Here is a 57,671-nt window from a genome sequence, read left to right on the forward strand (position 1 = left end):
GGATTGGGGATTGGGGATTAGGGATTGGGGATTGGGAACCCCTCTAGTTAGTCTTCAGTACTTAGTACCTAGTCCTCAGTCCCTAGTCCCCAGTCCCTTGATTACTAATAACGTAAAAAGTGCATGATTCATTCAAGTAACTTAGACAAAAACCAACTAGATGCGCTCATCAGTCATGGAATGTCCGATCCACAAACAAACAATAGCCTTGCCAAATCTTACAAAGAACAGCGACAGAGCTTTTTGATAAAACGGCTGCAATTGCAGGCGCAGATTCTGCTGGTAGCTGGCTTGACTTTAATCGCTTTTTTTCTCTGGGCAAATTCACATCTAGAAGGCAAGATATACGCTTTTAAAATTGGGATTGTAGTAGAATTATTCACTCTTATTTGTTGGGGTTTATGTAAAACTCCTATTGGTCGCCGCCATCCTGACTTAATTTTTTTGAGTTTATGCTGGGCTGTAACTTGTGTTGTCCAAATTGATATAGCTTTGCTGTTTAATAGTCTGGAACCTAGAAACAATATTTGGACTCTGATGTTTCTCACTCAGGCTACAATCATACCAGTCCAATGGTGGATGCATTTAATATCTCAACTCGGAACAATAATTTGCTATTTAACCTTATATCTCTTATATAATCCCACATTGAAGAATCCATCAGCTTTTTATGCTGAACAAGGATTATACTTCTTTTGGACTTGCGTAATTTGTGTATTTTCTGTCTATTTATACGAACGCTTGCGAAAAAAAGAATTTTACGCCCGTAAGGCAATGGAACTGGCACAGCAAAAATCAGAAAGGCTGCTACTAAATATTCTGCCAGAGATGATTGCAGAACAATTAAAACAACAGCCTACAACTATTGCTGACAGTTTTCTAGAAGTTACGGTATTATTTGCCGATATTGTCGGTTTTACAGAGCTTTCAACTCGGACATCTCCTGCGGAATTAGTCGAGTTATTAAATACAATATTCTGTTTGTTCGACCAATTAGCAGAACGTCATGGGGTAGAGAAAATCAAGACCATTGGCGACGCATATATGGCTGTCGCCGGATTGCCAAATCAGTCTAATGACCATGCTCCAACAATAGCTAATATGGCGTTAGATATGCAAATTGCTATAGCTACCTTCAATGCAGAAAACAATCAATTATTTAGCATCCGTATTGGCATTAGTACAGGCCCAGTTGTGGCGGGGGTGATTGGACTCAAAAAGTTTGCCTACGACCTCTGGGGAGATACAGTAAACACTGCTAGTAGAATGGAATCACATGGGATAGCAGGTAGTATTCAAGTTTGTGAAGCAACTTATCAGCTTTTAAAGGACCGATACCTATTGGAGAAACGAGGTTTAATTCAGGTCAAAGGCAAAGGAGAAATGATGACTTATATCTTAAAAGAAATTAAGTTGAAAGCTTAATATAACTATGCTGTTTGGCGGATAGCCAAAAATATCAAGTATGTAATTAGAGCGATAAATCTTAGCTATTTAACCCTTGCTAAAAGAAAGTTTTCTTACTTTAGATAGATTCGCAGCAACAAACTGCTTTGATGTATATTTTTCCGATGCATAATAAATGTTAAGCGATGTCTCCGACGGGCTATTCGGAGTCGCATTCTCTAGCTAATTTTGGGAATAATCCTTTAGCTAGCTGCATAAAAGGAGAAGCCATATTGAAAGGAATACGTTCCCTTCTCGCGCCTTATGCTGTGGCACTATTGGCTGTTGGTAGCGCATTGCTACTAACACTATTGCTACAGCCACTACTGAAACCAACTATTTTCCTGCTATTTTTTGCTGCTGTGGCAGTTAGTGCCTGGTATGGCGGCATAGAAGCAGGGTTGCTGACTACTGCTTTGTCTACTTTCGCCGTCAGCTATTTTTTCTTAGAGCCAGTATTTTCGCTCTCAGTTGCGAGTCTAGACAGCATCAGACGGTTAGGCTTGTTTGTCCTAGTGACAACATTCATTAGCTTACTGAACTCAGAGTTACGCACTGCCAAACAACATCTTCAGATGAGTTTGCAGAAGTTACAAGCGAGTGAGGCAAAGTTTAGAAGGTTGGTAGAGTCCAACATTATTGGGGTAATTGTAGCCAATATGGACGGGGCGATCGCAGAAGCTAATGATGCTTTTTTAGAAATGGTAGGTTATTCGCAGGAGGATTTACTTGCTGGGCGAGTCCGATGGCAGGACATCGTAGCACCAGAATATATTGAAGCTAACAACAGTGCGATCGCAGAACTCAAAACCCAAGGTGTATGTCAACCTTTTGAGAATGAATACATCCGCAAAGATCAAAGCCGCGTTCCTATTCTGTTAGGTTCTGCTTTGTTAGAAAACAATCCTAACGATATTATCTCTTTTGTACTTGATTTAAGCGAACGCAAACGAGCGGAAATAGCACTGCATCAACAAGAAGAGGAACTGCGCCTAATTACAAATGCTCTGCCCGTCCAGATTTCCTATGTTGATATGCAGCAGCGTTATCGCTTCAATAACAAGGGGTATGAAGACTGGTTTGGACTTCCTGCTTCCGAAATTTATGGTAAACACATTAGAGAAATTCTCGGAGAGTCGATTTATCAGTCAATTCTTCCTTATGTAGAAGCGGTACTTTCTGGAGAGGAAGTAACTTATGACACCCAATTACCCCATAAAGATGGCACAAACCATTACGTGAATGTAACTTATGTTCCCCAGTTCAGTCAGCAAGGAAAAGTTGAAGGATTTGTTGCGCTGATTACAGATATTACACTTCATAAATTAGCAGAAGCAGCCCTCAAACAGAGTGAGAAACGGTTAAAAGCACTAACCGAAAAAGTCCGCATGATTCCTTGGGAGGTAAATGCCAATACCGGAAATTTTACTTATGTAGGGCCGCAAACTGTTGAGATTCTTGGCTATCCATTGTCAGACTGGTACATCGATAATTTCTGGGAAAAACACATGTATCCAGAAGATCGGGAGTGGGTTATTAGGTATTGCCAAGAATCTTCTCTAATACTGGATAATTACGAATTTGAATACAGAATGTTGGCTGCTGATGGCAGAATTGTCTGGCTGTATGACATTGTTAATGTCGTGCGGGATGAGAATGGGCCGCAGCTACTACATGGATTTATGCTCGATATTACCGATCGCAAGCAAGCAGAGCAAGAACGCGAACAACTGCTTGAGCGCGAACAAGCAGCACGCGCCGATGCAGAAGCTGCAAACCGGATGAAGGATGAATTTCTCGCCACCCTCTCCCACGAACTCCGCACACCTTTAAACGCCATACTAGGTTGGACGCAGCTACTGAGAAGTCGCAAATTTGATGAGGCTACCACTGGGCGGGCGCTAGAGACAATTGAGCGGAACACTAGATCCTTAACGCAACTAATCGAAGATGTCCTAGATGTGTCGCGGATTATTAGAGGTACACTCCATCTAAAGACGCATCGGGTAAAACTTGTAACACTTGTAGAGGCAGCAATTGATACTGTGCGCCCAGCAGCCGAAGCCAAAGAGATTAGCATTAAGTGTAAATTCGATCCTGAAGTAGGGGTAGTTGTGGGTGATACCAACCGCTTGCAACAGGTTGTGTGGAATTTGCTCTCCAATGCCGTCAAGTTTACATCCAAAGAGGGAAGAGTTGATGTGCAATTGCAGCGAATTGAATCATCTGTGCAAATTCGGGTAAGTGATACGGGAGTGGGAATTGCTGGCGAATTCCTACCCCATGTATTTGAACGCTTCCGTCAAGCTGATAGTTCGATTACGCGATCGCACGGCGGACTAGGATTAGGGTTAGCGATCGTCCGCCACTTGGTAGAATTACACGGTGGCACAGTTTCTGTGGAAAGTCCAGGTGTGGGACAGGGGGCGACATTCATTGTCAATCTGCCCATGAGAGCCATTTATGTAGAGGCTAATACCGGAGAGCAGCTTTCATCTCTGGTTGATGTCCAAGAGGCTAACAATTATCTGCCGAGGCTAGATGACTTGCGAGTGCTGATCGTCGATGATGAGGCAGACGCGCGTCATTTACTCACCACAATTCTAGGACAGTATGGGGCCCAAGTCATAGCAGCTGCATCTGCAAGTGATGCACTGTTTGCTTTGGAACAATATCGCCCCCATATACTGGTGAGCGATATTGGTATGCCACAAGAAGATGGCTACGCACTAATTCGTCAAGTGAGGGCGCTACCAACAGATCGAGGAGGGCGGATTCCAGCAGTGGCGCTGACAGCTTATGCTAGGGCGGAAGATCGGACGCAAGCGTTGTTAGCAGGCTTTCAACTCCACGTTCCCAAGCCAGTGAATCCCGCCGAGTTAGCTGCTGTGGTTGCCAACCTCACTGGACGCACTTGAAGAATTAAATTAAAAATTAACGCGATGTGCGGCTTATTCTTAGAGGATGTCTGAAAAAATTTTTGTATACACGTAACACTTCGAGATCCCCTTAAAGTCCCCGCTTAAAAATGGGGACTTTAAGAGGATGTTTGAAAAGTCCTATTGTAGGTATCAAAACGTTTTAGATCCCCCTAAATCCACGCCACTTGCTTCACTTCGCGAGACCCCAAGACCGCAGTGGCTCCCCGATAAATTGGGGGACTTTGATTCTTCCCCCTTTTTAAGGGGGGTTAGGGGGGATCGCTAAGTGTCTAAAATCACGGCGAAATACTTGTTCATTCATCCTCTAAGGGACTTCCAAATAAAAAAATACTCAACTACTTATTGTGGTGTGGGCATCTTGCCCACACCACAAGAGTTCTAAAAATTTTAGGTATGCAAACTAAATGTGGTTTAGCTTACCTACCTCGCCGCCGTTGGCATACCCAAAATATCCTCAATCCTGGGCATATCTTCCAACGCAATCACCCTTCCTTCATCCTCAAAACCGGCAATTTGATCGAAGTTCAAATACCGATACAAATCATCTGCAAAAGGATGAATTCTACTTGCCACAATATCCAAATATTCCTGCACTGTCGGAAGCCGCCCCAGCAGCGCACAAACTGCGGCTAATTCTGCTGAACCAAGATACACTCGCGCATCTTTACCCATGCGATTATTGAAGTTGCGGGTAGAGGTAGAAAACACTGTTGTGCCATCAGCAACTCGCGCCTGATTACCCATACACAAACTACATCCTGGCATTTCTGTTCTAGCACCCGCAGCCCCAAATATGCTGTATACACCTTCTTCTTTTAATTGGTGTTCATCCATGCGGGTTGGTGGTGCTATCCACAGGCGAGTTTTCACTTCACCTGCACCTTCTAAAACTTTGGCTGTTGCTCGATAATGACCAATATTCGTCATACAAGAACCAACGAATACTTCTTGCACTGGGTCATTAGCAACTTCCGATAATAACTTAACATTATCGGGGTCATTGGGAGCAGCAACAATTGGTTCTTTGATTTCGTTCAAATCAATTTCAATTATTTCGGCATACTCTGCATCAGCATCGCCTTCTAATAACACGGGATTTGCTAACCATTCTTCCATCTTTGCCACACGGCGCAGCATGGTACGCGGATCGTCATAGCCCCGTGCTATCATATTTTTCAGCAGCGCTACGTTAGAACGCAGATATTCCGAAATTGTCTCTACACTGAGCTTAATTGTACATCCGGCACAAGAACGCTCGGCACTAGCATCGGTGAGTTCAAAGGCTTGTTCAACTTTTAAATCTGGCAAACCTTCTATTTCTAGAATTCGCCCGGAGAAAACATTTTTCTTATTCTGCTTTTCTGCTGTCAGCAAACCTTTTTGAATTGCCACATAAGGAATGGCATTCACAACATCCCGCAGGGTGACACCTGGTTGCAATTCACCTTTAAATCTTACCAAAACTGACTCTGGCATATCTAAAGGCATGACACCCAAAGCCGCCGCAAAGGCCACTAATCCCGAACCGGCGGGGAAGGAAATTCCCAAGGGGAAGCGGGTGTGAGAGTCGCCGCCAGTTCCCACGGTGTCGGGTAGCAGCATCCGGTTTAACCAAGAGTGGATGATACCATCACCGGGGCGGAGGGCAACACCGCCACGAGAAGCAAAGAAATCGGGGAGTTCGTGATGGGTTTTGATGTCTACTGGTTTGGGGTAAGCGGCTGTGTGGCAGAAACTTTGGATAACTAAGTCTGCACTGAAACCAAGACAGGCGAGTTCTGTCAATTCGTCGCGGGTCATGGGGCCTGTGGTATCCTGGGAACCAACGGTAGTAATGATGGGTTCGCAGGATGTGCCGGGACGCACACCAGGTAATCCGCAAGCTTTACCGACCATTTTCTGTGCCAGGGTATAGCCTTTACCTGTATCCAAGGCTTGCTGGGGACGGGTGAAAACGGTGCTGGGTTCTAAACCAAGTGCAAGACGAGTTTTGTCGGTGAGGGTACGGCCGATAAGTAAGGGGATGCGTCCACCTGCGCGGACTTCATCGAGAATGGTATCGGGTTTGAGGGCAAAGGTGGAAATGACTTCGCCTGCTTCGTTTGTGATTTCGCCTTTGTAGGGATGGATGGTAATTACCATGCCGGTTTCGAGTTTGGTGACATCGCACTGAATAGGCAAAGCACCGGCATCTTCAGCTGTGTTAAAAAAGATTGGCGCGATCGCACCACCTAAAACATAACCCCCAGCGCGTTTGTTTGGCACAAAAGGGATATCATTTCCTGTATGCCACAATACGGAGTTAATGGCAGATTTCCGCGAGGAACCAGTACCAACCACATCCCCTACGTAAGCTACAGGATGCCCTTTTTTCTTCAGTTCGGCAATGGTTGCCACACTTCCCGGTTGCCGTGACTCTAACATCACTAAAGCGTGTAAGGGAATATCTGGGCGAGTTGTGGCACTTTGGGCGGGGGATAAATCGTCGGTATTGGTTTCGCCAGGAACTTTAAAAACGGTGACAGTAATCGCTTCTGGTATTGTGGGGCGAACGGTAAACCATTCAGCTTCCGCCCAAGAGTCAATTACTAGTTTGGCGAAAGGATTGGTTTTAGATAACTCTAAAACATCGTGGTAAGCGTCATACACCAAAAGAATTTTGCTTAAGGCGTTGGCGGCATAAGCGGCAATCGGTTCCTTTCCCTGTCCGCCCATTACCAGAGGTGTTTCGGATGAGTCGGAGACGGATACAGTGGGCAATTGCAGCAAATCAATTAAAGATTGGACATTGTAACCACCAATCATTGTCCCTAGCAATTGCACCGCTTCTATGGGCGCAATCAACGGACAGGTGACTTCCTTTTTGGCAATGGCGGTGAGAAATCCAGCTTTGACATAAGCTGCTGGATCGACACCAGGAGAAACGCGATCGCTCAATAAATGCAATAATATATCCTCTTGACCCTTGGGCGGATTTTTCAGTAATTCACATAATTCTGAGGTTTGCTTCGCATCTAATGGTAAAGGGGGAATACCGAGTGCTGCCCTTTCAGCAACGTGTTTACGATATGATTCCAGCATTTTTATGTTCTCCATTGGGATTTTCTCCCTTTAATTATGAAATATTTTTAGGCAATACTTGGCTATAAAAGTTTAGCTTACTTTTATAGCTGAAAGCCTTATGAGTAATTGGTTGACTGCAATTTTTTTATACTGAAACTTTAGTGTTTGAAAAGTATTGGGCGAATGGAATTAGCTACTACACTAAACTTAGTCCACCTCCGTGGACTAAGAGAAAATTAAGACTTTTGAACCTGGGAGAAAATGTACTCGTGATAACCAACCATCTTTTTGCATAGTTCCAAATCCATTTGCTTCGCAACGCGATCGCCTAAGCTGAAACCTTTATGGGACATTAGTTTTACTTTTTTCACTTCATCCATAATCTGTGACATGGAAAAAGTCTTTGCTAAAAAGCCAGGGTTTTCGCTGGAGAAAGAAAACCGAGTTCTTAATTTTGGATAAAGTCGAGCTAAGAAGCTAGATTGCGGAAGGGTTCTAATTACAGAATGTTCAGCAAATCTTCCTAACAAACCGAGTATTTGGAAATTAGAGTTTTGCTGTTTGGCAGCAGTGAATAAAACATCTATTTCTTTAATCTCTCCTGTAAATTTTTGTGATGCTTCGATTCAATCTACTCGGATTTTGGGACGGAATCAAAAATCTGTAAATTATCTGTAGGGTCACTTTTAACTTTCTTAGTTCATCGATTGTTCAAAAGGGTTAATGGTCTTAGCTGAATCTGTAATTAGCCGAATTTTAATCTCATGGTAAAATTCCTCTTGAAGTAGCTCTACTTTCGATTGAGCCGAAAGTAGTAGTAGCGCCCAGAAAACGCTAACTAAATGACTGTGTTTAGACTCATGTCCAGACCCATTTTGGTTGATAAGCTTTGTCTGAGTCCATAACTCTACAAGTTGTTCTAAATTCAACCAATTTTGCTCTGAATTTAGCCCCCTTGCTGATAAGTTCAACACCTGTTCGAGTTCTCTAGCTACTTCCGTCAGATTTTCCTGGTGAGCTAACTCCAGCGCCTCCCGCATACTTTGGACGCTAGGCAGACGTTTGGGACGGATAGGTTTGCTGACTTTTTCTACCAGTTTTAGCTGGTTCGCCATAATCTGCAATTGCTTAATTAATTCTTGCAGAGTCACCCGGCGCTTTGGTGGCGGCATTGCCGATGCCCGACGACGCAATTGCCTTTCTAGTGGTAGACGATGACCATGATGTGATATTCCGTCTTCATCTTCCATTAGGGCATCATCTAATACACCATCTTGAGCATCTCCTACTGTTGATAATTGCATCAATGTATTGGCTTTGAACAATACCAGCATTGATGCTGACAAAAATGCCTGTCCAGATTGAGACAAATCTGCTTCATAGCCTCTTCCTATTGACTCCGGTGCCATCAGTTCCAAGTAACGGTCAATCACCTCAATCACTTGGACATCCCAAGGGTCTATTTCTCCTTGTTCAGCTTGGTAAATCAGGTGTGTGATTGTTTCTAATAGCTCGGAAGCTTCCATCAATGGGTTCTAAGTTAATTAATGAGATATCAAAAGACCTTAACTTCAACAGTAAACTCATTGATTATTGGCAAAGCATGTACTTTAGACATTTGCTTGCACTTTTTTAATCAGGAATTGCCTGCTGGCAGTATCCTCTGAAATTTGTAATCAATCACTATTGTGAATTGTGAGATCGGAATGTGCAACTTTTGGGATTGGGAATTGGAAATGGGAAGAGGACAAGAGAATTAGGGACAAGGGGAAATACTTGTTGCAAGTTACCATCTTCCTACTTCCTAATCCCTGCTCACCTGCCATCTCAATTTTGGGGTGGGTCATGAGCAATAGTAACGGTTGATACATGCTCACTCGGCTTAACGCTTTTGATCGCATCGAAAGTGCCTTTAATAGTACCAGCGATGGGAACAGCAACAAGCGTCCCCAACAACCCAGCAATCTCAAATCCCATCAAAATAGCCACAAAAATCCAAATAGGATTCAGCCCAATAAAGTTGCCGAGTAACCTGGGAGCTAATAGGTTATCTTTAAGCTGTTGCATGAGAATTGCCGCAATGGCAACTTGAACTGCTAACCACCAATTTTGCAGTAGTACTAAAATCGTCACCAGACCAATGCCAAGAGATGCCCCAATAAAGGGAATAAGTTCCGATATCCCAATTAGTATGGCAAACAACAGGGCAAAGGGAACTTTCATCACTAAGAAAATTGGTGTCAGGGTTAGCACCATAAACAGTCCTAACAACAACTGGCTGAGAAAGAAGTTCTGGAAATTTAGGCGCAAGGCTGCGGTAAGGGGCTCTCCAATATTAGAGGGTAAAAGATTGACTAGACCATACCAAACGCGATCGCCGTATAAAAGCATATAAAATGCAAGCACAATGACTAACACTAAGTCAAGTAATCCTGACAGCAATGTTCCAGCAAATCCCACTGCACCAGAAGCTAGTTGTTGCACCAGATTCTGAATATTGGCATTGATTTGACTGCTTACAACCCTTAGATCGATTGGCAAACGTCGTTGTTTTGCCAGCATCTCAAACTGCTCTAAGTTTGCCTGACTAGCGCCTAACCAATCAGGGATCTTATTTAACAGTTGGATTGTTTGGTCAACGATCAATGGCACTAGGGTAACACCTAGAATCCCTACTAGGGTAAGCGTTGCAAGTAAGACTACGATCACCGCCTGAGTGCGCGTGATTTGGGCACGTTCAAAGAACTTAACCGGGTAATTGAGTAGAAAAGCCAAAATCGCCGCAATACTCAAGACGGTAAGGGGATGCTGGAAGTAGCGACAAAGCACGGACAGTAGCCAGACATTAAGAGCGATAATTGGACCGCTCAGACCATAAATTAACAGGCGTTTAAGGGAGGCCGAACGGCGCATTTTATGCAACCTATTTTAGATATTGCTGAGAGAATTTGTAAAATTATTGATGGCACTAATTATTTATCATCATAGATTTTTTTTAACAAAGAGATATATATAAAAGCATAAGCGTATCTGATAGTAAGGAAGTAAATAAAAATGGACAAAACCATAGCTGACCTCCGCAAAGACTACACCTTGGAAGGTTTAAGCGAACTCGAAGTAGACCTCAATCCTTTTATCCAATTTCAAAAATGGTTCGATCAGGCTCTAGCTGGGCAACTCCCCGAACCCAATGCCATGACCATTGCTACCGTTACACCAGATGGTAAGCCCTCAGCCAGAATGGTGCTGCTAAAGGATTTTGATGAACGCGGCTTTACTTTTTTCACCAACTATAACAGCCGCAAAGGACAAGAATTGGCAGAAAATCCTCTGGCGGCTTTAGTCTTCTGGTGGGCAGAACTAGAACGTCAAGTTCGGATTTGTGGGTATGTAGAAAAAGTTTCCAAAACTGAGTCCGACCAGTATTTTGATACTCGCCCTGCTAACAGTCGCCTGGGTGCGTGGGTATCTAATCAAAGTGAAGTGATAGAAAGCCGAGAAGTTTTGGAGCGACGTTTGCAGGAGTTCTACAGTAAATATGAAAATAAAGAGATCCCCCGACCGCCTCATTGGGGAGGCTTACGGGTGATCCCCACAGAAATTGAGTTTTGGCAAGGACGCTCTAGCCGCTTACACGATCGCTTACTCTATAGCCGTTTAGATAATGGCACTTGGAAAATTGAGCGGTTATCACCTTGAAGGGAGAAGGAAGCAGAGGGGACAAGGAGAATAACCATCCCCAATTCCCCATTCCCCATTCCCCACATCAGAGCATTTGTTAAATGGCAATACATTACCACTGAGCGATCGCATCTTGAATTGCTGCCCGTGCTTCTGCTAAAGATTGAGTCCGGGCATCACCCTCGTTAAGTCTGTTGGCGTTAATAAATTGAATATCTGTAATCCCAATAAAGCCGAAAATCGTCCGCAGGTAGGGTTCTTGGAAGTCATAAGCAACGGCAGGGGAGGCCGGGCTAAAGTCACCGCCACGGGCTGTAATGATAACTGCCTTTTTACCTTCGACTAACCCTTTAAAACCTTGAGCATCTAGGGCAACAGTCCGGTTAATGCGAACGATTTGGTCGATGTAAGCCTTAAAAGTGGAAGGGATATTGAAGTTGTACATTGGCACTCCAAAGACGTAGCGATCGGCTGCCAAAAACTCATCAACCAGTTCGTCAGAAATTCTGATTGCCTCAGCTAATTCTGGGGTATGGGTTTCTGGTGGCGAAAATGCCGCCGCAATCCAAGCTTCATCAACGTGAGGAACTGGGTGATGCCCTAAATCTCGATAAGCGATCGCATCTTCAGGATGTGTTGCCCTCCAAGCACTGACGAATTCTTTAGATAGTTCTCGTGAGTGCGATCGTTCAGCACGGGGGCTGGAATCAATATGTAGAATATTTACCACCAAATATCTCCTGATTAGCTAGGATTTACTGCTTTTACATTTTTAGGATCTAAATTTCCAAGCATTACATCAGATACTAAAAGTAACTAGTTACTAAAGTAAAGTAGTTACCATAAAGTAACTATTAAAATTTTTTGATTAACATAATTAATGTCTGTCTGTAAAATCAAAAATTCCTCGATCGGAAAATAATTCAGGAATTAGAATCTAGAATTTAGAATTCCATATCTGTACTCATTTCAGGTGAATAAATTGGTTTAATCCTTCTCATTAATTATCTTGTTGCACGCCGTTTACTACTGGCTTCACTTCAGAAAATGGATCGGTGCCACCACCCCAGTTAAAATCACTAATTCGGATGCTGAAGCCACCTAATTGCAACACCGGATTGTAACGAAAGGTGATGCCATAGGTGCGACGGCTATATTCCAAAATGTAGTCAGTGCTTGTCTCTCTACCTGTATCCAAGTTAACAGATGTTTGAAAGCCTAAACGAAAAGGGCCGTAGATTTGCTGTGATATCCCAGCGCTTAACACTTTGTTATCAACGGAGCGATCGAACAAAAAGGGAGATAATCCGTTATTTAAGCCTTGAGAGTAACTAACATTAAAGGCGGTATAGTCTAAAAAAGGTCGAGAAAAATGACCGATTTGCCCAACTAAGCCAATTGTACCAGTTAGAGTGCTTTGGTTATCACCATTGGTATAATAACTGCTAGTGCCTGTGAGACCAGCGATCGCTTGCAAGTAAGGAACAACAGGTCTAGCTGTGTATCGTAATCCCTGACTAGAAGTAGGTGGTAATGGTTTTCCTTGCCATAGCAATAACCCTTTACTGAGGGAAGCACTGGCTTGAAAACGACCTAGTGAGATGCGATCGTTTTCCCGTATGGGTTCTAGCAAGTCTTGGCGATCGGTATTGGCATCAATATACTGAACGCCTGCCTGATAGGTGAGGTTGATGCCACTCTTGCCTAAAGGAATTACAGGAGAGGTAATCACGCCGCCAAAGCTGCTCTGGACAGTTTGAAAGCCGAGAGTACCGTTGTAGAGCCGATCGCGGTAATTATATTGCACATTCAAGACATGGGGAAGGCGATCGCCTAATATCTGGCGCAATCCCAAATTTATTCGCAAATTGTCTTCCACCTTATTTAAGTCAAAACTGGTTAACTGACCAGTTCCCTCAATTACGGCTCGTGGACTCAAAACCGAATTTATCTTTGTCTTTACAGCAAACAGTGCGCCTAAATCACCCGTGCCTTCTTGCACACCTCTTTGTACTAGCAACTGAGGCGTAATCGTCCAGCTTGTCTTCTCTGTATCGATCAGTGGAAAGCCACGCTCAATATACAAACCACCCCGATCTTCTCCATCATAGCCGAGGGAAACTATCGCAGGTGTAACGTCCCGCTCCCGACGGTCAATAGTCCGCTCATTCAACGGAATTGGTAAGGAGACGGTTTGATCCAATACCAAACGCTGCTTCTGTGTCCTAATGCGGTCTACCAAGGGCGATTCTCGCGTCAGAGTTACTGTATCTGCACGCAACTCTAGTTCTGGCGGCGAAAAAGGATCGTTGGTGATGCGAACATCCCTTGCTTGCCAACCTTGGGGATAGAAGTCAATATGTTCAGCTTCAAACCTGAGTCGATTGACTGCACCCCCTGCTTTTGGGGGTGGGATGTTGCTAGCATCGGACTGACCACCTAATGCCACATCAATCTGTCCAGGGCTGCTCACACCCGAAAGGGGCTGATTGGCTCTAATGCGATCGCTCGGTGGACGTTTTGGCACTCCACCAGCAGTGATATTTGTGGGTGAGAAAGCTAAATCTGTTTGTGCTGAGGGTACATAAATTTCTCCTCTACCATTTAGCAGTTCCCCACTATCTTGAACAAAGTTATAGGTAAAGCGTTGTCCGCGCAGTATCTGATCGCCCCGTGTTAAAGTTACGTTGCCTTCTCCCGCAGCAATCAAGTTGTCCAAATTGACTTGCAGGCGATCGGCATCTACCACCGCTCCATCAAATCGCACTACTACATTACCTACAGCTGTAATAATTCGCCGTTGCTCGTCATACTCTTGCCGATCTGAAGTTACTTCTACAATTCTCGGTTTGGCTGGCGGAGTGCTAGTAGGCGCTTGTGGCTGATTGGTGGTATTTACTTTTGGTGTAGGGGTTACTGCTTGAGCTTGTTGTTGGACTTGGGAACTGAATTCTACAGTGAGCGGTGTTGAGAGTTGCTTTGTCGGGTTGCGAGACTGAAATTTTATAAAATGTTGTACTGATTGAGAACTTGGTGCAAGATCGGCAGCAGATACGGAGATATTGTCGTTTTTTGGAGACTGTGGCGCAGTAATAATATCACTTTGCTGTTTTTGCTGGGTTAACTTCTCGGCTAAAATTTCCGCCTTGGATTTGACTAACTTGTTATTTGTAACACTTGGGGCAATTTGAAGGGGAAGCGGATATTGCGCGACCAGGGGATTTGGGGAAACTCCATAGCTAAATCGTGGAGAGTCCAAAAAGTTTTGTTTTTCTCCAGCAACATAGTTGGGATTTAGCGTAGACGCGGAGCGGCTTGTCGTCAGACATCGCTCGCCAAGTTTTTGAGAAGGTTCGCATCTTACATCTAGAGAAGCCTCCGCTCCAACTTTTATTGGCAATGCAGTAGCTTCTCTTTCCTTCTCCCGTTTGCGTAACGCCGCTCTTAGGAGAACTTCCGAGCGCCGAACGCCAATGCTTGAACTTGTCTTTGTGTCTTCTTTATCTTGGTTATTAGAGGTTTTAACCTCCTGCGTGGGATAGCCAATAACCAGTGATTGCCCCAAAAGTCCAGCACTTCTAGAGCCAGTAATGGGAGAAATTTCTGGTGGAAAGGTTTCTGGTGGATGGGGTACAGGAGTTTCGACAACTACCAAGTCATCCTGAGTTGAGTTTGTCGGAGTTGGCAATTGCGAATGACTCTTGTTGTCATCCGCAATTGCCAACTCAGCCAAATCCTTGGACTGCTTGGATTTGTCTGTCTTTTGCTGTATTCCAGTTTCTACAACTGAAAGAAACTTTGTATGACTCGCAGATGAGGTGGGATTTACAGGTTGTAAAGATTCGAGGATCGGAGGCGGATTGGGTGGCAGAACTGGATGAAGCATAAGTGAGCAAAATCGGGCTAACAAACAGCCAAATGACGGACGGAAGGATAAACTATACATTTTGCCTTCCGACTGTCGCCTTCTGCTACCTACAGCAAGCTACCTGGAGGAAGAAACTTACTAAATTTCCCTTAGTAAGTTTCTGTGGCGTTTAGTATTTTCCGCCTTCCAAAGTCGCGGATGATTTATCGCCCTTTTACTCTAAGTCCCGACGGCCGGGGTTCCGAGCAGGATCGTTCGACAAAAATCCGAAGATGAAGATAGTAACGAAGAAGGCAACAACAATATAAACAGCGATTTTTAAAGTCAGCATAGAAATATCTCCAAGGGGTAAAACAAAGAAAGCTTTTCTTTGAGGATCTGCCATGCAGAAAAGATAGCTACTTTATATTACCCAAATCTTGTCCCTTTTTTAGACGACTCTAGGGATTGGGGAACTCGGGGCCCCCTCTGGGGATTAGGGGCGATGGGGACTGGCAGTGTCTACCTTACAGTTATTGAGAATGGTGCAAGATGTCAACTGTCTGACTTTTAGATGACCCTAAGAAATAACTCAGAGATTAGTTTACTCTTGTGACGTTCGCTGACGGTAAAAGTTTCTAAAAAAAAGGGTAGAGGCATAAGTTACAGGTTAGAAGAAATAATTCTCCTTGTCCCCAGTCCTCAGTCCCCAGTCCCCAGTCCCCATTCCCCTATTTCTCAGCTTGAAGTTTTGCTAGGTCTTTACCAGTTCGGTTTTTGATTACTCGTGCAGGTATGCCTATAGCAATGGAGAAAGGAGGAATATCTTTATTGACAACTGCTCCCGCACCAATAACACTGCCTTTGCCGATGGTAACGCCATCTAATACCGTTACTCCATGACCTAGCCAACAGTCATCTTCAATCACAATTCCCTTGCGAGTAACACCTTGGTATTTAATCGGCTCTATCGGATCGGCAAAATTATGATTATTAGCATATATCCCTGAGTGGGCAGCAATCATACAATGCTTACCAATTTTAATGTCTCCTGGCCCCTCAATACAGACGTTGGGAGCAATGAAGGTGTCTTCATCAATATGTATACACGTATCTTTCAAACACCCTATATCAACGTTACGCTCAATAGCTACTCTATTTCCTAGATGAATTCTATTATTTTTGTGTCCTCTAGCATCCATCCGCACACCCTTGAAAATATATACTCCACTGCCAATTTCAATACAAGAAGTACCGTTAAATTCAACACCATTTTGAATATAAACTGGGCTGTCTATTTGGGCAAAAATACTCCGATATCCTAAATTACGCAACTTCGGGCCCAGAAGAAGTGTAGGAATATCTCCTAACACAGTAGTTACTACAAGTTCTTGCACGCGCTGCAATTTTGAAAAATATTGCTCGTTATGCATGGCTACATATCTCTTCAATTAATTGTTGTTGACAGTATTGAAAGTTGTTTTGCCTGTATCCTAATCTTCTGCCAATATTCAGTGACTTTGTATTTAGTCATACATGATATGAGTGGCAGCGTTACCAAAATTTACCCATATTTGTAGATAGTTTTCCAGATGTTGGAAAACTAGAGTCTGGCTTTAACTATGCAAGCAATTCTTGAACTTAAGTGCGGCATAGTTACTGAACTGGTATGCACAATTACATTGATTCGTTAGAAGCTTTTATACCAGTTAAGACCCGTAAAAATTTTGCTTCTTTTTCACCAGGCTCAACTAACAAAACAATGTCAGTGCATTATAGAGTCAAATCTCAGACTATTAAATTTTCTGATGGGTAAATTTGCTGGTTTAGATAGGGGACAATTTTGGTTAGTCGGCAAATTTGAAAGCTTGTTACGCAAAGAAGGATGAAGTTGTTTGCCTTGAAGCTACTTTCTCCCAGGCAATTTTAGTCTTTTGAAACAACTCATTTATACAAGCTATTTTGCAACAAAAAATACATTTAACTAGACTCTTTTAAAGATTTAGATAAAATTTCTGCCTAGCATGACAATGTAATTATTGTTGGGTTTTATCGGGTATCTTTGCCCAAATAAACCCAATTAGGGTGGATTATCTCCCACATCAGCCATCACATTGAAGTTAACCATCGGTGCAAACAAGTAAGCGCTTCCCCGACTGCTATGACGGCTTTCTTGCAACGAATTTCTAGAGTATGCTGCTCCAATCATGTTGCACACGGATGATTTACAGACTAGTCAATTCACGTTTGTAATTACATGAATCGTTTTAAGAACAATTGTTTTTAACGATAACACATTTTATTTTTAGTGGAACATTCTCAAATAATTTGATTTCCAAGTTTATTGTCGATCAAAATAGCGCCAATCAGTTAACTTTTTTACTGTAGCGATGCCTGCTGCGGGCAAAGCCTATGCTACTCTTAAATAATTTTATACACTTAGTTAAAATTCATTGAGGATGGTAATTTTAAAAATGCTCTTAACGGTTACTTGCCATTTTTGTCTGTATTTCTACCGTTGATTGTCCAAGTAATGTTCTGATTGGGCGTTCAAGTCAGAATGATATCTACTATACTTATGACAACATCTTCGTTAAAAGCCAAAAGGCTCAAAATTTTTCTCTTCCTATTACTCACAATATGAAAATTTGTAAATCACCCATTCGGGTGAGCCAAGCGGGTGATGCGTGCTTGGCACTACTCATTATAAATTTTATTGAAGGAAAGCTAAAACGTAGCTTAGTTTCTAGGAGAAGTTCACAAAATAACATCAAATAACATCAAATACCCACATTGAGGTATCGGTTTTAACTCACACACTTGGTTCAAATTATGGCTTTAATTAAAGAAATTGTCCAAGAAGCTCTAACTACAGGCTATCTGAGTGTTGTAGCCGAAGATCAACTGCGATCGCAACTTCAAAGTAATTATGACTCAGAAGACCTAGATGCCTGGATCGTGTTACAGCGAGCTATTGCAGCCGGCGGTGTAAAACAAGAGTCGCGCCGAAAAAAAGCTTCTCTCTCTCCCAAAGCCAAAGACGCTTCATCAAGTATCAAACTTGCTTATCAAATGGCAGCAGAGATTGCTTATGCAGCAGCTGTAGCTTTATCAATGACAAAAAATACCAAAGATCAGCCTTCACTAGGCGCGTAAAATAACACGCTAAAAAGTTATTTTCCTGATTTAGTATCAAGAATTATACCAAGTAGTTAGTGTAGGCGTAGCCTGCCGCAGGCATGGCTTTTCCTAGTTAACTGCTTGGTATAATTTTTTAATCTCATTTTAAGTGATGTCAACGACAGGCTATTTGGGATCGCCTCTCCTGGAACTTACTTTAACATAAGAATCATAACTGCTTCTTTATCAGCGCAATTGTATTAAAAAATAATTAAAAATTTCATTTTTCTGGCAACAGCTATGATAAATTTTCACCCTCAGCCAAGACCATAGAACTGATCCCCGGAAGCAATACTAAAATAAATATAAATTATTTCTTTAAAACTAGATTTTTTTAAGTGATATATGCCACTCAATGATTAAATCTTAATATACCAAGTACATGGCTGAAAGTAACGCACAGAATTAGAAACACCTTGGTGTCAACTTTAGCAACGATGTTAAAAAAAATTCTCAATGCTTAACAAAGTCATCGCTTTTTCACAAACTACAGTATAAAGAATTGGCAACATTGGTAAAGACAGTAAACAATAACCATAACTAAACTTGGAGTTTTGCCAACCTATGCAGCCAATTCGCACATTTAACGTATCTCCTTCACTACCACCGCGACTCGAACCACTGCGGCGGTTATCATATAACTTGCACTGGGATTGGAACGTTGATACTAAAGATTTATTCCGTCGCTTAGACTCTGACCTGTGGGAGTCTAGCCATCACAACCCAGTGTTAATGCTCGGTACTATCTCCCAATCGCGGCTTTTGGAAGTTGTCGAAGATGAAGGCTTTCTAGCGCAAATGGATCGGGCTGACCGTCAGTTAGACGATTATTTGCAGGAGCGCACTTGGTATCAAAAACAACGGGAAGATAAACCAAAAGAATGCTACGCCTATTTTTCGGCGGAATTTGGACTTGTCGATTGTTTGCCCGTCTATTCTGGAGGCTTGGGTGTTCTGGCGGGGGATCACCTCAAATCTGCTAGCGACTTGGGGCTACCACTTGTGGGTGTAGGTTTGCTGTATCAGCAAGGCTACTTTGCCCAATACCTCAACGCTGATGGCTGGCAGCAAGAACGCTACCTGCTCAACGATTTCTATAATATGCCCTTGCATCTAGAGCGCAATGCCGATGGTTCAGAACTGCGGATTGCGGTAGATTATCCAGGACGCAAGGTGTATGCGAGAGTTTGGCGCGTACAGGTGGGAACAGTTCCTCTGTATCTGCTGGACACCAATATCGAACCCAACAACACTTACGACCACGATATCACAGATCAGCTATACGGTGGCGACATCGATATGCGTATCCACCAGGAAATTATGCTGGGGATCGGTGGCGTGCAAATGCTCAAAGCTTTGGGGCTGAAAGTTACCGCCTACCACATGAATGAAGGCCACGCCGCCTTCTCTGCTTTAGAACGCATCCGCTTGCTGATTCAGGAAGAAGGGCTGAGTTATATTCAAGCTAAACAGGTGGTAGCTTCTAGTAACATTTTTACTACCCACACACCAGTACCTGCGGGGATTGACTTGTTCGCTCCCGACAAAATGCTGCACTACCTGGGGTACTATGCAGAGATATTTGGATTGCCCAAAGAGCAATTTTTAGGACTGGGGCGTGAAAATACAGGCGATTTATCGGGGCCTTTCAGTATGGCGGTGCTGGCGCTGAAAATGGCAACATTTTCTAACGGTGTCGCCCAACTACATGGTGTTGTGTCGCGGCAAATGTTCCAAGGCTTGTGGAAGAATGTGCCGGTGGAGGAAGTGCCGATCGCAGCAATTACGAATGGTGTCCATGCTCGTAGTTGTGTTGCGAAATCAACTCAAGAGTTATACGATCGCTACCTCGGCCCAAATTGGTCATCAGCACCACCAGATAGCCCATTGTGGGATCGGATGGATGCCATACCCGATGAGGAATTGTGGCGCAATCACGAACGCTGCCGCTTAGATATGATTTTGTATGTGCGGGAGCATTTGGTCAAGCATTTAACCGATCGCGGCGCTTCTGCTTCCGAAATTATCCAAGCCCAAGAAGTTTTAGATCCCTACGCTTTCACCATTGGCTTTGCCCGCCGATTTGCCACCTACAAACGCGCCACCCTCTGGATGCGCGATTTGGATCGCATTAAGCGGCTTTTGCTGGCTAACAAAGACCGGAAAGTGCAATTCGTGATTGCTGGTAAAGCACATCCTAAGGATATTCCCGGTAAAGAACTGATCCGCGATATCAATCACTTTATCCGCGAACAACATTTAGAAAAACAGGTCGTGTTTGTTCCCAATTACGACATTCACATATCCCGGTTGATGGTTGCGGGTTGTGATATTTGGTTAAATACACCGCGTCGTCCACGAGAAGCCTCTGGTACTAGTGGCATGAAAGCCGCAATGAATGGCTTGCCAAATTTAAGTGTACTAGATGGCTGGTGGGATGAAGCTGATTACGTCCGCACAGGCTGGGCGATTGGACATGGAGAGAATTACGACGATCCTAACTACCAAGATGAAGTAGAAGCAAATGCTCTCTACGAGTTGCTTGAGAAGGAAGTTGTACCGCTATTTTACGAACACCGGGATAGTGATGGCTTACCCCGTCCGTGGGTTGCGAAAATGAAGGATGCAATTCGGTTGAATTGTCCCTTCTTTAATACAGCACGGATGGTAGGAGAATATGCTGGGAGAGCTTATTTCCCGGCTAGCGATCGCTATCATACCCTGACAGTTGATAACTATGCCCCAGCGAAAGAACTAGCTGCTTGGAAAGAAAAACTGAGCGGACACTGGTTCAACATCAGAATCAAAGATGTTGACGTATCAGCAGCTTCAGACATTGAGGTTAACCAAACCGTTGCGGTCAAAGCCAAGGTTGACTTAGCAACTTTGAGCAAGGAAGATGTGCAGGTAGAGTTATATCAAGGTGCGATCGATGCCAATGGTGATATTGTCAACGCTGTAACAGTGGTGATGGATTACCAAGGTGAGGATTCACAGCAATTGAGCATTTACACGGGTAATATCACTTATACCGCTTCTGGTTTGCAAGGCTTGTCTTTGCGTGTATTGCCGAAAAATCAAAACCTGGCTAATGCTTATGAACCAAGATTAATTGCTTGGGCAGAATAATAGTGCTAAGTAATTGTTGAATACTCAAGATTAGGCGTTGCTAAACTTAAATTAGCAACGCCTTTTATTATGCGATGCAGTCACACCCAAAAAATAATTATTGCTATAATTCCTCATAATTATAAGGAAAATGCAATTTGACTGGAATAATCACAAAAGTCAGCTTCTTAAGCTTTGATCGATCCGCACTTTGGAGCGACAAGTACTAATGTCTGCGAATGTGGATTTCTTGGTTTACAAACGTTATACCAATCTGTAATAGCTTTGATTGACAATCAAAATATTAATAGTACACAAAAAATATTTTTACGTAAATTTATCAGCAAATAATGTGAAGAATATGCAAAGATGCGGGTAAAAGCAAAAATAGCTAAGTAAATACAGTAGTATATGGTAAGTGTTTGGTTATTTAGATGTTCTCTATTTTCAAGCTAGACATCTAAACAGAATTGTCCACAAGGGGGGTATAAAAATCTCTTTGCCGATCAAAAGTTGAATGTTTTCTCTTCTAGTAAGACTTAGACGCTGGCAAAAAACCAAATACCAAGTATAAATTCCAGGCATTCAATCGTCAGATTCTTTAATCATCCTTGTTCAATGATTATTACTGAACAAGGATAATTAATTTAGTCTGAAATAACTGATAATCCTAAATACAGACGCTCATTAGTTTGTACAGCGCTTAAGGCTTAGATAGTTTTCAGATAAATTTAGATAGCGTCACGTAAAAGCCATTCTCTGGATGAATCTTTGATGAACATTAGTATTAATTAAAGATGATGTATAAGTATGGCAGAAACTTAAAATCCCGGTTAATTTTTGTGCCCAAAAATAGTAATAAAGTCCATGTTGATAACGTAAGTTACTGAAAAGCTAGATTTAGGTAGATAAAAGTTATGGCAAATATCATTGGAACCAACGGTAATGATAACCTACTGGGTACTTATCAAGCGGACACAATTAACGGTAAAGCAGGGAACGATACCATCACAGGTAACGGGGGTAACAACACCCTAACTGGTGGCGCTGGCAATGATGAATTTGTTTATGACTACATCATCAATAATATCGATATCATCACCGATTTTGGTGGCGTAGGTAAAGGAACACACCCAACAGCAGCAGTCATTGCCGAAGTTGACACTCTAAATTTTCAGGACGATAGTCGCTTGACTGCCCAAAATATGATCCTGACCCAGAATGGCAACAATCTGGAAATCACCTTTGCAAATGCAGACTACTATCAAGACGACCCTACTCCCAAAGTCATTCTGCAAAACTTTGCCTTGGAAAATCTGGATAACCTCAGCAAATCCACTGGAGCGAGTGTAAACTTGGGCAATATCCTGTTTTATGGGCAAACTACCATCACAGATAGCTTTGATGTTTTTAATGCCAACTCTACCCAAAGTACTATTTTCAATAAGAATACAGTCACCTTCCTTAACGACCTGAATAACAATGTTAACGGCTTTGATAACTCAGATGATGTCATAAATGGTCAGGGGGGTGATGACAAAATCGATGGCAAAAGTGGCAATGACTTACTCAGAGGTGGTGCGGGGAATGACACGCTCATTGGTGGTGCTGGGAATGACACGCTCATTGGTAACACAGGCAATAACTCCATCGCTTATGGTACTGCCGATGATAATTTGAATCTTAACAATTCAAAAGGCAACGATCTGCTCATTGGTGGCGATGGAAATGATTCTCTCTTTGCCTCTGGTGACTACAGCTCGATCCGAGGAGGCGAAATTTTATTTGGCAATTCTATCTCTGGCAATAACACCCTCAATGGTGGCGCTGGTGACGACACCTTGAATGCTAGTTATTCAACAGGCAATAACATCCTCAATGGTGGTATTGGTGATGATTACTTGGATGCTATTTATTCAACAGGTGATAATCTGCTTTCAGGTGGCGCTGGTAATGATTATCTCTCCGTTTCTGGCCTGCACGACTACGAATTTGGAGAATTTGGGAGAATTTATGGCACTGGCAATAACACGCTCATTGGTGGTGCTGGTGAGGATACCTTAGATGCTAATTATACAACAGGCAATAACATTCTCAAGGGTGGTGCTGGTGATGATTACTTGGATGCTAGTTATACAACAGGCAATAACACCCTCAAGGGTGGTGCTGGTGATGATTACTTGAATGTTAACAATTCAGAAGGCAATAATCTGCTCTTTGGAGGTGATGGCAATGATACCCTCTCTGGGGGCACTAGTGGCAATGATCCCAACGCTCACTTCACTAGTGGCAATAATACGATGGATGGGGGTAAAGGCGATGATTTGTTGTCTGCCGATTACACCTATGTTACCGAAGGAATTACAACAACTTTCAATGCTACTACTAAAACTGGATCGATTACAGCAGGCACAAATCAGGTTAGCTACAAGAATATCGAACGATTAAATATCGTAGGTACAGCCTACAATGACAATCTTGTGGGGAGCAATGGTAATGATACGCTCTCCACGGGCGGTGGTGGCAATGATACGATCGATGGGGGTAAGGGTGACGATTTGTTGTCCGTAGATTATATCTATGCTACCGGGGGAATCACAACAACATTCGATACCAGTACTAACATTGGTTTAATTACGGCGGGCACGAATAGCGTTAGCTACAAGAATATCGAACAATTAAGTATCTCAGGTACAGACTACGATGACAATATTGTGGGGAGCAATGGTAACGATACACTCTCCACGGGCGATGGTGGCAATGATACGATCGATGGAGGGGCAGGTAACGATTACTTAGGAGTAAATTACTACAATACTAACGCAGGAATCACAACGACATTCGATAGCACTACTAACATTGGTTTAATTACGGCGGGCACGAATAGCGTTAGCTACAAAAATATCGAACAATTCAATATCTCAGACACAGCCTACGATGACAATATTGTGGGGAGCAATGGTAACGATACGTTTTATATAAGCAATGGTGGCAATGATACGATCGATGGAGGGAGAGGTAACGATTACTTAGGACTCGATTACTACGATTCTGCCGCAGGAATCACAACAACATTCGATACCACTACTAATGTTGGCTCAATTACGGCAGGCACGAATAGCGTTACCTATAAGAATATCGAACAATTCAGTATCATGGGCACAGACTACAATGACAATATTGTGGGAAACAATGGCAATGATACGATCTACGGAGACCAATATGGCAATGATACCTTCAAAGGTGGCGCTGGTGACGATTACTTAAGTGTTTTGGCTTCATCAGGCGATAAGATATTGGATGGTGGCGATGGTAATGATATTCTCACAGCCTCTAATGCCACTGGTAATAACACACTCATTGGTGGTAATGGCGATGATATCCTCATAAGTGGTGCTGGCAATGATATCCTCATAGGAGGCTATGGTAATGATACCCTCTATGGGGGAAATACCATCTATGCTGGAAACCCAAACCCTACTGATACCTTTGCTTTCAATAGTTACAATGAAGGCGTTGATACTATTTTTAACTTCAACACCAATCATGGACTGATTCAGGTATCGGCTGATGGTTTTGGTGGTGGGTTATCAATAGGTTCGCTTCAGACAAATCAGTTTACCCTGGGAACATCTGCAACGACAAGCAATCAACGATTTATTTATAACAGTGCTACAGGTACATTGTTCTTTGACCAAGATGGCAGTGCGGCTGGGTTTACTCAAGTAAAATTTGCACAACTATCTACTGGATTGTCACTAACCAACAACAATTTTGTGGTTGTTTAATCTTTATTAACGCTTCGCGATCGCCAAGCAATCCGATTTGCGGGGTGCTATTTTTAGCATCTCGCATTCCATTGCTCAATGCAAGTCGTTTTGGTAAGCGATCGCAATTCTTGTCGAGAAAGCCTTTGCTCAAATTCTTTGAGGGATGATAATGTAGCCTGTGGTGCGATCGCCTAATACCAAATTACGTTCTTCTCCCCAATACCACCAGTATGCACCAATGTAAGCGCAAACTAGGCTATCTAGTTTATCTTCGACTGCTTTGAGGGCTGCGCCGGTGGTGGGGATTTCAAGAGGAAAGGAACCGCAGAGGCGCAGAGTCTGCAGAGAGGGGGAAAGAGAGGGGAAGATATTGAGAAGATAATTTTGGAGTTTGATTAGTTCTAGGCGGCGATCGCTGAGTCGTCCTTTTTTGTATTTGAGGATGCGTTCTAAGTTGAATAGGTTAACGATTGCTGGGTGGGGGAAGACTTCTATTTGATATCTGCTGAGTTTTTGCGGTTCAATGTGGGTGCATGGGCAAAACCGCGTGATTCTAATTCTAAGCCAAAGTTGATGGTGCGATCGGCAAAGGGTAGGTTTTGATTAGCTGGGTAGCATCCCGCATGATATTTGCCAAAGTATTTGTGGCTAAGTTTGTCGGGGAGGCGACTCCCGGTAGCGTTGGGTATGAGGGTAGGTGCATCTACGGCGATGATAGCTGGTTCCTTTTGCACGCTTTGATCGATCCAGGTGAGAATGTCTGCAATGGCTTCTTTGCGGTCTAGATCGAGGAGTTGCAGTTGTCCATCTATCCATTCTAAACAGCACAATCCACTTGGTTGCGATCGCCAGCCTAAATCAATGCCAATAAATTTCATTGTAATAACACGAATTTGCACTTATTTTCACATTTACGGGCAACCATTTCCCTAAATTTTCTTGCTAAGAATCGTGAAAAATAATCTTATAATCTTAAAAAGATTGTTTTAATTTATTTTATCTGGCAATAAATTAATCAAGATTATTCCCATGAAAATCTTATTTTTACATCCCAATTTCCCCTCGCAATTTCGTAATCTAGCGACAGTTTTAGGTAAAGATCCTAATTGTCAAGTTGTCTTTGGGACAAATCGTCGTGAAGGGGAAATACCTGGGGTTTATAAAGCTATTTATACTCCTTCTCGTGAAGCTGCTCCCCAAACCCACCATTATGTCCGCAGCCTGGAAAATGCTGTTCTTACCGCCCAGGCTGTCTATCGCGTGGCAGAAAAATTAAAAGCCGAGGGTTTCGTTCCAGATATAGTTTACGGCCATTCTGGTTGGGGGCCGACTTTATTTATGAAAGATGTTTTCCCCAAAGCAGAATTATTGTGTTATTTCGAGTGGTTTTATCACGCTCACGGTTCCGATGCAGATTTTGATCCCAATGAACCACTGAATGCTGATGATGAATGCCGTATCCGCGTGAAAAATACGCCGATTTTGACTGATTTATATAGCTGCGATCGCGGTCTTTCTCCGACGTATTGGCAGCGACAGCAATTTCCCAAAGAATATCATAGCAAACTCACTGTAATTCATGATGGTGTTGATACCAATTTTTTTGTTCCCAAACCAGGTGCAAAGTTAGTTTTACCAAGAATAAATCTGGATCTTTCCCATGTGGAAGAGTTGGTAACTTATGTAGGACGCGGGATGGAACCTTATAGAGGTTTTCCGCAGTTTATGGAAACGGTAGCGCTAATTCAGCAGCGAAGACCTAAGTGCCATGTAGTAGTTGTAGGAGAAGATCGGGTGGCTTATGGGAAGAATCTCCCTAATGGTCAGACTTATAAACAATTAATGCTAGAAAAATTAAAATCATCTTTGGATTTATCGAGGCTGCACTTTACAGATAGGCTTCCTTACAATGAGTACCTTCAGGTTTTACAAGCTTCTTCTGCTCATATTTATTTAACCCGTCCTTTTGTTTTATCTTGGTCAATGTTAGAAGTAATGGCAGCAGGATGTTTACTAATAGCTTCTAAGACTTCGCCAGTATTAGAAGTCGTACAAGATGGAGTAAATGGACTGCTAGTAGATTTCTTTTCTCCCCAAAACATTGCTAATCGGATTGAAGAAGCACTGAATCATCCCCAAGAAATGAACGGAATTCGTGCGAATGCGCGAGAGACAATTCTGAAGCATTATGATTTAGCAAAACTGTTACCACAGCATTTACAATGGATGTTTGCTGGAAAAAATTCTGAGAGTTTGAAAAAGCGGTCAGTTTCTAAAGGATTTGGCAAACATTAGATGGCATTAGTCATTAGTTATTGATCGTTAGTTACAACTAACAAAGGGCAAATAACAGAGAAATATAAAAGCGATATTTCAAATGCGGATTATTTTTACTATTGCCCATTTTTTTAAACCTAGTAATGAGGGTCGTCATGCTTCTCAACGCAAAGACCCACAACCCCGCTTGCAGGCGTTAACTAAAAGCATTACCGCCTTACACGAATTATTTGGCAAATCTCAAAGGATCGTCAACATTGCTCAACGACTAGCTTTCCCTGCTAACCAACCTCAATCTCACGAACTAGATATTGTTATTTGTACAACCAAAGATCATCATCTTCTTAATCATCTTCCCTTGCCATCCCATTTATACAAGCATCATTCTACTAATGTAGAACCTCTGCTTTTAGGATTTGAGTGCCAAGCTGTTCTACAAAGTTATCTTGGTCAGTATGATTACTACTGCTTCCTTGAAGATGACCTAATTATCCATGACCCTTGGTTTTTTATAAAATTAAACTGGTTTACCCAACAAGCAGGTGATTTAAATTTGCTCCAGCCAAATCGTTATGAAGTCTCCCCCCACGGTTTGGTTCACAAAGCTTACATTGATGGAGATTTGGCTTTTCGAGTAACTGCCCCCTTTCAAAATGTCCGAGAGCAACAAGAACTAAAGGGTACAATCATGAATACACCAATCACCTTTATTCGTGCCCTCAACCCTCACGCAGGCTGCTACTTTTTGAATGCAAATCAAATAGCTCAATGGGCTAATCAAACTTATTTTCTTGACCGGGATATTAGCTTTGTTGGCCCTCTAGAAAGTGCTGCCACCTTGGGAATTATGAAGACATTTCGGATTTACAAAACCTCACCTGAACAAGCAAGTTTTTTGGAGATTCAGCACTTTGGAACTGGGTTCCTGGGGCTAATTGGAGGACAAGTGGGTTTAGCAGAAAGGTGAGAAATATTTAGCCAACAGTTTTATCTCTCGGCTCAATCCCGTATTATATCTTCAAAAATATTCCTAAATGTATGTTAAAACTTCTTACGTTTTAATGTTAAAAACTGAAAAAATCTAAAGATGATACTCATGTAGCGTTTTTTAATGCTTTTAGGAGTATGACTATGACTGCTGATACTCTGTTGCAAGAAATAGAAAAGTATATCCCTGTTGTGGGAGATATAAATATCAAAAGCCCATTAGCATACCAAGTAACTCGTGGGGCTGTTGAGGTAGTCAACACAGTCCAAATGGCAGTGGCAGAAGCTTATATTAACGGATTAGAAGTTCCTGATTCAGTTCTAGAATCGCTCTTCGATACCTGTATGCCAATTTTATTTCAGTATTTCCCATCCCTCCTAGCACCCTATGAATGGGTATTAAAAGAAACCGATCATCTCGCCGAAGGATCGCGGGAACTAATGAAAATTCAGTACGACTTGCCTCAAGCCATGCTGAATACTATGTTGTGGGACGGGAAACTCATTTATCCGAAGTATAGTATGGGATTGTGGGAAAAAGGAGCATTAAACCTTGAGCAATCGCAGATGCAGATGATTGATGATGTGATTGAAAAGCTAGATATCCAGGATGGAGACAATATCTTAGACTTTGGGTGCGGGTGGGGATGTGTTCCTAATTACATTCTTTCTAAGTTTCCCAATGTCAGGTTTACGGGTCTTAATTTAAGCCACGAGCAATGTGAGTATATACGCCACAAAATGCAAGATCCTGAAAGTTATCTCAGTTCAGATCGGTTTACCCTATATGAAGGTGATTTGAACAATGCAAATTTCGAGACAAAGTTTGATAAAATCCTCTCGATTGGTGTTTTTTGTCATGTTGGTAACTTAACAGCAGCCTTTAAAAAATTAGCTTCGTTTTTGAAAGATGATGGCAAAGTTTTTATTCACATCATCACAGTCCGCATCCCTAACAATATGTCTAGCGTTTACACCCACAAATATATTTTTCCACACGGTCGATACTGGAATTACAATGCTGTTCCTAGCCATCAACAAGACCTCAAAACAGTTAAACAATGGTATATCAATGGCTTTAATTACTCTAAAACACTAACTAATTGGTTACGAAATTTTGACGACAATCAGGCAACAATAAAAACATTAAACTATGGCATGGACTATGCCAAGTTTCGCCGGATATGGAGGTTTTATTTGATATGGTTTATTCGCAATTTTGCTAGTTGTGATGGAGAATATAATGGTAATGGTCAATTTTTAATGGTTCATTCTTAGGCGGACAAAGCTAAAGTTTCCCCTGATAGGGGTTGAACAACATAGTGTCAATTACATTCCCCATCATTTAGTTTGACCAATTTACCAACCGAAATATCAGACAGATATCTTTGCTTCAGCCTGGAACACTAAGTTCTGACCGTTTCGGTTTTTGGCACGGGTAAGAAGTTCTGTTTCAGAAGGGACTCTAACTTTTGACGCTAGCTTCAGGAACTCAAGCATTCTTATGAACCAAAATGTAGGGTCTGGAAGATAAGCAACCCGGCCCTCTCGCACGGTTATGCCATGCCGAGCTGACGACTGGAATGCATGATGAAGATTATGCCAGCCTTCACCCAGGGTCAGAAATGCGACAAGCCAATAGTTCCTACTATGGTCGTTGGTTATGAACGGTTGCTCGCCAAATATGTGGCTGAGTGAGTTGACGGTGGCGACACCGTGGAAAAGGACAGTTGTGCTGAGGAAAAAAGCGCCGAGATATTCAGTTCCACCGATGTAGTAAGAGATAGCACCAAGAGCAACCGTAGGAATAAAGTGTAAACGGTCAATAATCTTTAAAACCAGGTTACTCTCAACATCCGTGGGAAGCTTTGAGGGAAAAAACTGTGGGGAGAATAACCATCCAGCCTGAGACCACCAGAATCCTTTGATTCCCTTGAAAGGTAGATAAGGGGAATGAGGATCTTTTTCTTGGTCTGAGGATTGATGATGGGCCATGTGGTGAGCTTTCCACCAACTTGGCCCCATCTGCCCAGCTGAAGCAGCCACGATGCTTCCAACGCATAAAACTGACGTTGGAGCCTGGTAGCTCTTGTGGGTGAGTAGCCTATGGTAGATGCCAGTAGTTGCAAGCATTCGTATTACATATAACAACACGGCCCACAAGGCAGCACCCCACGATAAGCCAGTAAAAATAATGATTAGCGATCCTAAATGACTCATCACGATCAAAGTAGGGCCTATTATGTAAGAAATCATCGTGAACTGAGAGTACTGCTTCATTCGTCTTCTAACGTCCTTAATCTTCAAAATACAAATGCACTACATCCTAGTCGCAGTTAAGCCTGCGGACAACATAATGCCCACCCTTGCCAGCGCTAACACTACAGGGATATCTTGGCACAATTCGCTTCATAGAATATAAAAAGTCCAATTCAAACACAAGCGGCTGCAAAAAAGCAGTGTGAGAAAAGCTCTAGAAGGAAAGTTGGTTTATCAAGGCTATTTATGGTAGTGGGTGTAGTAAGCCAAATATTTATTGATGTTTGCACTTATTTCTATTTTTCTCTCACTCTACACCCAGTCTACTTAGTGTCATTCCATTATGGAATTAGAGTAGTCAAGCTTTCATCAGTAAAGTCACTAGGGTGGAAAAATTAATTCACAATTTCCAGATTAGTGCTAACTCTATCTGACAAAAACTGAAATTTTTTTATTTCTGTAAATCACAGCTATTTTCAGGCAAATAGACCACGCAGTAGGTAACAGCATTGCTGTGTTATTTGAACGCAACCTTCTGCATTGTTAATGTATCGACAAACAATGGCTTTGTATTGAGACTACAGTAAGTAGCCACCTTACAAGCTATAGGATTACTATTTGATTTTTGAACGAAATTAGGTATTGTAGAGGAGCAAGTGCGTTGCGGTGAATCCAGCGCTGTAGGCGGGTTTCCCGCCGTAGGCGACTGGTGAACCCAAAGGGAGGTTCCCTCCGTTGTAGCAACTGGCGTTGTGTTAGAACGGAGTTCGTAACGCACTATTATTAAGGGTTTGATGCCGTACTCTCCGCGCTCACATTCTACGGATATTTTCATAAATCAAACCGGATTCCTATATCATTAGCACACAAACTTGTGTCATTACTTCACTAAGTTGTCGTTTTCCTTCGTTAAGAGTTTCTATAGCAATCCGAGATTGAGTTAAAATCTTCATCTCGGAACGGCGAGTTGACCTGGAAAATGTCAAAATTAAATGAGTTTTGCGTAGGTGCATACTCCTACACAGAAGCGACTTGTCACCAGACATCGCCACTTTACATAGCGCAGAATTGAGATAACTTAGTTGAAATTTATGGGCAAGCAACGTGTTCTTTCTGGAGTTCAACCAACCGGCAATTACCATCTAGGTAACTATTTGGGAGCCATTCGCAACTGGGTAGAAGGTCAGAGCGAATACGAAAATTACCTCTTTGTGGCTGACTTACACGCGATTACAGTGCCACACGACCCAAAACAGTTAGCGGCTGATACCTACACTCTTGCTGCTCTCTATCTAGCTTGTGGTCTTGATTTAAATCACTCCACCATTTTTGTCCAATCTCACGTTTCGGCCCACAGCGAACTCACCTGGTTGCTCAACTGCATTACACCTCTAAACTGGCTGCAAGATATGATCCAGTTCAAGGAAAAGGCTGTTAAACAGGGAGAAAATGTGAGTGCAGGTTTATTGGATTACCCTGTGCTAATGGCGGCTGATATTTTGCTTTACCAAGCTGATAAAGTGCCAGTGGGTGAAGACCAAAAGCAACACTTAGAATTGACACGAGATATTGCAGCTCGGTTAAATCACCAATTTGGTAAACCAGATCAGCCCGTGCTGAAGTTACCAGACCCTTTGATTCGTAAGGAAGGGGCAAGGGTGATGAGTTTAGCAGATGGTACACGCAAAATGTCAAAGTCCGATCCTTCTGATTTAAGCCGAATCAGTTTGCTAGATTCACCAGAACAGATTCAATACAAAATTAAGCGTTGTAAAACCGATCCGATTCGGGGGCTGACTTTCGACGATCCAGCGCGTCCAGAGTGTAATAATTTGTTGACGCTGTATACATTGCTTGCTGGAAAGAAAAAGGAAGATGTCGCAGTTGAGTGTCAGGATATGGGCTGGGGACAATTTAAGCCATTGTTGACGGACACGATAATTGAGTCCCTGAAACCAATTCAAGAAAAATATCATTCGGTAACGGCAGACAAAAGCTATTTGGAGTCTGTGTTGCGGGATGGAGGGGAAAAAGCTAGAGCGATCGCTAATCAAACTTTATCACAAGTAAAAGCTGCTTTAGGCTATTCTCTTCCTCTATAGGCTTTCGCTTTTAGGTGTGATTTGCTATACCATTTAAGAAATTGAAATTCTTAATTTTATGCATTACACCCATAGCTCCACAGCCTTCCAGAGAGCTGTACAAGCAGGTGAATTTCTAGTTACCGCTGAGGTAGCACCGCCGAAAGGGGGAGATCCAACACACATGATTCAAATGGCGGCGACTCTTAAGGGAAGGGTTCATGCTGTCAATGTTACTGATGGTAGTCGTGCAGTGTTACGGATGTCCTCGTTAATGGCATCAGTGATTTTGTCACAAAATGGCATAGAGCCAATTTGTCAAATTGCTTGCCGCGATCGCAACCGCATTAGTTTACAAGCTGATTTAATGGGCGCTCATGCTTTAGGTATTCGTAATATTTTAGCGTTGACTGGCGACCCAGTAAAAGCAGGCGATCATCCAGATGCCAAAGCAGTTTTTGACTTGGAAGCGGTGCGACTTCTGCAACTAATTCGGAAGATGAATCAAGGCGTTGATTGTAATGAGAAACCTTTGACTGATGGAGCGTTAGATTTATTTGTTGGTGCAGCAGTAGATCCGCAATGTAAAAGTTGGTCGGGTTTGCAAAGTCGATTTGAACGCAAAATCGAAGCAGGAGCGCAGTTTTTTCAAAGTCAGTTGATTACTGATTTTGATGTTCTAGAAAAGTTTATGGATACAATTGCTGCTGGCTATAAAAAACCGATTTTGGCAGGAATTTTTCTATTGAAATCGGCAAAGAATGCTCAGTTTATTAATAGATGTGTTCCGGGTGTAAATATTCCCCAACATATTATTGATAGATTGGCAAAAGCTAAAGATCCTTTTGAGGAAGGAATAAAAATTGCCGCCGAGCAAGTGCAAATAGCGCGGCAATTGTGTCAAGGTGTCCACATGATGGCGGTGAAGCGAGAAGATGCGATCGCGCCAATTTTAGATTTGGCTGGCATTGCTCCAGTTAATCAGTTGGTATCTATGTAAAGAAGATAACGAATATTTTATTAAAGCAGATGGTAACAACCATCTGCTTTTTTAATGCTGCAATCAGCCATCGACGAAGATAAGTTATTTCTTTTTGGCGTATTAGACCACTATTACCACAATTCAAAGAGGAATCAGGAGATAAGACAGACAAGGAAGAAAATTCTACCTTATCTCCCTACTGCCTATTTTCCTCATAATTTATCCAATTGGTTGATTTTCATCACATTGATGTGAATACTGAAATTCCAAATCATTTTGCCGTTCTCTACCTCCTCTATACACAATCGGACAAAACTTAGTGTTAGCGCTCATACAATCCATGTGTGGAGTTTTAGCACACACCACGAGTAGTCCACCCAGAACAAACAACAAACCACAAATTGCAAGCGTATTAACCCAATAAATTTCCAGCGCTCCGTGAACCACTACCTCACGCAGTAGAGATACAATTGTTACCTCAACTGCCACTCCTACAGAGATACTATGTTCTTGCAAATAGACCATTAATAGTCGAAATAACTCGACTAAAATTAACACAAATAGTATTTTTGCAGTCACGTGTTTATAGTCTAGTGGCTGCACGAGGGCGATCGCTATCCCCCACAATTGGATTAGCATAACGGCAAACAAACCCAAACACAAGACAATCACAATTAAGTCTTGAAAGGCTTCCATGTTGCGAACAATTGAGTGCCGATCGAGCCAGCGATCGCTAAATAAAAATCGACTTTTCTGGCGCTTTTGCATGTACGTTTTTCCAATCGGGACAACTTCAGACAACACCAGCGAGTTAACCCAATAGTTTTATGTTATGCAATATTAAGCTTTTGCGCCTCAGCGAGGTTGGTAATTTATCAGTCATTGGTCATTGGTCATTAGTCATTAGTTTTTAGACAAAAGACAAATGACTAACGACTATTTACTATTCATTTTAAATTTTGTGCCTGTTGCAACAATTGTTCGGCATTTTTTGCCCATTGAGGATTACCCTGAGCTTTGTATAAATCTTTAGCAAATTGGAATACTTGTACTGCATCTCCATATTGCTTTAACTGGATAAAAACTAACCCTGCACCATAATAAGCGTTGGGATAGTTAGAGTTAGCCTCGGCTGATTTTCTAAAAGCTTCTAATGCCTCTTGGAATTTACTTTGTTGGAAAAAAATTGAGCCGAGATTGTAGTAAGCTTCTGGATACTTAGGATTAATTTTTAATGCCTGATAAAATGCACTTCTGGCTGGATCGAGTTTACCTTGTTGGAGATAACACATCCCTATATGATAAGGAGGTTCTGGTGCATTTTTGCTATATTCAATCGCTTTTTTAAAAGATGCGATCGCTTTCTCACAATCTCCTTGCTGCTCTCGTACCAAGCCCAAGTTATAATGGGCAAATCCTAATTTTGGATCGAGTTCTAGCGATCGCTGCAAATAATCGTTAGCTAACTGTAAATTATTGCCTTCTAACAACGCACCACCTAAATTAGCAAAAGCTGGAGCAAATTTCGGATCGGCTTGCGTTGCTCGATAAAATGCATCCGCAGAGGGTTGTAATTGTCCCGTTTGTCGGTACGCTAATCCTAAATTATAGTGCGCTGGTGCTAATTTCGGATCTAACTTGGTTGCTTGTTTAAAGGCTGCGATCGCATCTTGTACTTTTCCCGCCTGAATTGCCTGTAAACCTTGGTTCAACCAGTCTATGGCTGTTTTACCATTAGATTGTGCCAGCTTTGAGGGGACAGAGGGAGAGAGAGAAAGAGACGGCGAGGGAATACTAACAACCAACAAAGTCAAACTTACTAACCCTATTATGGGATATTTAGAAAATGATAATGTCATTGATTTTCTGATTCGCAACACTTTCAGTTAAATTTACTTGATAAAAAGTTATTTACAAAAATTTTAGATTCGCTATTAAACTTTACTGCCATTAACTTTTGTTAAGCTAAATCTTACGACAGGCTACATTTTTTTAAACTTTCGATTAAAGGGTGGATAATAACAAATTAAAGAAGGGGTAATTTTGACTCCAGAGAACCATTTTTTATCCCTTGATATATACGGAATCATGCGGTTATAAAAGACTTACCGCAAGGGGGTTTTATGAACGAAAAAGTAAAATCGGGTTCGCGGAATGTGGCAATTGTCGGGCCTTATTTAAGTGGAAAAACTACTTTACTAGAAAGCTTGTTATTTGTCACAGGGGCAATTTCTCGCAAAGGGAGTATTAAAGACAGTAATACAGTAGGAGATAGCGCTGCTGAGTCGCGCGATCGCCAGATGAGTGTAGAAGTCAGCGCCGCTAGCACTGAGTATAACGACATTCGCTTCACTTTTATTGACTGTCCGGGAAGCGTAGAATTTGCCCAAGAAACCTATAATGCTTTAATTGGAGTGGATGCAGCAATTGTAGTTTGCGAACCTATCCGCGATCGCGTCCTCACCCTCGCCCCTCTATTTAAATTCCTAGACGATTGGGAAATTCCCCACCTCGTCTTCGTCAACAAGATGGATCGGGCAAATATTCATGTCTTAGAAACGTTACACGCCCTGAAAGCAGTATCTAGCCGTCCCCTGGTAGCCCATCAATATCCCATCATGAACGGGGAACAACTCACCGGCTTTATTGATATGGTGAGCGAACAGGCATATAAATATCATCCAGGCGCACCTGCTGACCCCATTCCCTTCCCCGAAAATTTAAAAGAAGAAGAACATAAAGCACGGGCAGAAATGCTCGAAGCCCTAGCAAATTTTGACGATCGTTTACTCGAAGAACTTTTAGAAGATATCGAACCACCCCAAGAGGAAATCCTCAAAGATTTAAAAATGGAATTAGGGGCAGATTTAGTAGTGCCCGTTTTCTTTGGTGTGGCAGAACAAGATTATGGTGTTAGACCTCTATTAGAAGCTTTGTTACGAGAAGCCCCCGAACCAGAAACCACAGCAGAACGTCGTTTAAAAAACTTAAAAGGTGATACACCTTTAGCGCAGGTATTAAAAACTTACTACACTCCCCAAGGTGGCAAACTTTCTCTCGTGCGTGTTTGGCGGGGCAAATTAACTGATGGCATTGTCCTCAATGGCATTCGGACTGGTGGAATTTTCCGCCTTATGGGACAACAACAGCAGTTTGTTAACCAAGTTAGTGCTGGTGAAATTGTCGCATTGAGCCGTTTAGAAGGAATTAAGACAGGCGATACAATCTCTACAGAACAGCAATCAGTGATGGAATTACCCAAAGCTGTACAGTTGGAACCTGTATATGCCCTCGCCATTACACCAGAAAAGCGCAACGATGAAGTTAAACTCAGCAGTGCCATTACCAAGTTATTAGAAGAAGACTGTTCACTTGCTTGGGAACAACACGGCGATACTCACGAAGTAATCCTGTGGGGTCAAGGTGAGATTCATTTACAAGTTACCCTAGACAGACTGCGCCGCAAATATAATCTACCGATGACAACCCATTTACCGCAAGTGCCTTATAAAGAAACCATCCGCAAAACGGTGGCTTCAGTTCATGGGCGCTACAAGCATCAAAGCGGTGGCCACGGACAGTTTGGTGATGTTTTTCTCGAAATCAAGCCTTTACCACGGGGTACAGGTTTTAACTTTAATGAAACCATTGTCGGTGGCGTGGTTCCGAAACAGTACATTCCTGGCGTGGAAATGGGCGTGCGGGAATTTCTCACACATGGGCCTTTGGGCTTTCCAATAGTGGATTTGTCGGTAACTCTGACTAATGGTTCGTATCACAACGTTGATAGTTCCGAACAAGCCTTTAAGCAAGCTGCCCGATTAGCTATGCAAACGGGGATACCCCAAGCGGAACCTACCTTGTTAGAACCAATTCTGCGGGTGGATGTTACCACACCGAGCGAATTTACGTCTAAAGTGCTGCAACTGTTGAGTGGTAGACGGGGGCAAATTTTAGGCTATGAGGGAAGAAACGATTGGCAAGGCTGGGATAATGTATCTGCATACTTGCCACAAGCTGAGATGCAGAATTTTATTGTAGAACTGCGATCGCTCACTCTTGGCGTTGGTTCCTTCCACTGGGAAAATGACCATTTGCAGGAAGTACCGGAAAAGCTTGCTGAACGTGTCATTCATAGCAATGGCAATGGTGGTAATGGCAAGGGCAATAAATGATTTTGGACTTTAGGTTGTTCTTACACCATCGTAGGCTTTTTTAATTTGCGATCGTTGAAAACCATAGATCCCTGATTTCGTCAAAGCGATCGGGGATCTATTTATGTTGTCTATCAAGGTAAATACGTCATTCTTTAATGTGAAATAGACCTGTGTGGTAAGGGCAATTTATGTAAACGTAAGCCAACTTTTCGCAGGATATTACCCCTAAGATAGATGTGGTTTTTCAAAACATTTATATTTATTCTTTCCTGTCAATGAGTAAGTTTTATGGTTGATGCACCACCAGGTATTCTCAGGTTGGCATAGTCGCCACTTAGTTGAACGCATGATGGTGGCTGGTGTAAGACTGCACAGCATCTTTGAACTGCGGCTTGATATTCTCGCCATTGCTTACGGATTGCTATACTGGCGGCATCGTTACCTAAGTCTGAAAATCTTAGCCCAGCCCGAATTAGCCAAGATTCTACATCAGTTGTTTCACCCAGTATTTCTGGAATGGGATTAATTTTTTCCATGAGTAATATCTTTTATGCATATTTAAAATTGGTCATTTAACTTTAAGAGAAACTATTGATAATAGCCAAATATAATTAGTTATCATAATCATAAATAAAAATGATTAAAAAATGTGTCATATCTGAGTATGGATGCTCAAATATGACAGAATAAATTACTATTACGGCTGGTAAACATCATTGCTTTAGGTTACGAATAAGCTGTTTCCTAGCTCGTAATAACTAGAAACGATAGCCTAATCCGGCTTGGAAGCTAACGGCATCAGCATCACTATTTCTGTAGGCATCAATACCCCATTTAGTATCACCATAAGCAATGACATTGTTGCTAACTTCTGATTCAATACCAAGGGTGACTACAGGTGAATTCTGATTGCCCAGTGGGGTTTTTTGACCTTCGTCAGTTACAAAAGAATAACCACCACCGAAGTAAACGTTAGTATTTTTGGCGATCGCCGCATCGTAAGTCACGATCGGCATAATTGCAGCAGCATCACCACCATACAGCACAGAACCCCGTAGTGAAACAGGTGTCTTCGGAACGGCGTAACGTCCTTGGATATTGCCACCAATTTGTGATTCATCGTTTCCTTGTCCGCCACTGGTTGCACCAACTGCAACACCAGCACCAATGTAATTACCGTTTGTACCGGCTGTTTGAGCAGAAGCAATTCCTGCTGAGAGGACAATGGAAGCAACAGCAAGTGCAGAGGCAGCTAATTTTGTAAGTTTCATAGAATTCTTCTCACTAGAGTTAGGTAAAATCAATGTTCTCTAGTACTAGAATCTCTTTTTTTACAAAATGTAACCTCGCACATCTGGTTCACCCAAGTGGCTGAATTATTTCTCACCCACTTGGTTAGTTACTTCTTCAAAAAACGCTGACGTAGACGAGATATAAAAGTATTCACCTCTGGTATTTTCAGCCAGGAAGCGATCGCAGCAAACACAGCAATCCCTATAAAGCCAGATATACACAATTGCAACACCAAAATTAATAAACCCGTTTTACCCAGCAATTGTTGAGAACCAACCAATGTCCCATAGCTGGCTACCCCAGCTACCACGCTACCAGCAGCCAAACCCAAAATCGGCAAACCCCACTCACGCCAAGGTAAACCATTGAGTTTGCGATCGAGTAACCACAACAGCATCAACATTGAGCTACAGTTTACACCCACTGTTGCCAATACCAAACCGGGAGCGCCAAAAGGTTTAACGAAAAACCAATCTAATACAATGTTGAGCAAGATGTTAAAAACACTGATACGAAAAGGTGTCTGTCCATCGCCTAAAGCGTAGAACACCCGCACCAAAACATCACGTCCCAAATAGACGAACATCCCAATTCCGTAAGCGACTAGCAAGGATGAAACTAGCTGTGTGGCTTCCGGCTTGAAAGCACCGCGTTCATATACCACCTGCACAATAGGTACTGATAGCGCTACCATTAACGCCCCTAGCGGTAGCATGGTAAAGGCAGTGAGTAGCAATCCTTGGCGAATGCGTAATTTTAAATCTGGCCAATTTTCGGGGCCGGCAAGTCTGGCAAATATCGGTAACAGGGGCAGTAAAATGATATTAGAAATAATCCCCAAGGGAGTTTGGACTAATAGATTCGCATAGTTAAATCCTGCCGCAGCCCCAGGGATAGGACTAGCAAAATAAAGATCGGTGGCAACATTAATTGGCATCATTCCAGAGGAAACTGTCGCCGGAGTCATGATTTTAATGACTTCTTGAACGCCTGGAGATTTAAAATCAAACCGTAGGCGTAATGTGCCTAATCCTAAGCGCCACTGGACAATTAGCTGTACTAACCATTGGAGAATTGCTCCTGCCAAAGTTCCCCAAGCTAAGACCATCCCCCCGATTAAAGCGTATTCTGGTTTAATAATATCCTTACCTAGTTGCATCGCCAGGATACCAAGGCCGCCAACAACAGTAATACTGGATAATAAGGGACTAATGGAAAGTAACCAATATTGATTGGCTGCGTTGAGAGTACCGAAGCCGATGCCAATTAAACCGGCAAATAAAGCCATCGGTGCCATAATGCGGAGTTGTTGAATGGCGATCGCTCTGGTTGTCTCTTCCAAACCATGACCGACTAAATCGACGATCGCATCCGCAAATAAAATTTGAGCAACTGTCACCAGCAACAGCGCTCCAGCTACTAGCGTTGTCACGGTTTCCACTAGGGGAGCCGCTTCTTCTCGCCGCCGCTTGGCTAAAACGCTGACAACTGCACTGTGTAATGGCCCATTGACACCACCGAGTAATATCAATAGAAAGCCAGGGATAATATAGGCGTAGCTATAGGCGGTAGCAGCAGCACCAACACCAAAAGCCGCAGCGATCGCTTGCTGCCGCACTAAACCGAAGACTTTACTAATTAATGTGGCTGCGGCAACAATGCCAGCAATTCCAGCGAAAGAACGAGAGGGTTTTTGGTCTTGTTGTGTCACGAATAATACCCGACAACTCTTGCAGAGTGCATAGTTTAAAACATTTAACCTGAAATACCTTAGTCTGTCAGGTAAATTTTGGCAAATCAGTCATTAGTTTATAGTCTGATGCCTGCGGGGAGCAAAGCAAAATTACTGCGATCGCAATGTGAAGTTAATTAAATCGTCTCTTACGCTTACTACAAACCTTGAATTATTCATGTCTTCTTTTGTATACAAGTCAAAATTATTTTTAACCCATTAAAGAAAATAGATCGAGAAAGGGGAACTATAAGAATAACCATCTTCTGGGAAATAGTTGAACGCTGTCAAAATTTGCAGTTTGTCATATTTTCGACTCATGAAGTTTGGTATGAGGAACTCTTGTATAAAAACGACATAATCCAGCGCAATGGAACCAAATTCAAATTTCACAGAAGATCAACTTCTATTGTCAAGCGTTCAACTTCAAGAGCAACTAGAGCAACAAAAGGCTCTGGCGAGTGTAATTGTGCGAATTCGGGAGTCTCTTGATTTAGAAAGAATTTTTCAAACTACTGTTACACAAGTACGTCAGTTCCTAAATGCCGATCGTGTAGCAGTTTTCCAGTTTGACTTAGAGAAAGATTGGAAAGGAGAATTTGTTTATGAAGATATTGCGCCTGGTTGGAATTCGGCATTAGAAGTAAAGCTTTACGATCGCTGTTTTGGAGAAGAATTTGCTTCTAGTTATCAAGAAGGACAAGTACAAGCAGTAGGAGATATTTACAAGGCAGGACTGAGTGAGTGTTATGTGGAAATTTTAAGTAAATTTCAGGTACTAGCTAATCTTGTTGTCCCATTATCGCCCCAGAAGGAACTGTGGGGACTGCTTTGCATTCATCAGTGCAGTGAGACTCGTGACTGGAAAGAATCGGAAATAGAATTTGTTCGTCAAATTGCTGACCATCTTGCCGTTGCGATTCAACAAGCGAAGCATCTCAAGCAAGTCCAATTGCAAGCTGCAAAATTGGCTCAAGCAGTTCAGCGCGACCAAGTAATAGCTCGGATTGTCGATAAAATTCGCTCACCCCTTGATATTGAAACCATCTTTAAAACCACAACTCAAGAAATACGCAAGCTGCTGCAAGCTGACCGAGTTGCCATATTCAGCTTCAATCCAGATTGGAGTGGTAACTTTGTTGCTGAATCATTTGCTGAAGATTGGACTCCCCTAGTTGGTATTCAGCCGATGATTTTTGATACTTATTTACAACAGACCCAAGGCGGACGTTACGTTAATAATGAGACATTTACAGTTAATGACATTTATCAAGCCGGATTAACAGACTGTCATGTAACCCTGTTAGAGCAATTTCAGGCAAAAGCCTTTGCAACTGCCCCTATCCTCCAGGGAGATCAACTTTGGGGAGTCATTGCTGCCTACCAAAATGCCTCACCCAGAGAGTGGCAATCTTATGAAGTCGAATCACTAACCAAAATCGGCACACAAATTGGTGTGGCAGTGCGACACCATAAGTTACTGACATACGCTCAGTACCAAGCAGAGCAACAAAAGACATTAACTAGCGTGATTACTCGAATTCGGGAGTCCCTAGATTTAGATACAATCTTCCAAACAACTGTCACCGAGGCGCGGAAAATGCTGCAAGCCGATAGAGTGGCAGTCTTTCGTTTTGACCCTCAAAAAGATTGGGAAGGAGAGTTTATTTCTGAGGATTTTGTCCCTGAGTGTAGCTCGGTAATAGCAGAAAAAGTTTATGATTATTGCTTTGGGGAAAACTTTGCACCCCTCTACGCTCAAGGTCGAGTCAATGCGATCGCTGATATTTATCAAGCCAAGTTTGCAAGTTGCTATGTCCAAATCCTAGAAAAATTTCAGGTGCGGGCAAATATGGTCGCACCTCTATTAAAAAAAGGTGAACTTTGGGGATTATTGTGTATTCACCAATGCACCGCTCCTCGTTATTGGCAACCTTCTGAAATTGAATTTACCAGTCAAATAGCCGAGCAATTGGGAGTCGCATTAAAACAGGATTCTTATTTAAAGCAAGTTCAAATGCAGGTTATCCAGTTAGCAGAAGCCACCGAACGAGAAAAAGCAATGGAACGGCAAGAATTGCTAGCTGCAACCATTGATAAAATTCGCCAGTCACTCGATATTAAAACTATTTTTAGAACCACTACTCAAGCTGTGCGAGAATTGCTCGAAGTGGAGAGAGTTGCAATCTACCGCTTCCATGCAGATTGGAGCGGTAAATTTGTGGCAGATTCCTTTAAAGATGGTTGGAAACCTGTTGCACAAGCCCAACCAATGATTATAGAAACTTTTGAGGACACAGACGACGATAACGAACTTCCGCGTAACGAAACTTTTGTTCCGATTCGACAAGGTGAGAAATTATGGGGATTATTAGTTGCTTATCAAAATTCGCAACCACGTTATTGGAAAGAGGAAGAAATCAATTTAATGGCTCAAGTAGCTGTACAATTGGGAATTGCGATTCATCAAGCGGAATTACTCGACCAAACTAAACGTCAAACCTTGGAATTGACTCAAGCTCTGCAAGAATTAAAACAAACTCAGACTAGGTTAATTCAGGGTGAAAAAATGGCAGGTTTAGGACAATTACTTGCTGGAGTTGCTCATGAAATCAACAATCCTGTGAGTTTTATTTTTGGCAATCTAATACATTTAAATAAATATACTGAAGAACTACTAAATGTAGTGAAACTTTACCGTCAAAATTCCTCCCTGTTACCATCTGTCCAAGATCAAATTGACAAGGCTGATTTGGACTTTATCATCGAAGATTTACCCCAAACTCTTGAATCAATGAAAGTAGGAGCAGAGCGAATTTGTGATATTGTGCTATCACTGAGAAACTTCTCTCGTACAGATGAGGCTGGATTGAAGGCAGTAGATATTCATGAAGGATTGGATAGTACTTTGCTGATTTTAGGGCATCGGCTCAAAAATAATCATGAACGCCCAGCTATTGAGATTATTAAAGAATATGCTATTTTCCCTTTGCTCGAATGCTATCCCGCGCAATTAAATCAAGTGTTTATGAATCTTCTTAGTAATAGTATTGATGCATTAGAGGAAAAATTCAAAACTATACAGCAAAGGTATTTGAAGTTATCTCAGAGGTGTCCTATAATACCTCTGAGTATCTGGATTAGTACGCAAGCCACTAATAACCAGGTTGTAATTAAAATAGCTGATAATGGTCTAGGGATTCCAGAAGAAGTGCGATCGCACATGTTTGATCCCTTCTTCACTACCAAAGCACCAGGTAAAGGTACGGGCTTAGGATTGTCTATTAGTTATCAAATAGTAGTTGAAAAACATCATGGACAAATTAAATGTTCCTCTAAACCAGGAGAAGGAACAGAATTTTTAATTGAAATTCCTAGCAGTAATTAGAGGTGACTAGTTTTTGATAACTCTCAGTCAATTTTAATTAGGATAATTTTTGGGATGCGATCGTATTATTTACTTACAGCCCAAACTATCTCGCGTTGACACAGCCGTAACCGGATTTACCCCATCAGCCCTTTCACACATTAGCGACACTTGATAACGGTCAATCAAAGCGTCGGTAAAATCAGCGCCTGTAATTTCGGCATCGAAAAAACGGCTGCTCGTCAAAGTTGCTTCAGTAAAAATGACATTTTTCAGGTTAGCACCATCCATAGTGGCGCGATCGACTAAAGCGCCGCTTAAATTCGCGCCTTCCAAATTTGCTTTTAACAAAACTCCTTTAGTGAGAATTGCGTTGGTTAAATTCGCTCCTTGAAAATTCGTCCCCCGCATTTCTGCTGCTACAAAAGTCACACCTGCCAAATCAGCATTAGAAAAGTCACGATTTTCTAAATTTATATTGTTGTAGTTAATTGTGTTGAGTTGAGCAAAAGCAGGTTTAGGATTAAGTATTATCCAGCAAAATGCTAGTATCAAAATTACAATCAAACCCAAAAATCGCAGCAAAATCTTTTTCATAACTTCATTATTTTTCAGTAGTCCTTTGTCATTAGTCCTTTGTCATTCAATCGATGACTAATGACTAATGACCAATGACTATTTCCAATCTTTACCAATCCGAATTGTGAGGTCAGATTCTAAATCACCAATCGCTGACACCTCAATTTGCCCCAAGCCTAAGACTTTTTGCAAATCAACACCAACTCGCCGATTGCCTTTTTGGACAATAATCTGAGTTTGACGTTGGGTATCTGGCCAATCAGGCACTTTGTAAATATTAGTAAAGCCTTTCTGTTTGAGATAAGCAATAACTTTTTCAGTTAGCTGAGGTTGATTGGAGGCATTTTGAATAGCAATTTTGAGGTTAGGAACCTGACGCATATCTGGTTTCAGACCAGGTACATTTACCCCAACATAATCATTCAACAGGCTCTGTTGTCCAGTCATATTTAGCCAATAGCTATCAGGGTCTTTGCTAAAGCGGCTAAAGGTACCAGGCAGCACCGTCATTTGGAAATTATCGCGATCTAGGTTGAGGCCAAAGTTGACCAACGCCATCATTTCTTCCATCTTCAGGTTGGTATCAAAGTATTTTCGCATCAAGCGAGTTAATTGAGGCAACCTGGGTAAAATGGTAGGACTATTTAAGCGTTGCAGCAATGCTGCTGTTAGTGCTTGCTGACGCTGCACTCTCGGCAAATCTCCCAAACCTGGTTCGCGGAACCGGATAAACTGTTCTGCTTGTTCGCCGTTGAGGGTTTGCCAACCACTAACTAAATTAATCGACAGCCGACTGCTAGAGTCTTTATATGACATAGATTGGGGAACAAAGACCTCGACCCCGCCTAACTGATCGACTAACTGCCGTAAGCCGCTAGTAGAAATACGGATGTAGCGATCGATTGGAGCATTATTTAATGTCCGGCTAACTACCCGTGCTGCCAAGACAGGGCCGCCTTTGGCATTGGCATCAGATACCTTAGTTAAACCCTTTTCTCCCTTTTCGGGGATGGCAATCATCGTATCTTTGGGAATCGAAAGCACCCGTACAGATTTTTCACTAGGGTTAAGGCGTACCATAAGCATGGAGTCGCTTTTGCCAGCAAAGCTTTCTGGTGAACCATCTACAGTACCGTTAACTGGTTCAATTCCCATAATTAAGATATTCATGGGTCGTGAAAGCTGGTACTGAGAGAGTTTGCTCCACAACTCTCCTGGTAGCGGTATTTTTACCTCGTCTTTTGGAGTATTTCCTAAATCTTCATCTGTTCGATCGAGATTGCTCCACAAAGGAGTCCACAGCGCTAAAGTTGAGACTAGCAGCCCAGATAAGATGATGCCGATGACAATCGTCATGATCCACAACAGCCATCGAGGCATGGTTAAGCCCAGTCTCTCGTAAAGCTGATTAGGAATCGCGCCCACTGATTCGACGACGCTACGGTTCGGATTGGCTGGCTGGTTTAGTTCGACATCCTCCTCCTCTGAGTCGGCTATCGGTGCTGGCGTTACCTGATTTTCCGTGCGTTGAATTTGCTGCGATCGCACCTCAGTTTCAAATTCTATAACTTGCTGAGATGTAACCGGATTTTCCGACCATTCGACTTGTTTTATCACAATTATTTCCCCACTCAACCACTCCCTAAAAGTATGTTAGTCCAAGCTACAGATATTGCCAGTGGAAAGGCTCACTGTAAACTGATAATGTTCTTCGGTAGGCGTGTATGACAACATGAATACTTTATTGTTCCCCGTAATCCTAGCTGGTGGTAAAGGTGAACGTTTTTGGCCCCTGAGCCGCAAAGACCGACCTAAGCAATTTTTAAGTCTTGATGGTAGCTCTAGAAGTTTATTACAAGCAACCGCCGATCGATTGATAAAACTCGGTGGCGGTGAGTCCAGCGGGGTCTTGGGGGTTTCCCCCATGAGCGACTGGCGAACCCGAACGGGGTGGGATTCCCTGTGGGTGATCACTTCTAGTCAGATAGCTGAAGGGGTAAGACAACAATTACCCGATCTACCAGTTGAAAACTTACTAATTGAGTCGGAAGGCAGAGACACAGCCGCAGCCGTTGCTTGGACAAGTTTAGAAATCAAACAGCGCTATGGAGAAGACGCTGTTATTGGCTTTTTCCCTGCTGACCACTGGATTGCTGACGAAGAAGCGTTTGCACACACGTTAAGCGCGGCTACGCAACTGGCAGCAAGCACAGCAGCGATCGTGACACTGGGGATAAAACCTACTTTTCCATCAACCGGTTACGGCTACATTGAACAAGGTGAAAAGATAGGTAGCTTTAATGAGTTGCCAGCTTATCACGTCAACCGCTTTACTGAAAAGCCCAACCGCGAAACGGCAGAGACTTTTTTATCTACGGGACGTTTTAGCTGGAATAGTGGAATGTTCGTTTTTCGGGCAGGGGTTGTTCTCAAGGAACTACATACCCATGCTCCAGAAATTATCGAACCTTTAGAACAACAGGGTGCTGATATTTATCCCCAGTTGCCTAAGAAGAGTATAGACTATGCCCTAATGGAAAAGACAACTCTAGCATACGTTTTGCCAGTTGATTTTGGTTGGGATGATTTGGGAGATTGGAATGCGATCGAGCGTTTACTCAAAACAGAAGAGAATCCCAATGTAGAACTTGCTACCCACATAGGGCTAGATACGCAGGGGGCGATTATTTATGCCTCCAATCCAGAGGATGTAGTTGTTACTATTGGTTTAGAGGACGTGGTGATTGTGCGCGATCGCAATGTCACCCTCGTTGTCAATAAAGAACGTACCCAGGAAATTAAGCAGATCCTTAAAATTATCCAAAGCGATCCCCGATTTACCGACCTGCTATAAAAGTTAAAACCCTTGGCAGAGGCGAAAAAGTCTATTTTCCTATTATAACTTGACTGTCTGTTATTTTTTCTGACAGTTATGGACATTATTAGCTTTGAGCCTCTCGCCAAGACAATGGCAATCGAGTCTATTACCGCTTATCAAAAATATATTTCTCCGTCCAAAGGATTTAGTTGCTCCCATCGTTTATTACACGGTGGGGATTCTTGCTCTAATTACATTAAACGAATGTTGAGCGAACAGAAACTCTACGAAGCCTTACAATCATCCATAAAAAGATTCCAAGATTGTGGCGCAGCTAGCAGAACTTTAACCAGTAGCAAAGCTAGAGCCAACTTCGGTTGTATTGTCATCCCCTGCTGCTTACCTCTTTAACTCCCTGCGTCTTTGCAGTTATTTATAAAAATGTTCCTCACCCAAACTGTTCCCCGTCAACGAGAAATTCTGGAAGTATTCCTTCGCAATGGCTGGGACTATATGCGAAGGTTGCTCACTGGTGGCAAAGCTGATGAACCTCAGCTACCGACACCTGCGGTTTTAAAAAATATCCTGGTAGACTTGGGGCCAGTTTACGTTAAACTTGGTCAGCTACTCTCTACTCGTCCAGATTTACTCAGCGCCTCCTACATTGAGGAACTATCAACCTTACAAGACGAAGTACCGCCAGTCCCTTGGTCAGAGATAGAAATAATCCTCCGTAAAGAATTAAAACGTCCACTAGCAGAAACTTTCCGCGTAGTTAACCCGATACCCGTAGCGGCGGGATCAATTGCCCAGACTCATCGCGCTACATTAGCAGATGGTCGAGAAGTCGCTTTGAAAGTGCAACGTCCGGGAATCGATCTGACTATTGCTCAAGATATTGCTTTAATTCAAGGGATTGCTGATTTAGTGGCGCGGACTGAATTTGGGCAAACTTATGAAATCAAATCTATCGCTGAAGAATTCACCAAAGCCTTAGAAGCCGAGTTGGATTTTACACGGGAAGCTGGTTTTACAGACCAACTGCGGCGCAACTTATCTAAAAGTCGCTGGTTCGATCCTACGCAAATAGTGGTTGCGGAGATTAACTGGGAATTGACCACAGAAAAATTACTGGTGATGGAATGGCTGGATGGAGTGCCGTTCCTGGCGGCGGATTTGGATAATGACCCTAACGTTAAAGATCCTGCCGAAAAGCGTAAAGAAATAACTACTTTATTATTTCGGGTATTTTTTCAGCAACTATATATTGATGGCTTTTTTCACGCCGATCCTCACCCAGGAAACTTGTTTTATCTCAAAGATAGTCGTGTCGCCCTCTTAGACTGTGGCATGGTGGGAAGACTCGATCCCCGCACACAGCAAATATTAACAGAGATGTTGTTAGCGATCGTTGATTTAGATGCTCAAAGGTGCGCTCAGTTAACTTTGCAGCTATCAGATTCGGCTCAACCAGTAATTTTATCACGGTTAGAAAATGATTACGATCGCATGTTGCGAAAATATCATAATGTCAGCCTGACGCAAATCAACTTCAGTCAGATAATCTATGAAGTTTTACAAGTTGCCCGCAACAATAAAATTAGATTACCTAGCAACATGGGTTTATATGCCAAAACCCTAGCGAATTTAGAAGGGGTAGCGCGGACATTCAACCCAGAGCTTAATTTTTTCGATGAAGTTAAACCATTAATTACAGACTTGTTTCGGCGGCAATTACTGGGCGATAATCCAGTGCGATCGCTATTACGAACAGCCTTAGATATAAAAAGTCTCTCTCTCCAGTCTCCTCGCCAAATAGAACTGCTATTAGACCGAGTTACCTCAGAAACCTTACAGTGGAATCTATCGCTGCGGGGTTTAGATGGCGTGCGGCGCACGATGGACGATGCGGCTAACCGACTCTCTTTTAGTATACTAGTAGGTTCGCTGATTATGGGTGCAGCAATTATTTCCACCAGAGCGCAGACAAGCCAGCTATCTTTTTTAAGCACCATCCTCTTTGCCGTTGCTAGTTTATTGGGTTTGTGGTTAATTATCAGTACACTGCGATCGGGACGTTTACGGTAAAGTCTATCTGTTGTGCGTCATGCTCACCACAGGAAATCATGATATGTCACTGGCGAAAATCCCTGCTTTTCTACTTAATACCATTTCTTTATGAGGCTGCGCCAAATTTTCTTGGCTTCTTCTTTCTTTCTTTGTGTCCTTTGCGTCCTTTGCGGTTCGTTCCTCATATAGTTGGCGCATCTTCTACAGAATTGGTATTAGAACCATAGTTGAAGAATCCAGAAGTCACAATCAAGACGAACTCAAACTCGCCATCCATTTTTTCCGTCAGAATTTAATTCATTCTGTTAGCGGGGCATTTAGCCCATTCTTACTAGTGACTCCTGAATTCTGCTTGATAAATAGCGTTAAACACCGATGATTTACGTGTGTCTCTATACATCTGTGGTTCTAATATAAAAAATATGTCAATCATCGTTGTTGAAAATCTGAGTAAATCTTATCCAGTGGCAGTTAAAAGTCCGGGTATTAAAGGTGCAATCACCCACCTTTTCCACCGTACCTACCGCTCAATTAAAGCAGTTGAGAATATTTCCTTTGAAATTGCCCCTGGTGAAGTAGTGGGGTTTTTGGGGCCAAATGGTGCTGGTAAAACCACCACACTAAAAATGCTTACGGGACTGATTCATCCTTCAAGCGGTAAAGTCACAGTAGCTGGACAAATCCCATTTCATCGTAAAGAAGCATTTTTACAAAAAATTACCTTGGTGATGGGGCAAAAGCAGCAGCTGATTTGGGATTTACCAGCACTGGATTCTTTGAAAATTAATGCTGCTGTATACAACATCTCTGATAAAGAGTTTCAACGGCGGGTAGGAGAATTAACAGAGATGCTTTCCCTAGAAGGCAAACTTACCCAACCAGTACGGAAGCTATCTTTGGGTGAGCGGATGAAGGCAGAATTGCTAGCAGCACTTTTGCACCGTCCCCACGTATTATTCCTAGATGAACCGACTCTGGGACTAGATGTAAATGCTCAGGTAGCGGTACGCGATTTTTTGCGCGACTACAATCAGCGTTATCAGGCTACAGTGCTGTTGACGAGTCATTATATGGCTGATATCACAGCTTTGTGTCAACGCGTGCTGTTGATTCACCAAGGAAGCCTGATGTATGACGGTAGTTTAGATGGACTACTAGAACGTTTTGCCCCATACCGGGAAGTTCATATCGAGTTAGCCCAACCTCTACCGATAGAAAAACTTATGACTTATGGGGATGTGCAACTCTTAGAAGGGCGATCGGTGCATTTTATGGTATCTAGAGAGGCGCTCACCCGCACGGTATCGAAGATTTTGACGGATTTAGAGGTAATTGATTTAACTGTCACCGAACCGCCTGTAGAAGAAGTAATTGGACGAGTTTTTCAGGCAGGTGTTGTGTAGCGATCGCTGCCAGAAATATAGTTGCCAAGAGGAGAATGCACCATAAATGAAAAAATTTATTAGAAAAGCTCTAACTTTGCTGTCAGTATACTACGCCTATATGGTTGAGTATCGAGCAGAACTAATCTTATGGGTTTTGGCTGGGTCTTTGCCGATTATCCTCATGGGTATCTGGATACAGGCAGCACAAGGTGGGCAGTTTGGGCTATCATCTGTGGATTTTGCCCGCTATTTTATAGCGGTTTTTGTAGTTAGACAATTAACAACTGTTTGGGTAATTTGGGATTTTGAAAAAGAGGTTGTGGAAGGTAAGCTTTCCCCCAAGTTACTACAACCACTCGACCCAGTATGGCATCATGTTGCAGGACATGTTTCTGAAAGATTTGCTCGGCTAATGTTTACTTTTTTATTAGTGGCATTATTTTTTATTCTTTATCCCCAAGCTTTTTGGATACCAAACTTGAGTAGATTTTTGCTGTTTACATTGGCGGTGGTGCTAGCTTTTACTTTGCGGTTTACGATTCAGTACACCTTTGCTATGTTCGCCTTTTGGACAGAACGGGCTACTGCTTTAGAAAATTTTTGGTTGTTATTTTATCTATTTTTATCTGGTTTGATAGCACCTTTAGAAGTTTTTCCAGAACCTGTGCAAAAAATAGTGATGTTTACGCCTTTTCCCTATTTGATTAATTTTCCTGCAAGTCTTTTGGTAGGGCTACCCGTAGATATAGGGCGGGGATTTTGGTCAATATTCGGTTGGTTATTAGTGTTTTTGGGTGCGAATCGCTTGTTGTGGCGTGCGGGTTTGAAGCGGTATTCTGGCATGGGAGCATGAACAATTTATAATTTATAATTCAAAATTAGGATCTGTACCATCCCAGAGTTTGGCTATTTTGGGGTAATTTAAAACTTTCTTGATAAAAGAAAGTTTTCTCGAATACTGACATATTCCATCTCACGATTTACCAAACTCAAGGAAGTTCCATTACTTCAAATTATTTGCTGTAATTCATCTAGAGTATTGACACTCTTAATTCCCTGCTGAATTGCCTTTAATCTATCTAAATGGGCATTTCAGGTTTGTAGCGTAGTTGTAACTCGTTGAGTAGGATAAATTCGCCATATTGGGGACTACTGGCGCGGACTAATACATCACTTTCACGGCTAATCCACTGAAATTCGGAGTTGAGAATTTCTCCAGATACAATATTAGGAATTTTCGTTACCCATTTTACCCAATTTTCGGGTGCGAGGCTGATTAATCGTTTGGTGCTAATATCTGCTGCTTTAGCCATAAGGGATGTAGATGACCTTAGTTTTAGTTTATGGCTAAAGTGGTGATATATACGATGGGCTAAGTCTATGCACTGTTTGTTGTACTTTGCTAGAAATTTGATAAATTACTTGGTATCGTCTTAAACTTTTCTGCTGTCCCCAAAGAATAATCTTCTAACTTAAAATCAGCAAAAGGCTTCTTCTCTAACCTATCCCGTAGTGCTTCATCAAGAATTACACCTTCCGATTGCTTTTTTACACCAATAATTATAATACTTCTCTGATATTTAGTTAAATCCTGGTTTGCCTGACAATCACTCCGTTGAAATTGTCCCAAATTTAATATTCGATAACGTTTAACACTTGGGGTATTAATAAATATTTTTTTTACTAACAATTGAATTTGTTTAGAACGTTCTAGAGCCATTCGCTGTTGAACTGCTATATTACCTTTACAAGAAACTGTACCTACAGATATAATCTCGCTGGGATCTCCCATTATATTCTGTATATCTTCTTGTTCTAAGTTCAACTTTAAAAGGTCTAGACTAATAATTTCATCATTATATTTTATCTGAAAATTGCTACCTAAAAGCCATTTATACTCTACTGATAAAACAGCGATATTAAATTCGGCTACCTTTCCCTGGCTATCTCTACCTTCTCGATCAGAAAAATAATCAATATTTCCTCTCTTTTCGGGAGATTGACCATAATTTGACCTCACAATAAATTGTGAGTTTCGCATTGCTAATGCCACTATACTCAGTAATCCTAATATCACTAGCAGCCCTGCAAAAAATTTCAGTAGTGGTACTTCTTCTGGCTCTTTCTTCTGTGGGGATGGCAAAGTTTGAGGAATTGGCGCAGACAACTGCTCCGTGTTCAAATCGATTGCTAAATTAATATTTTCAGGAGTAGTTTCTGTTGACTGGGTTTCGACAACAGGGGCGGGAGGAATACTGTTTTCTGGCTCCTGCTCCAACGGCAGAGAGCTTGGCTCTGAATCCTCTACTTCTACAAATGGCTCTCGTTTAGGTGGGGTTGAATCTTCTTCTGAACAGAACTTTTTGCTTTCTTCAATTTGTTCTAGACGCTGTAAAATTTCTTGGGTATTAGCAGGACGACTTTCTATATCTGTTGCTGTTAGCCAATCAATTAAGTTTAATAGTAAAGGTGAGATATCGATGGCATGATGTTGCCAATGTAATACATTTTGCTGAACATCATACATATCTAAGGGATGCTGTCCTGTTAGCAAAAATATAAAGGTGCGTCCCAAGGCAAAGAAATCTGATTGCGGTACTGCTTTAGCATTCATTTGTTCTGGAGCGCTGTAGCCAGATGACATAAGTGCTGTCATCCCGTCGCTGTTGCTGAGTTGGTCTGAGTCGATTCTGCCGATTTCAGTGGTAGTGCCAAAATCAATCAGTACCAAATTCCCCCAATCTTTCTCAATGGGGGATCGAATCATGATATTAGATGGTTTAATATCTCGATGTAGGTAGTGTTTACTATGCACTAAATTCAAAATTTCTAGTAATTGTTTTAACCAAGCTATAGCTTGGTTTTCAGAAACAGGGCGATTCTGCTGCTGTCGCCACTGTTCTAAGTTGCACCCGTCGATTTTTTCCATTGCAATGCAATGCAATACTAAACCATTTCGGGTTTGATACTGGAAGTAACTATCTTCTTTGGGAATGCCGGGATGCTTGAGTTGTTCCAGCACAGTTACTTCTTGCTGAAATAGTTCTACTGCTTTGGCGTTACCTGATAGATCGTCTTTGAGTATTTTGAGGATTTTAGGGGTATTTTGTTCGTATGCTTCATAAACTTTACTAAACCCTGTTTTGTCATTCAATAGACACGTCACCCGATAACGCCCTAGCAATTCCAAATGGGAACCACAACTTTGACAAAAGCGGTTTTGTTCATTATTCGGGTGATTTGGTATAGGGCAAAGGGGATTGATACAAAGGCTCATGACTTGCTTATCCGTACTTTAACAGTTATCAGTTATTAGTTATCAGTGTTTCCGGGTTACTGATAACTAATAACTGATTTAAGGGGAGCAGAGATGCGTAGCCGCTTATTGCTAGACATCGCTCCTATTAATTCTTCTGTTGCCGGATGATAATCCCGTCTAATAATAATGAGATTTTCTATCTGTGTTCTGCCAAGAAAGCTGCTACAGTTTGGTTAAATGCCTCTGGTTGTGTCAAAAACGGCCAGTGATTGCCAGGAACTTGGCAGATGCGTAGTTTTTTGAGATAGGTTTTGTAGGGTTGAATTTGCCAATCTTGGCGGTTAAGTCCTTGTTCTGGCTGGACAAAGAGAGCATGGGTATCAAGGGGGATTGTAAAACCAGGAACTTGCATAACTGCTTCAAAAATCCCGTCGCGGGCGGCGATGGTAAATTTGCTGCCCCAACTACCATCGGGTTTTTGTTCTATTCCTGCTTGGAAAACTTGCTGTTGCAAAGAACTCCATCCTTGATATTGTTTTAGCTTGCGTGCTTGTTGTTCGGCTTCTTCATGACTGCCAAAGGGGCCCATGCTTTTGAGAAAAGGTAAGAAGCGATACAACATGGGAAAAGTTAGCCTGAGGAGGCTGGGCATTTTCCAGATGAAAATTGGATCGATGAGAATTATACTCCGCAAACGCTTTGGGTTTTGTCTTGCCCAGATAGCGGCTAATTTGCCTGTCCAGGAATGGCTGACAATATGGGCAGAAGTCCATCCCAGACGATCCATAAGTGTTTCCAGGTCTGCGATCGCACTTTCAAAAGTATAATCTCTCTCAGGCTTACTACTTTCGCCATGTCCGCGCATATCTGGGGCGATTATGTGGTAGTCTGCTGCTAAGTAATCTCCTAAACTAGACCACACTAGAGCATGGTCGCCTAAACCGTGTAACAACAGTAAGGGTTCTTGACCTTGGTTCCACTCTAAGTAAGAAAGTTGGATATCAGGCTTTGATAAAGTTTGACGTACAGGCATGATTGCACATCCACCAATGAAGAGATAGTTTCGCGTTTATATACTACTGCGAAACAAGCTGGAGGGCGGGAAGAAATGAGTCTATTCGATGCGCTTATCACCCAATTGTATGCAGGCGAAACAGAAGACCTAGAACTGTTACACCGCGTCATACAAGTTGGGGCTTTACCCATAGATTGGCGAAATTATTTCCAGCAGAAAATCGAAAAGCTGAATAGATGAATTTCATCAATGTTAAAATTCTTCAGAAAACGCTCTAATTGTTTTAGAAACAGTCTGAACTTTTTTCATAAGTCAAATTACCTGACTGCGATCGCGCATTTGGAGTCAGAGTCGTTAAATCGTCTATATTGCGTTTCATTGTGGCGCAAATCGCATCTAGAGGTAAGTCGTTAGGGTCATAACCAAAGGGGTTTTCTATCTCCAAGCCGATTGCTTCAATACCAAATACTGTAAAACCAACTAACGCCGAAATTAAACCTGTCCACCAACCCAAAGTCCCCACTATTTGAAATGGTAGCAGGAAACAATATAGTAACAGTAATTGCTTCAGATGAATGGCATAAGCCAAGGGCATAGGTGTTTTTAAAATCCGTTCGCAAGCACCTAAATTATCTACAAGATTGTTTAATAATTCTTGCATTGATGTTAACTGGTAACTATTAAGGCAATTGCGATGATGCTGCTCCTGTAAATAATCTCCGATCCAAAAGGCAACCTCTATCGGAGGATTATTCATAATCTTCAGTTTTATATATTTACTAGATGGCATTAAATCTTCCAATTCGCTATTGACTGCTTCTTCCCGCAAATGCAATTTAGTTGTCACGGCAAAAGCTACCAATAAATTTAATGCTGTAATTTTATTATCTTTATCTTCTGCTGAGATTTCGTCAATAGATACCCAAATTTGCCTGGCCAGATTTCGGGTATTATTTACTAAAGATCCCCAGCATTTTCTCCCTTCCCAAAATCTCTCATAAGCAGTATTTGTCCGAAATACAAGTAATAAGCCTAAAACAATACTAGGAATAACATTTGCTAAAATCGGTTGGGATACAGGCTGTTCAAAATGGTAAAGGACAGAAATTACAAATCCAAAAGCTCCGCACCATAAAATATGCTTGTAGATTGCTTTCATAACCGAACCTTTAAATTGCAATTTTGTACGTAGCCATGTGTTTTTTTCGGCTGTCATGCAGTCACCCTAAGAGAATATTTAGTGAATCGATAGATGAAATATCGATGCTTTAAAAATAATAACTATATAAATAGCACAATTGGCAAATAGGATACTTTAAAAAGTAATCTTGCTAAAGAACACGATCTGCTGACCACAATGATTGCATTTTAGCTCCTGTTATACAATATAGAGTCCGGTTAAATACCTATCATTAGGATTAGTACAAAGAGTTTTTGTCAGCAATTAAGCGACGATTATATACAGCAGAATTCAGAATTCAGGAGTCAGAATTCAGAATTAGAATAGGCTCTGTGCCTAGCTACGAGACCTAGATGCTGTACTTCACTAATCTCTGCTATAAAGGTTAAAAGAGATACCTACGGCTGGCTACGCCTACACAGCTAATTGTCAAGAAATGTAAATATTTAGTGGTGGCTGCATAAATCCCGCGCCTCACTCTGATAAATCGATAGAAGAAAAGGTACATGGCTCTCAATAATGGTCATACAGCATTAGTTGGTGTTATGTACCCCAGTAAATCAAAAAGTTCTAGTCTGTACAAATCCTGCCCTGTAAATCGAATGTTTAGACATAACCAAATTAGTTATGTCTTTTTTTGTCGTTAGTCTCAAAACGTTGAATTTCAATCAAATAACCACTGGGATCGCGGAAAAAACAGTGGTAAATATTGTACTTTTCATTTAGTATCGGTGGCTTTTCAAATTTGACACCACGTTCTTTGAGATATTCAAACCACTCATCTACCTGCTGCGTTACTAGGGTAAAAATGACACTTGGTTGCTTGTCAGATGGAGGAGTGGATTTTTCGCTTGCTTGGCAAAATCCCAAGTATCCAGATCCACTAACAGTATAAATTCGACAAGTTCCTTGGTCAAGCCATAACTTCAAACCCAGCATTTGTTCGGAGAATTCAGTAGAGGCATTAAGATTGTGGGTATAAAAGAAGGTAATTTGCTGTTCAATTTGCGGATGAGTACACATAAACACATTTGAGTATATACCCCAACGACATCTGGCGATCGCATGGGTAAAAATTGATTGATGTTAGAAACCTGTTACTACTCCAGAATGCCTTAAGTGCATCTGGAGTTTCTTTTTGGAAAAAGCAATCGTAATTTTCCAAATCATCCCGATCTGCCAAAATATGGCTG

41 protein-coding genes and 3 pseudogenes are annotated in these 57,671 nt (G+C 42.1%); 19 read left to right on the top strand and 25 right to left on the bottom strand.

Annotation, left to right across the window (positions count from 1 at the left end; genetic code table 11):
• Nucleotides 1-123 precede the first annotated feature (123 nt).
• Nucleotides 124-1,425, top strand: coding sequence for an adenylate/guanylate cyclase domain-containing protein (locus tag CDG77_RS05140; protein ID WP_094328336.1), 1,302 nt, complete (start codon nt 124-126; stop codon nt 1,423-1,425).
• Between the two features lie 254 nt (nt 1,426-1,679).
• A complete protein-coding gene (locus CDG77_RS05145) occupies nt 1,680-4,364 on the top strand; it encodes a hybrid sensor histidine kinase/response regulator (protein WP_181154508.1) in 2,685 nt (894 codons plus the stop codon).
• Between the two features lie 444 nt (nt 4,365-4,808).
• On the opposite strand, the gene acnB is transcribed toward CDG77_RS05145, so the two are convergent.
• The 5 genes and pseudogenes from acnB to CDG77_RS05165 all read right to left on the bottom strand — a co-directional run bounded on the left by acnB (nt 4,809) and on the right by CDG77_RS05165 (nt 10,364).
• Nucleotides 4,809-7,469 carry a bifunctional aconitate hydratase 2/2-methylisocitrate dehydratase gene (gene acnB, locus CDG77_RS05150; RefSeq protein ID WP_094328338.1) on the bottom strand — a complete coding sequence of 887 codons (2,661 nt, stop codon included), beginning with the start codon at nt 7,467-7,469 and terminating at the stop codon, nt 4,809-4,811.
• A gap of 218 nt (nt 7,470-7,687) precedes the next feature.
• A complete protein-coding gene (locus CDG77_RS36250) occupies nt 7,688-7,843 on the bottom strand; it encodes a hypothetical protein (RefSeq protein ID WP_190233911.1) in 156 nt (51 codons plus the stop codon).
• An 80-nt stretch (nt 7,844-7,923) separates the two neighbouring features.
• Nucleotides 7,924-8,077: pseudogene (locus CDG77_RS39055) on the bottom strand (DUF4351 domain-containing protein); the annotation flags it as partial.
• A gap of 69 nt (nt 8,078-8,146) precedes the next feature.
• Nucleotides 8,147-8,977: a segregation/condensation protein A gene (locus tag CDG77_RS05160; RefSeq protein ID WP_094328340.1), complete on the bottom strand. Its 831-nt coding sequence runs from the start codon at nt 8,975-8,977 to the stop codon at nt 8,147-8,149.
• A 301-nt stretch (nt 8,978-9,278) separates the two neighbouring features.
• Nucleotides 9,279-10,364: an AI-2E family transporter gene (locus CDG77_RS05165; RefSeq protein ID WP_094328341.1), complete on the bottom strand. Its 1,086-nt coding sequence runs from the start codon at nt 10,362-10,364 to the stop codon at nt 9,279-9,281.
• 141 nt (nt 10,365-10,505) lie between these two features.
• Between CDG77_RS05165 and pdxH the strand changes: the two genes are divergently transcribed.
• Nucleotides 10,506-11,150, top strand: coding sequence for a pyridoxamine 5'-phosphate oxidase (gene pdxH, locus CDG77_RS05170; RefSeq protein WP_094328342.1), 645 nt, complete (start codon nt 10,506-10,508; stop codon nt 11,148-11,150).
• A gap of 94 nt (nt 11,151-11,244) precedes the next feature.
• On the opposite strand, the gene CDG77_RS05175 is transcribed toward pdxH, so the two are convergent.
• The 5 genes from CDG77_RS05175 to CDG77_RS38425 form a co-directional block, all read right to left on the bottom strand.
• A complete protein-coding gene (locus CDG77_RS05175; RefSeq protein ID WP_094328343.1) occupies nt 11,245-11,862 on the bottom strand; it encodes an FMN-dependent NADH-azoreductase in 618 nt (205 codons plus the stop codon).
• 270 nt (nt 11,863-12,132) lie between these two features.
• Nucleotides 12,133-15,078 (bottom strand): DUF3769 domain-containing protein, encoded by a 2,946-nt coding sequence (locus CDG77_RS05180; RefSeq protein WP_094328344.1) that lies wholly within the window; start codon nt 15,076-15,078, stop codon nt 12,133-12,135.
• A 136-nt stretch (nt 15,079-15,214) separates the two neighbouring features.
• Nucleotides 15,215-15,331 carry a photosystem II reaction center protein I gene (locus CDG77_RS05185; protein ID WP_041566417.1) on the bottom strand — a complete coding sequence of 39 codons (117 nt, stop codon included), beginning with the start codon at nt 15,329-15,331 and terminating at the stop codon, nt 15,215-15,217.
• Between the two features lie 379 nt (nt 15,332-15,710).
• The gene (locus tag CDG77_RS05190; protein ID WP_094328345.1) at nt 15,711-16,412 is read right to left on the bottom strand and encodes an acyltransferase; all 702 of its coding nucleotides are present in this window, start codon (nt 16,410-16,412) and stop codon (nt 15,711-15,713) included.
• 647 nt (nt 16,413-17,059) lie between these two features.
• Nucleotides 17,060-17,188 (bottom strand): hypothetical protein, encoded by a 129-nt coding sequence (locus CDG77_RS38425; protein WP_256091202.1) that lies wholly within the window; start codon nt 17,186-17,188, stop codon nt 17,060-17,062.
• 623 nt (nt 17,189-17,811) lie between these two features.
• Here CDG77_RS38425 and CDG77_RS05195 point away from each other — a divergent pair.
• The 3 genes from CDG77_RS05195 to CDG77_RS05205 all read left to right on the top strand — a co-directional run bounded on the left by CDG77_RS05195 (nt 17,812) and on the right by CDG77_RS05205 (nt 25,055).
• Nucleotides 17,812-18,135: a hypothetical protein gene (locus CDG77_RS05195; RefSeq protein WP_094328346.1), complete on the top strand. Its 324-nt coding sequence runs from the start codon at nt 17,812-17,814 to the stop codon at nt 18,133-18,135.
• 588 nt (nt 18,136-18,723) lie between these two features.
• The gene (gene glgP, locus CDG77_RS05200) at nt 18,724-21,288 is read left to right on the top strand and encodes an alpha-glucan family phosphorylase (RefSeq protein ID WP_094328347.1); all 2,565 of its coding nucleotides are present in this window, start codon (nt 18,724-18,726) and stop codon (nt 21,286-21,288) included.
• 896 nt (nt 21,289-22,184) lie between these two features.
• Nucleotides 22,185-25,055 carry a beta strand repeat-containing protein gene (locus CDG77_RS05205; RefSeq protein WP_094328348.1) on the top strand — a complete coding sequence of 957 codons (2,871 nt, stop codon included), beginning with the start codon at nt 22,185-22,187 and terminating at the stop codon, nt 25,053-25,055.
• Between the two features lie 129 nt (nt 25,056-25,184).
• Here CDG77_RS05205 and CDG77_RS05210 read toward each other — a convergent pair.
• A pseudogene (locus CDG77_RS05210) lies at nt 25,185-25,915 on the bottom strand (DUF429 domain-containing protein).
• A 151-nt stretch (nt 25,916-26,066) separates the two neighbouring features.
• Between CDG77_RS05210 and CDG77_RS05215 the strand changes: the two are divergent.
• The 3 genes from CDG77_RS05215 (at nt 26,067) to CDG77_RS05225 (ending at nt 29,579) form a co-directional block, all read left to right on the top strand.
• On the top strand, nt 26,067-27,332 hold the full coding sequence (locus CDG77_RS05215; protein ID WP_094328349.1) for a glycosyltransferase family 4 protein: 1,266 nt from the start codon (nt 26,067-26,069) through the stop codon (nt 27,330-27,332).
• Nucleotides 27,333-27,414: 82 nt separating this feature from the next.
• On the top strand, nt 27,415-28,281 hold the full coding sequence (locus tag CDG77_RS05220; RefSeq protein ID WP_094328350.1) for a hypothetical protein: 867 nt from the start codon (nt 27,415-27,417) through the stop codon (nt 28,279-28,281).
• A gap of 164 nt (nt 28,282-28,445) precedes the next feature.
• A complete protein-coding gene (locus CDG77_RS05225; RefSeq protein WP_094328351.1) occupies nt 28,446-29,579 on the top strand; it encodes an SAM-dependent methyltransferase in 1,134 nt (377 codons plus the stop codon).
• 96 nt (nt 29,580-29,675) lie between these two features.
• On the opposite strand, the gene CDG77_RS05230 is transcribed toward CDG77_RS05225, so the two are convergent.
• Both CDG77_RS05230 and CDG77_RS35205 read right to left on the bottom strand, forming a co-directional pair.
• Nucleotides 29,676-30,581 carry an acyl-CoA desaturase gene (locus CDG77_RS05230; protein WP_094328352.1) on the bottom strand — a complete coding sequence of 302 codons (906 nt, stop codon included), beginning with the start codon at nt 30,579-30,581 and terminating at the stop codon, nt 29,676-29,678.
• Nucleotides 30,582-31,077: 496 nt separating this feature from the next.
• Nucleotides 31,078-31,395, bottom strand: coding sequence for a hypothetical protein (locus tag CDG77_RS35205; protein ID WP_143856961.1), 318 nt, complete (start codon nt 31,393-31,395; stop codon nt 31,078-31,080).
• 256 nt (nt 31,396-31,651) lie between these two features.
• On the opposite strand from CDG77_RS35205, the gene trpS reads away from it, so the two are divergent.
• Together trpS and CDG77_RS05240 are read left to right on the top strand one after the other, a co-directional pair.
• A complete protein-coding gene (trpS, locus tag CDG77_RS05235; RefSeq protein ID WP_094328353.1) occupies nt 31,652-32,662 on the top strand; it encodes a tryptophan--tRNA ligase in 1,011 nt (336 codons plus the stop codon).
• A 58-nt stretch (nt 32,663-32,720) separates the two neighbouring features.
• Complete coding sequence (locus CDG77_RS05240) at nt 32,721-33,641, top strand: methylenetetrahydrofolate reductase (RefSeq protein WP_094328354.1); 921 nt, start codon at nt 32,721-32,723, stop codon at nt 33,639-33,641.
• A gap of 201 nt (nt 33,642-33,842) precedes the next feature.
• Here CDG77_RS05240 and CDG77_RS05245 read toward each other — a convergent pair whose 3' ends face one another.
• Both CDG77_RS05245 and CDG77_RS05250 read right to left on the bottom strand, forming a co-directional pair.
• The gene (locus tag CDG77_RS05245; RefSeq protein ID WP_094328355.1) at nt 33,843-34,391 is read right to left on the bottom strand and encodes a phosphate-starvation-inducible PsiE family protein; all 549 of its coding nucleotides are present in this window, start codon (nt 34,389-34,391) and stop codon (nt 33,843-33,845) included.
• Nucleotides 34,392-34,570: 179 nt separating this feature from the next.
• Entirely contained in the window at nt 34,571-35,482 is a 912-nt protein-coding gene (locus tag CDG77_RS05250; protein ID WP_094328356.1) for a tetratricopeptide repeat protein, read from the bottom strand.
• Nucleotides 35,483-35,746: 264 nt separating this feature from the next.
• Between CDG77_RS05250 and CDG77_RS05255 the strand changes: the two genes are divergently transcribed.
• Nucleotides 35,747-37,798: an elongation factor G gene (locus CDG77_RS05255; RefSeq protein WP_094328357.1), complete on the top strand. Its 2,052-nt coding sequence runs from the start codon at nt 35,747-35,749 to the stop codon at nt 37,796-37,798.
• Nucleotides 37,799-38,052: 254 nt separating this feature from the next.
• On the opposite strand, the gene CDG77_RS05260 is transcribed toward CDG77_RS05255, so the two are convergent.
• The 3 genes from CDG77_RS05260 to murJ form a co-directional block, all read right to left on the bottom strand.
• Entirely contained in the window at nt 38,053-38,316 is a 264-nt protein-coding gene (locus CDG77_RS05260) for a hypothetical protein (RefSeq protein WP_094328358.1), read from the bottom strand.
• A 222-nt stretch (nt 38,317-38,538) separates the two neighbouring features.
• On the bottom strand, nt 38,539-39,051 hold the full coding sequence (locus tag CDG77_RS05265) for an outer membrane beta-barrel protein (protein ID WP_094328359.1): 513 nt from the start codon (nt 39,049-39,051) through the stop codon (nt 38,539-38,541).
• A gap of 128 nt (nt 39,052-39,179) precedes the next feature.
• A complete protein-coding gene (murJ, locus tag CDG77_RS05270) occupies nt 39,180-40,784 on the bottom strand; it encodes a murein biosynthesis integral membrane protein MurJ (protein ID WP_094328360.1) in 1,605 nt (534 codons plus the stop codon).
• Nucleotides 40,785-41,175: 391 nt separating this feature from the next.
• Between murJ and CDG77_RS05275 the strand changes: the two genes are divergently transcribed.
• A complete protein-coding gene (locus CDG77_RS05275; protein WP_094328361.1) occupies nt 41,176-44,193 on the top strand; it encodes a GAF domain-containing protein in 3,018 nt (1,005 codons plus the stop codon).
• Between the two features lie 69 nt (nt 44,194-44,262).
• On the opposite strand, the gene CDG77_RS05280 is transcribed toward CDG77_RS05275, so the two are convergent.
• Together CDG77_RS05280 and CDG77_RS05285 are read right to left on the bottom strand one after the other, a co-directional pair.
• Complete coding sequence (locus CDG77_RS05280) at nt 44,263-44,769, bottom strand: pentapeptide repeat-containing protein (protein ID WP_094328362.1); 507 nt, start codon at nt 44,767-44,769, stop codon at nt 44,263-44,265.
• A gap of 78 nt (nt 44,770-44,847) precedes the next feature.
• Nucleotides 44,848-46,368, bottom strand: coding sequence for an LCP family protein (locus CDG77_RS05285; protein ID WP_094328363.1), 1,521 nt, complete (start codon nt 46,366-46,368; stop codon nt 44,848-44,850).
• Between the two features lie 115 nt (nt 46,369-46,483).
• Between CDG77_RS05285 and CDG77_RS05290 the strand changes: the two genes are divergently transcribed.
• The 5 genes from CDG77_RS05290 to CDG77_RS05310 all read left to right on the top strand — a co-directional run bounded on the left by CDG77_RS05290 (nt 46,484) and on the right by CDG77_RS05310 (nt 51,877).
• Nucleotides 46,484-47,605 carry a mannose-1-phosphate guanylyltransferase gene (locus CDG77_RS05290; RefSeq protein WP_094328364.1) on the top strand — a complete coding sequence of 374 codons (1,122 nt, stop codon included), beginning with the start codon at nt 46,484-46,486 and terminating at the stop codon, nt 47,603-47,605.
• Between the two features lie 78 nt (nt 47,606-47,683).
• Nucleotides 47,684-47,980, top strand: a complete 297-nt coding sequence (yidD, locus tag CDG77_RS05295; protein ID WP_094328365.1) for a membrane protein insertion efficiency factor YidD — start codon at nt 47,684-47,686, stop codon at nt 47,978-47,980.
• 30 nt (nt 47,981-48,010) lie between these two features.
• The gene (locus CDG77_RS05300) at nt 48,011-49,657 is read left to right on the top strand and encodes an ABC1 kinase family protein (protein ID WP_094328366.1); all 1,647 of its coding nucleotides are present in this window, start codon (nt 48,011-48,013) and stop codon (nt 49,655-49,657) included.
• A 404-nt stretch (nt 49,658-50,061) separates the two neighbouring features.
• Nucleotides 50,062-51,042 carry an ABC transporter ATP-binding protein gene (locus tag CDG77_RS05305; RefSeq protein WP_094328367.1) on the top strand — a complete coding sequence of 327 codons (981 nt, stop codon included), beginning with the start codon at nt 50,062-50,064 and terminating at the stop codon, nt 51,040-51,042.
• Nucleotides 51,043-51,088: 46 nt separating this feature from the next.
• Nucleotides 51,089-51,877: an ABC transporter permease gene (locus tag CDG77_RS05310; protein WP_094328368.1), complete on the top strand. Its 789-nt coding sequence runs from the start codon at nt 51,089-51,091 to the stop codon at nt 51,875-51,877.
• A 232-nt stretch (nt 51,878-52,109) separates the two neighbouring features.
• On the opposite strand, the pseudogene CDG77_RS05315 reads toward CDG77_RS05310, so the two are convergent.
• The 3 genes and pseudogenes from CDG77_RS05315 to CDG77_RS05325 form a co-directional block, all read right to left on the bottom strand.
• Nucleotides 52,110-52,337, bottom strand: a pseudogene (locus CDG77_RS05315) (transposase); the annotation flags it as partial.
• An 89-nt stretch (nt 52,338-52,426) separates the two neighbouring features.
• Complete coding sequence (locus tag CDG77_RS05320) at nt 52,427-54,301, bottom strand: serine/threonine-protein kinase (RefSeq protein ID WP_094328369.1); 1,875 nt, start codon at nt 54,299-54,301, stop codon at nt 52,427-52,429.
• Between the two features lie 178 nt (nt 54,302-54,479).
• Entirely contained in the window at nt 54,480-55,316 is an 837-nt protein-coding gene (locus CDG77_RS05325) for an alpha/beta fold hydrolase (RefSeq protein WP_094328370.1), read from the bottom strand.
• Between the two features lie 75 nt (nt 55,317-55,391).
• Here CDG77_RS05325 and CDG77_RS05330 point away from each other — a divergent pair, with 75 nt between their 5' ends.
• A complete protein-coding gene (locus CDG77_RS05330) occupies nt 55,392-55,538 on the top strand; it encodes a 3-alpha domain-containing protein (RefSeq protein WP_094328371.1) in 147 nt (48 codons plus the stop codon).
• A gap of 43 nt (nt 55,539-55,581) precedes the next feature.
• On the opposite strand, the gene CDG77_RS05335 is transcribed toward CDG77_RS05330, so the two are convergent.
• Nucleotides 55,582-56,514, bottom strand: coding sequence for a bestrophin family protein (locus tag CDG77_RS05335; protein WP_094328372.1), 933 nt, complete (start codon nt 56,512-56,514; stop codon nt 55,582-55,584).
• A 585-nt stretch (nt 56,515-57,099) separates the two neighbouring features.
• Nucleotides 57,100-57,501 (bottom strand): VOC family protein, encoded by a 402-nt coding sequence (locus CDG77_RS05340; protein WP_094328373.1) that lies wholly within the window; start codon nt 57,499-57,501, stop codon nt 57,100-57,102.
• Nucleotides 57,502-57,671: the final 170 nt, after the last annotated feature.

Source organism: Nostoc sp. 'Peltigera membranacea cyanobiont' 213 (assembly GCF_002245975.1).
GTDB lineage: Bacteria > Cyanobacteriota > Cyanobacteriia > Cyanobacteriales > Nostocaceae > Nostoc.

Bases quoted from the DNA above. Each gene is read 5' to 3' on its own strand.
- CDG77_RS05300 (WP_094328366.1), top strand. From the start codon at position 48,011: ATGTTCCTCACCCAAACTGTTCCCCGTCAACGAGAAATTCTGGAAGTA.
- acnB (WP_094328338.1), bottom strand. From the start codon at position 7,469: ATGCTGGAATCATATCGTAAACACGTTGCTGAAAGGGCAGCACTCGGT.
- CDG77_RS05275 (WP_094328361.1), top strand. From the start codon at position 41,176: ATGGAACCAAATTCAAATTTCACAGAAGATCAACTTCTATTGTCAAGC.
- CDG77_RS05185 (WP_041566417.1), bottom strand. From the start codon at position 15,331: ATGCTGACTTTAAAAATCGCTGTTTATATTGTTGTTGCCTTCTTCGTT.
- CDG77_RS05220 (WP_094328350.1), top strand. From the start codon at position 27,415: ATGCGGATTATTTTTACTATTGCCCATTTTTTTAAACCTAGTAATGAG.
- pdxH (WP_094328342.1), top strand. From the start codon at position 10,506: ATGGACAAAACCATAGCTGACCTCCGCAAAGACTACACCTTGGAAGGT.
- CDG77_RS05320 (WP_094328369.1), bottom strand. From the start codon at position 54,301: ATGAGCCTTTGTATCAATCCCCTTTGCCCTATACCAAATCACCCGAAT.
- CDG77_RS35205 (WP_143856961.1), bottom strand. From the start codon at position 31,395: ATGAAAATATCCGTAGAATGTGAGCGCGGAGAGTACGGCATCAAACCC.
- CDG77_RS05245 (WP_094328355.1), bottom strand. From the start codon at position 34,391: ATGCAAAAGCGCCAGAAAAGTCGATTTTTATTTAGCGATCGCTGGCTC.
- CDG77_RS05250 (WP_094328356.1), bottom strand. From the start codon at position 35,482: ATGACATTATCATTTTCTAAATATCCCATAATAGGGTTAGTAAGTTTG.
- CDG77_RS05330 (WP_094328371.1), top strand. From the start codon at position 55,392: ATGAGTCTATTCGATGCGCTTATCACCCAATTGTATGCAGGCGAAACA.
- CDG77_RS05325 (WP_094328370.1), bottom strand. From the start codon at position 55,316: ATGCCTGTACGTCAAACTTTATCAAAGCCTGATATCCAACTTTCTTAC.
- CDG77_RS05215 (WP_094328349.1), top strand. From the start codon at position 26,067: ATGAAAATCTTATTTTTACATCCCAATTTCCCCTCGCAATTTCGTAAT.
- CDG77_RS05225 (WP_094328351.1), top strand. From the start codon at position 28,446: ATGACTGCTGATACTCTGTTGCAAGAAATAGAAAAGTATATCCCTGTT.
- CDG77_RS05260 (WP_094328358.1), bottom strand. From the start codon at position 38,316: ATGGAAAAAATTAATCCCATTCCAGAAATACTGGGTGAAACAACTGAT.
- CDG77_RS05265 (WP_094328359.1), bottom strand. From the start codon at position 39,051: ATGAAACTTACAAAATTAGCTGCCTCTGCACTTGCTGTTGCTTCCATT.
- yidD (WP_094328365.1), top strand. From the start codon at position 47,684: ATGGACATTATTAGCTTTGAGCCTCTCGCCAAGACAATGGCAATCGAG.
- glgP (WP_094328347.1), top strand. From the start codon at position 18,724: ATGCAGCCAATTCGCACATTTAACGTATCTCCTTCACTACCACCGCGA.
- CDG77_RS05230 (WP_094328352.1), bottom strand. From the start codon at position 30,581: ATGAAGCAGTACTCTCAGTTCACGATGATTTCTTACATAATAGGCCCT.
- CDG77_RS05305 (WP_094328367.1), top strand. From the start codon at position 50,062: ATGTCAATCATCGTTGTTGAAAATCTGAGTAAATCTTATCCAGTGGCA.
- CDG77_RS05335 (WP_094328372.1), bottom strand. From the start codon at position 56,514: ATGACAGCCGAAAAAAACACATGGCTACGTACAAAATTGCAATTTAAA.
- CDG77_RS36250 (WP_190233911.1), bottom strand. From the start codon at position 7,843: ATGTCACAGATTATGGATGAAGTGAAAAAAGTAAAACTAATGTCCCAT.
- CDG77_RS05190 (WP_094328345.1), bottom strand. From the start codon at position 16,412: ATGCATAACGAGCAATATTTTTCAAAATTGCAGCGCGTGCAAGAACTT.
- CDG77_RS38425 (WP_256091202.1), bottom strand. From the start codon at position 17,188: ATGATTGGAGCAGCATACTCTAGAAATTCGTTGCAAGAAAGCCGTCAT.
- CDG77_RS05340 (WP_094328373.1), bottom strand. From the start codon at position 57,501: ATGTGTACTCATCCGCAAATTGAACAGCAAATTACCTTCTTTTATACC.
- CDG77_RS05165 (WP_094328341.1), bottom strand. From the start codon at position 10,364: ATGCGCCGTTCGGCCTCCCTTAAACGCCTGTTAATTTATGGTCTGAGC.
- CDG77_RS05255 (WP_094328357.1), top strand. From the start codon at position 35,747: ATGAACGAAAAAGTAAAATCGGGTTCGCGGAATGTGGCAATTGTCGGG.
- CDG77_RS05240 (WP_094328354.1), top strand. From the start codon at position 32,721: ATGCATTACACCCATAGCTCCACAGCCTTCCAGAGAGCTGTACAAGCA.
- CDG77_RS05280 (WP_094328362.1), bottom strand. From the start codon at position 44,769: ATGAAAAAGATTTTGCTGCGATTTTTGGGTTTGATTGTAATTTTGATA.
- CDG77_RS05290 (WP_094328364.1), top strand. From the start codon at position 46,484: ATGAATACTTTATTGTTCCCCGTAATCCTAGCTGGTGGTAAAGGTGAA.
- CDG77_RS05205 (WP_094328348.1), top strand. From the start codon at position 22,185: ATGGCAAATATCATTGGAACCAACGGTAATGATAACCTACTGGGTACT.
- CDG77_RS05160 (WP_094328340.1), bottom strand. From the start codon at position 8,977: ATGGAAGCTTCCGAGCTATTAGAAACAATCACACACCTGATTTACCAA.
- CDG77_RS05195 (WP_094328346.1), top strand. From the start codon at position 17,812: ATGGCTTTAATTAAAGAAATTGTCCAAGAAGCTCTAACTACAGGCTAT.
- CDG77_RS05310 (WP_094328368.1), top strand. From the start codon at position 51,089: ATGAAAAAATTTATTAGAAAAGCTCTAACTTTGCTGTCAGTATACTAC.
- trpS (WP_094328353.1), top strand. From the start codon at position 31,652: ATGGGCAAGCAACGTGTTCTTTCTGGAGTTCAACCAACCGGCAATTAC.
- CDG77_RS05180 (WP_094328344.1), bottom strand. From the start codon at position 15,078: ATGTATAGTTTATCCTTCCGTCCGTCATTTGGCTGTTTGTTAGCCCGA.
- CDG77_RS05140 (WP_094328336.1), top strand. From the start codon at position 124: ATGATTCATTCAAGTAACTTAGACAAAAACCAACTAGATGCGCTCATC.